This window comes from Chitinophaga sp. 30R24 (genome assembly GCF_049056765.1).
In the GTDB taxonomy this organism is placed as follows: domain Bacteria; phylum Bacteroidota; class Bacteroidia; order Chitinophagales; family Chitinophagaceae; genus Chitinophaga.
In genome coordinates this window covers 1-57,671 of sequence record NZ_JBJGXX010000016.1, presented here as the reverse complement: position 1 = coordinate 57,671, position 57,671 = coordinate 1, and the positions used below count along the sequence as shown (strand labels likewise).

At 43.1% G+C, this 57,671-nt stretch carries 44 protein-coding genes (1 of these 44 running past the window's edge); 10 read left to right on the top strand and 34 right to left on the bottom strand.

Translation table 11 applies throughout. From position 1 onward, the window contains the following. Window positions 1–1,034 carry the 5' portion of a TonB-dependent receptor gene (locus tag ACDQ55_RS20395; protein ID WP_420983492.1) on the bottom strand. It extends 1,024 nt beyond the left edge of the window, so 1,034 of the gene's 2,058 nt are visible here — the first part of the coding sequence; it begins with the start codon at window positions 1,032–1,034; its stop codon lies off the left edge, out of view. 212 nt (window positions 1,035–1,246) lie between these two features. Between ACDQ55_RS20395 and ACDQ55_RS20390 the strand changes: the two genes are divergently transcribed. Further along, entirely contained in the window at window positions 1,247–3,718 is a 2,472-nt protein-coding gene (locus ACDQ55_RS20390; RefSeq protein ID WP_420983491.1) for a YfhO family protein, read from the top strand. Window positions 3,719–3,790: 72 nt separating this feature from the next. Here the strand turns inward: ACDQ55_RS20390 and ACDQ55_RS20385 are convergent, their stop codons facing one another. Together ACDQ55_RS20385 and ACDQ55_RS20380 are read right to left on the bottom strand one after the other, a co-directional pair. After that, a complete protein-coding gene (locus ACDQ55_RS20385; RefSeq protein WP_420983490.1) occupies window positions 3,791–4,312 on the bottom strand; it encodes a hypothetical protein in 522 nt (173 codons plus the stop codon). Between the two features lie 169 nt (window positions 4,313–4,481). Next, entirely contained in the window at window positions 4,482–7,082 is a 2,601-nt protein-coding gene (locus ACDQ55_RS20380; protein ID WP_420983489.1) for an ATP-binding protein, read from the bottom strand. 405 nt (window positions 7,083–7,487) lie between these two features. Here ACDQ55_RS20380 and ACDQ55_RS20375 point away from each other — a divergent pair, with 405 nt between their 5' ends. Further along, window positions 7,488–7,745, top strand: a complete 258-nt coding sequence (locus ACDQ55_RS20375) for a hypothetical protein (protein ID WP_420983488.1) — start codon at window positions 7,488–7,490, stop codon at window positions 7,743–7,745. 74 nt (window positions 7,746–7,819) lie between these two features. Here the strand turns inward: ACDQ55_RS20375 and ACDQ55_RS20370 are convergent, their stop codons facing one another. Then, window positions 7,820–9,148 (bottom strand): sensor histidine kinase, encoded by a 1,329-nt coding sequence (locus ACDQ55_RS20370; protein WP_420983487.1) that lies wholly within the window; start codon window positions 9,146–9,148, stop codon window positions 7,820–7,822. A 397-nt stretch (window positions 9,149–9,545) separates the two neighbouring features. On the opposite strand from ACDQ55_RS20370, the gene ACDQ55_RS20365 reads away from it, so the two are divergent. Both ACDQ55_RS20365 and ACDQ55_RS20360 read left to right on the top strand, forming a co-directional pair. Continuing rightward, entirely contained in the window at window positions 9,546–11,021 is a 1,476-nt protein-coding gene (locus ACDQ55_RS20365) for a patatin-like phospholipase family protein (protein ID WP_420983486.1), read from the top strand. Next, a complete protein-coding gene (locus ACDQ55_RS20360) occupies window positions 11,018–11,683 on the top strand; it encodes a hypothetical protein (protein WP_420983485.1) in 666 nt (221 codons plus the stop codon). Before ACDQ55_RS20365 ends, ACDQ55_RS20360 begins: the two co-directional genes overlap by 4 nt. Here ACDQ55_RS20360 and ACDQ55_RS20355 read toward each other — a convergent pair. The 14 genes from ACDQ55_RS20355 to ACDQ55_RS20290 form a co-directional block, all read right to left on the bottom strand. Then, window positions 11,676–12,512, bottom strand: coding sequence for a universal stress protein (locus tag ACDQ55_RS20355; protein ID WP_420983484.1), 837 nt, complete (start codon window positions 12,510–12,512; stop codon window positions 11,676–11,678). The two genes, ACDQ55_RS20360 and ACDQ55_RS20355, sit on opposite strands and share 8 nt — an antisense overlap. 2 nt (window positions 12,513–12,514) lie before the next feature. Continuing rightward, entirely contained in the window at window positions 12,515–12,967 is a 453-nt protein-coding gene (locus ACDQ55_RS20350) for a MarR family winged helix-turn-helix transcriptional regulator (RefSeq protein WP_420983483.1), read from the bottom strand. 40 nt (window positions 12,968–13,007) lie between these two features. After that, complete coding sequence (locus ACDQ55_RS20345; RefSeq protein WP_420983482.1) at window positions 13,008–14,588, bottom strand: DHA2 family efflux MFS transporter permease subunit; 1,581 nt, start codon at window positions 14,586–14,588, stop codon at window positions 13,008–13,010. A 432-nt stretch (window positions 14,589–15,020) separates the two neighbouring features. Beyond that, on the bottom strand, window positions 15,021–15,989 hold the full coding sequence (locus tag ACDQ55_RS20340; protein WP_420983481.1) for an HAD family hydrolase: 969 nt from the start codon (window positions 15,987–15,989) through the stop codon (window positions 15,021–15,023). Window positions 15,990–16,031: 42 nt separating this feature from the next. Continuing rightward, complete coding sequence (locus ACDQ55_RS20335; RefSeq protein ID WP_420983480.1) at window positions 16,032–16,547, bottom strand: hypothetical protein; 516 nt, start codon at window positions 16,545–16,547, stop codon at window positions 16,032–16,034. Window positions 16,548–16,650: 103 nt separating this feature from the next. Next, on the bottom strand, window positions 16,651–16,848 hold the full coding sequence (locus tag ACDQ55_RS20330; RefSeq protein WP_420983479.1) for a hypothetical protein: 198 nt from the start codon (window positions 16,846–16,848) through the stop codon (window positions 16,651–16,653). 631 nt (window positions 16,849–17,479) lie between these two features. Then, entirely contained in the window at window positions 17,480–18,040 is a 561-nt protein-coding gene (locus tag ACDQ55_RS20325; RefSeq protein ID WP_420983478.1) for a DUF4136 domain-containing protein, read from the bottom strand. 41 nt (window positions 18,041–18,081) lie between these two features. Beyond that, window positions 18,082–18,396, bottom strand: coding sequence for a hypothetical protein (locus ACDQ55_RS20320; protein WP_420983477.1), 315 nt, complete (start codon window positions 18,394–18,396; stop codon window positions 18,082–18,084). A 352-nt stretch (window positions 18,397–18,748) separates the two neighbouring features. After that, window positions 18,749–19,114, bottom strand: a complete 366-nt coding sequence (locus ACDQ55_RS20315) for a hypothetical protein (RefSeq protein WP_420983476.1) — start codon at window positions 19,112–19,114, stop codon at window positions 18,749–18,751. Between the two features lie 172 nt (window positions 19,115–19,286). Then, entirely contained in the window at window positions 19,287–21,458 is a 2,172-nt protein-coding gene (locus ACDQ55_RS20310) for a hypothetical protein (RefSeq protein ID WP_420983475.1), read from the bottom strand. Between the two features lie 214 nt (window positions 21,459–21,672). Then, window positions 21,673–23,151, bottom strand: coding sequence for a SusD/RagB family nutrient-binding outer membrane lipoprotein (locus tag ACDQ55_RS20305; RefSeq protein WP_420983474.1), 1,479 nt, complete (start codon window positions 23,149–23,151; stop codon window positions 21,673–21,675). Window positions 23,152–23,170: 19 nt separating this feature from the next. Next, window positions 23,171–26,635, bottom strand: coding sequence for a SusC/RagA family TonB-linked outer membrane protein (locus ACDQ55_RS20300; RefSeq protein ID WP_420983473.1), 3,465 nt, complete (start codon window positions 26,633–26,635; stop codon window positions 23,171–23,173). Window positions 26,636–26,656: 21 nt separating this feature from the next. Beyond that, the gene (locus tag ACDQ55_RS20295) at window positions 26,657–27,643 is read right to left on the bottom strand and encodes a FecR family protein (RefSeq protein WP_420983472.1); all 987 of its coding nucleotides are present in this window, start codon (window positions 27,641–27,643) and stop codon (window positions 26,657–26,659) included. An 80-nt stretch (window positions 27,644–27,723) separates the two neighbouring features. After that, entirely contained in the window at window positions 27,724–28,320 is a 597-nt protein-coding gene (locus ACDQ55_RS20290; RefSeq protein WP_420983470.1) for an RNA polymerase sigma factor, read from the bottom strand. Between the two features lie 490 nt (window positions 28,321–28,810). Here ACDQ55_RS20290 and ACDQ55_RS20285 point away from each other — a divergent pair, with 490 nt between their 5' ends. The 4 genes from ACDQ55_RS20285 (at window position 28,811) to ACDQ55_RS20270 (ending at window position 36,358) form a co-directional block, all read left to right on the top strand. Then, on the top strand, window positions 28,811–32,068 hold the full coding sequence (locus ACDQ55_RS20285; RefSeq protein WP_420983468.1) for a SusC/RagA family TonB-linked outer membrane protein: 3,258 nt from the start codon (window positions 28,811–28,813) through the stop codon (window positions 32,066–32,068). A gap of 11 nt (window positions 32,069–32,079) precedes the next feature. Next, window positions 32,080–33,582: a SusD/RagB family nutrient-binding outer membrane lipoprotein gene (locus ACDQ55_RS20280; RefSeq protein WP_420983466.1), complete on the top strand. Its 1,503-nt coding sequence runs from the start codon at window positions 32,080–32,082 to the stop codon at window positions 33,580–33,582. Window positions 33,583–33,633: 51 nt separating this feature from the next. Continuing rightward, entirely contained in the window at window positions 33,634–35,154 is a 1,521-nt protein-coding gene (locus tag ACDQ55_RS20275; protein ID WP_420983464.1) for a DUF5689 domain-containing protein, read from the top strand. 286 nt (window positions 35,155–35,440) lie between these two features. Beyond that, window positions 35,441–36,358 (top strand): terpene synthase family protein, encoded by a 918-nt coding sequence (locus tag ACDQ55_RS20270; RefSeq protein WP_420983462.1) that lies wholly within the window; start codon window positions 35,441–35,443, stop codon window positions 36,356–36,358. A gap of 35 nt (window positions 36,359–36,393) precedes the next feature. On the opposite strand, the gene ACDQ55_RS20265 is transcribed toward ACDQ55_RS20270, so the two are convergent. From ACDQ55_RS20265 to ACDQ55_RS20205, 13 genes are all read right to left on the bottom strand, one after another. Further along, entirely contained in the window at window positions 36,394–37,644 is a 1,251-nt protein-coding gene (locus tag ACDQ55_RS20265) for a WcaI family glycosyltransferase (protein WP_420983460.1), read from the bottom strand. Beyond that, a complete protein-coding gene (locus tag ACDQ55_RS20260) occupies window positions 37,641–38,534 on the bottom strand; it encodes a glycosyltransferase family 2 protein (protein ID WP_420983458.1) in 894 nt (297 codons plus the stop codon). Before ACDQ55_RS20260 ends, ACDQ55_RS20265 begins: the two co-directional genes overlap by 4 nt. A 64-nt stretch (window positions 38,535–38,598) precedes the next feature. Further along, entirely contained in the window at window positions 38,599–39,153 is a 555-nt protein-coding gene (locus tag ACDQ55_RS20255; RefSeq protein ID WP_420983456.1) for a hypothetical protein, read from the bottom strand. Next, window positions 39,150–40,298 (bottom strand): glycosyltransferase, encoded by a 1,149-nt coding sequence (locus tag ACDQ55_RS20250; protein WP_420983454.1) that lies wholly within the window; start codon window positions 40,296–40,298, stop codon window positions 39,150–39,152. The genes ACDQ55_RS20255 and ACDQ55_RS20250 overlap by 4 nt, the downstream gene beginning before the upstream one ends. Window positions 40,299–40,377: 79 nt before the next feature. Beyond that, window positions 40,378–41,439 (bottom strand): glycosyltransferase, encoded by a 1,062-nt coding sequence (locus tag ACDQ55_RS20245; RefSeq protein WP_420983452.1) that lies wholly within the window; start codon window positions 41,437–41,439, stop codon window positions 40,378–40,380. A gap of 48 nt (window positions 41,440–41,487) precedes the next feature. Next, on the bottom strand, window positions 41,488–42,855 hold the full coding sequence (locus ACDQ55_RS20240) for a hypothetical protein (RefSeq protein ID WP_420983450.1): 1,368 nt from the start codon (window positions 42,853–42,855) through the stop codon (window positions 41,488–41,490). Then, window positions 42,833–44,011 carry a glycosyltransferase gene (locus ACDQ55_RS20235; RefSeq protein WP_420983448.1) on the bottom strand — a complete coding sequence of 393 codons (1,179 nt, stop codon included), beginning with the start codon at window positions 44,009–44,011 and terminating at the stop codon, window positions 42,833–42,835. Before ACDQ55_RS20235 ends, ACDQ55_RS20240 begins: the two co-directional genes overlap by 23 nt. A 1-nt stretch (window position 44,012) precedes the next feature. Further along, a complete protein-coding gene (locus ACDQ55_RS20230) occupies window positions 44,013–45,326 on the bottom strand; it encodes a hypothetical protein (RefSeq protein WP_420983446.1) in 1,314 nt (437 codons plus the stop codon). A gap of 25 nt (window positions 45,327–45,351) precedes the next feature. After that, window positions 45,352–46,875 (bottom strand): lipopolysaccharide biosynthesis protein, encoded by a 1,524-nt coding sequence (locus tag ACDQ55_RS20225; RefSeq protein WP_420983504.1) that lies wholly within the window; start codon window positions 46,873–46,875, stop codon window positions 45,352–45,354. Window positions 46,876–46,888: 13 nt separating this feature from the next. Beyond that, on the bottom strand, window positions 46,889–47,128 hold the full coding sequence (locus tag ACDQ55_RS20220) for a hypothetical protein (RefSeq protein ID WP_420983444.1): 240 nt from the start codon (window positions 47,126–47,128) through the stop codon (window positions 46,889–46,891). Between the two features lie 34 nt (window positions 47,129–47,162). Next, complete coding sequence (locus ACDQ55_RS20215; protein WP_420983442.1) at window positions 47,163–49,559, bottom strand: GumC family protein; 2,397 nt, start codon at window positions 49,557–49,559, stop codon at window positions 47,163–47,165. A 20-nt stretch (window positions 49,560–49,579) separates the two neighbouring features. Beyond that, a complete protein-coding gene (locus ACDQ55_RS20210) occupies window positions 49,580–50,404 on the bottom strand; it encodes a polysaccharide biosynthesis/export family protein (RefSeq protein ID WP_420983440.1) in 825 nt (274 codons plus the stop codon). 77 nt (window positions 50,405–50,481) lie between these two features. After that, entirely contained in the window at window positions 50,482–51,903 is a 1,422-nt protein-coding gene (locus ACDQ55_RS20205; protein ID WP_420983438.1) for an undecaprenyl-phosphate glucose phosphotransferase, read from the bottom strand. Window positions 51,904–53,156: 1,253 nt separating this feature from the next. Between ACDQ55_RS20205 and ACDQ55_RS20200 the strand changes: the two genes are divergently transcribed. Further along, entirely contained in the window at window positions 53,157–54,221 is a 1,065-nt protein-coding gene (locus tag ACDQ55_RS20200) for an SDR family oxidoreductase (protein WP_420983436.1), read from the top strand. Between the two features lie 324 nt (window positions 54,222–54,545). Next, window positions 54,546–54,704, top strand: coding sequence for a helix-turn-helix domain-containing protein (locus ACDQ55_RS20195; protein WP_420983434.1), 159 nt, complete (start codon window positions 54,546–54,548; stop codon window positions 54,702–54,704). Window positions 54,705–54,947: 243 nt separating this feature from the next. On the opposite strand, the gene ACDQ55_RS20190 is transcribed toward ACDQ55_RS20195, so the two are convergent. The 3 genes from ACDQ55_RS20190 to ACDQ55_RS20180 form a co-directional block, all read right to left on the bottom strand. Next, the gene (locus ACDQ55_RS20190) at window positions 54,948–55,445 is read right to left on the bottom strand and encodes a hypothetical protein (protein WP_420983432.1); all 498 of its coding nucleotides are present in this window, start codon (window positions 55,443–55,445) and stop codon (window positions 54,948–54,950) included. A 71-nt stretch (window positions 55,446–55,516) separates the two neighbouring features. Further along, window positions 55,517–56,428, bottom strand: a complete 912-nt coding sequence (locus ACDQ55_RS20185; protein ID WP_420983430.1) for an RHS repeat domain-containing protein — start codon at window positions 56,426–56,428, stop codon at window positions 55,517–55,519. A gap of 536 nt (window positions 56,429–56,964) precedes the next feature. After that, window positions 56,965–57,126 (bottom strand): hypothetical protein, encoded by a 162-nt coding sequence (locus ACDQ55_RS20180; protein ID WP_420983428.1) that lies wholly within the window; start codon window positions 57,124–57,126, stop codon window positions 56,965–56,967. Window positions 57,127–57,671: the final 545 nt, after the last annotated feature.

Sequence of the window (57,671 nt, the reverse complement as noted above, 5' to 3'; positions counted from 1 at the left end):
TGTATCAGAGAATAACGGACCGGATTGTTCACCCACTGCAAATAGGTACGGAAACCGAAGGTATTCTCATCCCGGGCCTCATAATTGGTGATAAAAGGGTTTTCAAAATGGGTATTGTAGCCAAATACCGCCAATACATGTTGCCACCGGGGGGTAAACTGCGCTTCATGTACCAGCCCTCCCAGGAAAGTACGGTTATAAATACCGGCTTTCTGCGCTATAGCACCGGGAGTTGCCGGCGTAGCCGGGCGGGCTGCACGGGGATTAGCTGTTGCCTGGGCCAGGGTTAATCCTCCGGGCGTGAGATACGACAAATCTGAATAAAATGCCAGCAACTTCCATACATATCCTGGCTTATATTCCCAACGCTGGGTAGTTTGGGTGTAAGATCGTTTAAGAGCGGTATTTTGACGGTAACCATCCGAACGCTGATAGCCCTGGAATACCTGGAGCTGATAATTCTTCCATCGCTGCTGCCAGGCAATATTACCATGAAAAAGGCCATAACTGCCTCCCTGCAGGTTCAGCTGCAGGTGCTGGGTATCTGCCGGCGGTATCGAGAGGCCCAGCCGTACCACACCTCCGGAATTGGCGCCAAACAAACTGCCATCCGGCCCTTTCAGTATTTCGGCACCGCTTACGGCATCCGGGTCTACCAGGTTCAGGTAGGTATTGCCCCCCGCATCTGTAAGCGGAATATCATCTACATAAATTTTAATATTCCGGATACCAAAGGGCGAGCGAAGTAAGCTACCCCTGATGGATAAACGATAACTGCCTGGCGAACGCTCTTCCATCCGTACTCCCGGCACCGTATTAAAAGCAGGTAGCAGTATAGTTCCTTGCTGCAGCCGCATATCTGCCGGCGACAATATGCTCACGGCAGTGGGCACACGCTGTAGCGACGCTTTGGAAAAATAAGACTGTACTTCTACCTCCGGCAATTGTTGCAAGGTATCCTGCTGTGCCTGCAGGTGGTTGGTCATGGATAGCAGGGCGCATAAAATAGCTGCCGCCAAAATTCTGGTTCGCATGTATATTGGTTCTTGTACCGCATTCAACAACGGCCTTTTATCTACAACAGGTTAAGATATAAATATTTCCATTAACCACCACGCTAATTATGAGGAACGCACTTTATCTCCTTATATTTACCCACCTTTTAAAAATGAGCCAACAACGCCATGGTTACCAGGCGCAATTTTACTTTAAATAGAAAATACAAATAAAAGAAAATCAACAATATATGAAACCTATTTGGTTTAGAGCTTTAATCCCACACCTCGGCGCTATTCTCCTTTTTATAGCAATAGCCTTTGTATTTTGTAGTCCGGTAATGCAAGGGAAACAATTATTCCAGTCGGATATGATGCACTTCAAAGGAATGGAAAAAGAAGCCCACGACTATTACAATAAAACGGGCGACATCCCCCTGTGGACCAATAGCATGTTCGGTGGAATGCCTACCTATGTAATATTTACCGGCCCCTCTTCCAATAAAATTACGGTCATTAACCAATTGCTCACACTATACCTTCCTAACCCTGTTAACCTATTTTTTGTATTGATGTTGGGCATGTACGTACTGCTTTGCGTACTCGACTTCCGCTATTGGATCCGGATCATAGGGGCAGTAGCCTATGGGCTGGCCACTTTTACAGTAGTAAGCATAGTAGCCGGACATATTACCAAGGTAATGAGCATGGCATATATGGCGCCCGTATTAGCCGGCATGATACTTACTTACCGCGGACGCTATGTGGCCGGAGCCTGCCTCACTGCATTAGCGGCGGCAGTACAAATCTATAACAACCATCCCCAAATCACCTACTACACTTTCCTCATTGCCTTGTGCACGGTGGTAGCAGCGTTTATACATGCCTGCCGCAGCAGACAGCTGCCACTTTTCTTTAAGGCATCTGCCCTGTTGGTAATGGCCGGCATCCTGGCGATACTACCGGCCATGGATAACCTGCTGATCATGAGGGAATACACGCCTTACACTATACGGGGTAGCCAGTCGGAATTAACGCTCAATAAAAAAGACCAACCCAAATCCAACGGCCTTGCTATTAATTACGCCTTCCAATGGAGTTATGGCAAGGGAGAAACATTTACTTTATTATTACCGCACCTGGTAGGTGGCTCTTCAGATGAAAAATTGTCTACCTCCTCCCATACCTACAAAACCCTGCTCAAGATTGGCATAAAGCCCGATGCTGCAAAACAGGTGATGAGCACATCAAGCTGGCCGTTGTATTGGGGCGGACAACCTTTTACAGGCGGACCGGTATATATAGGTGTGATCATTTGCTTCTTTTTTATACTGGCCCTGTTTATGGTAAACAGCTGGCATAAATGGTGGTTACTGGCAGCTACGCTTATGAGCATCGTGTTGAGCTGGGGTGGTAATTTTCCGGAGCTGAATAACTTTCTCTTCTATCATCTTCCTTTATATAATAAATTCCGTACGCCCACTATGGCCCTCGTGATTGCACAGGTAACCATGATAGTATTGGCTTGTTGGGGCCTGCAGGAGCTTCTGTATGGCAATACAGACAAAACATCACGTGAGCAACACCTCAAAGTGACATTGTTCGTTACCGGTGGCCTGGTCCTCCTGATGGCCATCGGCGGCAGTTTCCTTTATCCTTTCAATGGTCCGGGCGATAATGCCTTACTGGAACGCTATGCGCAAATGCTTGGAGGGGATATTCCTGCTGCACAGCTGCTCAGCGCGTTGAAACAAGACCGCAGCAGTCTCCTACAAACAGATGGCATCCGCGCCCTCCTGCTGATCACCGTTGTTTTTGCCGCAGGCTGGTATTTCCTGAAAAGTAAATTGAAGGCCCCATACGCAATAGCCATTATTGGAGTAACCGTACTTTTCGATCTTTTTCAGTTGGATAAAAGTTATTTGAATGAAGATAATTTCTCGGAAGCTGCCCAGTTGGAAAACTATATCGCTCCCTCTGCTGCCGACCAGCAAATCCTGCAGGACAAAGATCCGTATTACCGGGTACTCAATGTTACTACCAACCCATTTCTGGATGCCAATTGCTCCTATTTCCATCAATCTATCGGCGGCCAAAGCCCCGCGAAACTGTGGCTATACGAAGATTTGATAACATACCAGCTCACAAAAAACAATAAGGCCGTACTTAATATGCTCAATACCAAATATTTCATCGTTCCTGATCCAACATCAGGACAACCGGCAGCACAACGCAACCAAAGTGCATTGGGCAACGCCTGGTTTGTGAAATACATCCAATGGGCGCCGGATGCCAATAGCGAAATGCAGGCGCTCAACCATTTCAGTCCCAAAGACACCGTAATAATAGACCAGCGCTTCCAGCCACTGGTGGGCAATTTCCAACCCATAGCCGATAGCAATGCGCATATTACGTTAACAAAATATGGCCTCAATCAACTCGAATTCAAATCGGCTAACACAGCAACAGGATTGGCAGTGTTCTCCGATATTTACTATCCCGCCGGCTGGAAAGCCCTCATAGACGGTAAAGAAACGCCGATCCTACGGGTTAACTACGCATTGCGCGGATTAAAGGTGCCAGCTGGCAACCATGCTATTATATTTAAGTTTGCGCCCACCACTTTTTTCCTGGGCCGCAAAATATCTTCCATTTCTTCCTGGGTACTACTGATCCTGGTAGCCTGCGGATTCGTATGGACGGCCGTAAAACCGAGACTATAATACACTATACCATAAAAATAGCCCTGGCAATGATAGATTGCCAAGGCTATTTTTACGCTAATCTACGGCAGATCAGGAATGGGTAAGTAACTTTTCCGGCACCTCCAGCAGGGACTGAGTTTGGAGCAACACTTCTTTCACTTTCAGTTTAAAACGGGCAGTAGCAGACACTTCATCCAACACAACATGTTCATTTTCCGCAAGTTCATTTTGTAATAACGCACTGAGATGCTCTTTCAATGCGTGTAAACTATCCTGTTTGGCCAGGCCGGCGGCAAATCCCGACTCATGAATGGCCTGCATGTGTTCTGGCTCCCAAGAAGCGGCATACCAGATCAAGGGGACCAGCTTCAATCGTTTCATCTTTCTGATCTCCTTTAAAAAGGAGGAGGCTTCATCAGCTGGCTGTAAACTATCCAGAAAAATATAATCCGGCTTAAAGTCCGGATTTTTTTTCAGATAGTCTAACGCGTTACTGATGTTGTCTTGGGAAATACATGCCTTACTGATACTCAAAAGGTCCAGTGCTAAATAGAACTGATTACGCCGGTCGCGATCCGGGTCAATCAGTAGGCTGGTTAATTTTTCTCTCATCGCAGGATAATTTAATGGCCGGAAATAATAGTAACGGTGGCTTATCTACAATAAATAAACAAGCACATAAATATTTTGTTGTATCCCCCCTGCAATATTACACCACGAAATGTTTATCTGTGGTATCCTTCTTTCAAAATCGTATCATAATTAACAAAACTGCAACAAGCTACTGTGCTTGCCCGGTGGGCAATACCACTTTAAAAGTGGCGCCTTCCCCCAATACGCCATTTGCATATATAAACCCTTTGTGGTTCAATACAATTTTATTACAAAGCGCTAAACCTATACCTGTTCCCTCAAAAGAAGAACGGTCATTTAAACGTTGGAAGATCTGGAAGATTTTATCTGCATAAACCTGGTCGAAACCGATCCCATTATCTTTTATTTCAATCACGTAATAATCCTGGCAGGGGTCTAACTCTACAAGCGCCTGCACTTCTGCAAACATTAACGGGTATGCCCGGATATGGATAACAGGAGAACGGGTGGGCGACACAAACTTAAGCGCGTTGCTCAATAGATTATGAAAAAGCTGGTTCATTTGCAAAGGACTTACCTGCAAATGAGGTAGTACATCAATGTGAAACTGTACATCGTGTTGTTGGATCAGTACTTCAAAATCGGTGAGCACATTTTTCAATATCTCGTTCAAATCCGTTTCTTCGAAGGGATCTTTCATGTGTACCAACCGCGAGTAATCCAATAACTCGCTGATCAACTGCGACATACGCCTGGCGCTTAACATCACCTTCTCTATATACATGCGGGAAGTATCAGAGAGGATGTCTTTATTAACATTATACAACATGCCGGCAAACGTATGGATTTTCCGTAATGGCTCCTGTAGATCATGGCTGGTTACATAGGCAAACTGTTCCAGCTCCCGGTTGGATTTTTCGAGATAGAAATTAGCATCCAGGAGTTCTTGTGTACGCTGCTCTACCATGGCCTCCAGCTTAAAAGCCAGTTGCATGTATTGGGCTTCGCTTTCTTGCAACGCCAGGAACAATCGCTGTTGCTGGGTAACATCCCGCGCTATTTTGGAGGCGCCCACAATATTTCCCTGCAAGTCTTTTACCGGGGAAATAGTCAGGGAGATGTCCAGCAATTGTCCGTCTTTAGTCATCCGCTTGGTCTGAAAATGATCTACTTTGATCCCTGTCTTCAGTTGTTCTACAATATTATTTTCTTCTTCGAGTTTATCTTCCGGGATGATGCGGGTAATGGATTCCCCTATCATTTCTTCGACCGTATACCCAAATAGTTTTTCAGCACCAGGATTCCAGCTGGTAATCAGGCCGTCGAGCGTTTTACTGATAATCGCATCATCTGAGCATTCCACAATAGCAGCCATCTTGGACGCATATTCTTCAACTGTTTTTTGGTCGGTGATATCTACCAGCATATTAACAGCACCCTCCAGTGTTCCATCTTCTCCAAAAAGGGGCGCTGGGTAAGGCGCTATAATACGCCGGGAGCCATCGGGCCGTTCTATTATGATGATCTCCCCGTGAACCGGCATTTTTCCGCTGATTGCCTGTGCCATGGGGCAAGCGCCTGGCTGTATTGGAGTAATGCCATTCGATTGATAAATCTTCCAGGAGCCACACCACAGATCTACTCCCGCTTCAGGCTCACGGCCCCATAATTTAACAGCCGCCTGGTTATATAATAATATATGTCCAGATTCATCACAGGTATATACCGCAGCTGGCAATCTTTCCAGGATCTGGCGATAATAATAATCACCCTGGCTCTGCCGCATTTTTTCTCTGGAGATACTAACGGAAGCGGTTACCCTTTCCAGGTATTCACTGTAATCTTTCAGTACTGCCTGTGGCCTGGGAGGCAACACCTGATCTGCTGATAAATGTTCTACCCCTAAAGGCAAAGTAATGGTGAAAGTACTTCCCATCCCCACTTTACTGCTAACAGCCAAAGTGCCGCCGTGCGCTGTTACCAGGGCGTACACAAGGTTTAGTCCCCTGGTGCCGGGCCGGGCAAAACCTGCAGTAATTTCCTGCAATAAAGCCGCCGCCATACCTATGCCCGTGTCCGTTATAGAGAGTTGAACATTTTCTGCCTGTTGGCTAACCCTAACGGCTATACCGCCTTTCAGCGTATATTTAAGGGCGTTAGTGAGCAAAATCAGCAGGATTTGTTCCCAGCTGTCGTGATTGATATATACTTCACGATCAACTGTTTCAAAGTTAATGACTAGGGAAAGCCCGGCTTTGTTGATCACCGGTTCAAAGTGGGCCAGGAGTTCCCGGGTCTTTTTACCTATATCCGTACCCGTAAAAGAAGCAGGAAGCGGAGCGATTACCGGAGCCCCCAAAAACAATACTCCGCCAATATCTCCATCATCGCCAGGTATGGGGCTACCATGGAATTGATAATACAGGCCTTCCTGTTGGACCATCTGTAATAATGGTACTTCCAAACTAGTACCCGCAAGGGTAGATATATTGTTAGCGCTGGCTTCCAATGCTTTCCAGGCAGCGGCCCAGGCCGCTGCTATAGGTTGCCCAACAGACAAAGGGTGCCGGTTTCCCCACAAAGCTTTGCAGGCATCATTCTGAAAATAAAACTCGTTACTTCTCCACCATACAAATGCAGGCTGTGGAGTGGTCATGATAATATGGATACAGGTTTTTAATCCTAGGGGGAACTTTTCCAGATCAAAAGTGCGGATAGCCTCATCCGTTCTCACTTTACCAGAAATCCATCCATCTTCGGCTGCAACAGGTTCACTTAAAGTTGCCATTACTGAGGCATTTATCATGCTGAAATAATTATATGGTTTGTTATAAGTGTTGGTTACCATTAAATTCCACACTACCTATAAAAACCGGGTAAAAAATTACACAGGAAAATATGGTATTGTTTGTTCCCCTGCTACTACAAATACTTCCTCTATTTCATACTGGCCTGTACTACATATGCCCGTCGTCGTTATCCTCCCACAGCTATTATAGCGGTAATAGCCATCTCCGAACGGTGATATCCCTACGATGAGATTACCCATCATTATTACAAGAATCATGTCAAAATAAACCGGGGTTCCCAGGATAAAACCGAAGTCATAAGGGAACCTCAGCCCGGCGGGCAGTATAAAGAGAGCTCTGCTGAGAAGAAGCAAAAAAGGACCAACCCGTCTTTAGCCTTTCCGATGAAAGGCATAATGATTGTACTTATCAGGAAAACCAATGCTATGGCTACCTTTAACATACAATTGAACCAACAGGAAATCGCCGTGTCGCAGGCTTCTGAAAATATATTTATAGTCAGGCTTCCTGAAAAAACCATCCACCTGGAAAGGCGTCAAGACAATGAAGGCGCCAGTCACTGGTTCGAAGAAGGCAAAGACAATGAAACCACACAAACCAGCCAGATCGGCCTGGCAATAGAAACGAAACTAGACAGTTAATGAGCACTAGCTTATAGCTGGGGAAAACTTCGTTTATTCATTGGGGGAATGATGTGAGGCGTAAATTTAAACTATCAGTTAGCAATGGATAGATCTCCATCGCTATAATTTCCTTTGGAAAGTAGTACTGTGAATACTGTTCCGGCGCCGGGGCTACTTTCCACCTGAATAAATCCCTTATTTAGCTCCACAAATTCGCGGCATAATATTAACCCCAGCCCCGATCCTCTTTCTCCGCTGGTGCCATAGCCAGGATGCTGCTGGGAAGTGAACAGTTCCTCCATCTGCCTCTCTGTAATACCTTTCCCGTAATCAGTGATCCCGATCGCCACCTGGTCGGCCACCAGTTGAGTGTTGATCAAAATATTCCCTCCGGGATAGCTGAACTTCAGGGCATTGCTCACCAGGTTACGCAAAATCACAGATACCTGGTCCCTGTCGGCATGCAAGGCAATAGTAGTAGGTATTTCCAGCACTATTGCAATATTTTTCTGTTGGATCACCATTTCAAAGAACTGCAATACTTCTACCAGCAATGGCTGCAACAGGAAATGACGGGGGCGGGTCTGTATTCCCTTCATACTACGGGTGCTCCAACGCAGCACATTATCCAACGTACCGCCCAATTGCGATATTTTATTATGCAGGATCGCGATGGCTTCATCCATATCGTTGCGGGTATAATGCCCTTTCTGGAACATGTCTAACAACGTTTCCAACGTTGCCAACGGGCTACGGATATCATGAGCCACAATAGAAAATAGCTTTTCCTTGTCTTTATTCATGGTTAATAACGCCTGCCGTTGCTTTTCAATTGCCGATTGGTAGTCGGACTGTATCCGCTTGAAATAACTAAGTGCTATGATCAGGAAGGTAAGCGACACGCCTACGTTTGCCCATACACGCAAGGGAGGCACCGGAGGCGCCAGATACCACGATTGCGGCATAAAAAGGATGGTCAGGAATGACCCGGTGATCAATATGCTGAGGCCTCCTACCAACCATACGTTATCATATACTAATATGGTTATCACCAGTATGTTTAACAGGAAATATTCGGCGCCGTTATGAAAATAAATACCCGTAAAGGTATAGATCACTGTACTAAAGAAAATGAGCACAACTCGGGCGCTGAGATATTTCCGGTATTTGTGCAGCCACAGTACTGTTAAAGACACCAGGGTGGTGAGCAGGTTTAAAGCGGATAACAGGTACCTTCCCTGTATGGCATTCAAGAGGCAATAGAACAACATGAAAGGAATACAGGGAAGGGACAACAAGTTGAGCAGCCGGGTACGCCTAGCCTCCATGAAAGGCATGGCCGGGTGCACCCCCAGACACACGACATTATTCCAGCTCCGTTCGGCGTAATTGAGTAACAGTTGACTGACACCTTTCCCCATAGATGCAACAAAGATAGGTGTAGTCTCATTGTTTTTATTAAAAAATAACTGTATCGCTTATTCGGGACTCGGCGCAACAGTAAACCGATGAACGATAAACCCGGATAAACCAAATGCTGATGATCTTACCGGCATTCGCCGCCACTACGGAATATACCACCTGATGCAAACCTTATCAGATGAAACTGAGAGATCAAGATCCCTAACATTACATTACTCTCCTGGGGATTGGGGATCATTCAGCATGATCTAGGCAAGAAAAGGGCCGCCTATTCATTACCGGCATGATCTGCCCCCGGTAATACTCCAGTAAAATACATATATATAAACGTTATACCAGGAATACAACATCAAAAAAATTGATTAATTTAGACCTATATCCCTATATAGATAGTATATGCCCCCTAAACAAACGTTACACCCAGACGATTTTACAAAAGATCCCCGCGTACAGAAAGTACTGGAGCGATTAAAGCAACATTTTGATCCTGAAAAGAATCCCCTTGTAGTATCCGACGTACTGGATGAAACAGGGCAGCTGCAATTTGTGAACCTGGTACAAAAAGGTGGTGGTGTATTAGGGATTGCACTAGTGGGTTATACCTATATATTGGAAGAAATGGGCATCCGATTCCTGAAATTGGCCGGCACCAGCGCCGGGGCCATCAATACCGCATTGCTAACCGTTATCGGGAAGAAAGAAGATAAAAAAACAGACGATGTATTGAAAATACTCTGCCCGCTAGACTTCTTCTCTTTTGTTGATGGGCATCCGGCAGCACGCTGGCTCATCAAAAAGATCATCACTAAAAAAGATTTTGTAACCAAAGCCACGAACTGGCTGCTAGGCTTCCTGGGCATTTGCTTGCTGCTGGCCATCGCCGACATCCTGCTGCTGGGCCTTAGCACAAAGTTCCATGCCTATTCCGGCTGGGCAGGCGGTTGCTTTATCCTCAGCGGCTTTGTATCGCTGATAGGCGGGTTAAGCCTCGCCTATGTCATTAATCTGCTACGGCGGCTCAAAAATTCCGGCTTTGGGATCAACCCGGGCAATACTTTCTATGACTGGATCAAAACTGTTATGGACACTAACGGCGTGCAAACGGTTAGCCAGCTCAAAGCTCAAGCAGCGAAATGCCCTCCATTAAAACTACGGGTAGACAATGATTATAAACTAACCGACCTGAAAGGCGAAGTTGCCTTCATTGCCTCCGAACTAGTGACCCAAAACAAGATACAATTTCCAGAGATGACCGATCTCTTTACCCCCCATGTCGACAGCTTACACCCGGCAGGCTTTGTCAGGGCCTCTATGTCTATTCCTGTATTCTTTGAATCTTATCTGATCAATAATATTCCGGTAAAAGACCCTGCAATACTAACAGCCTGGGAAAACCACTTTGGCAACGACACGGATATTAAACCCGCCCCTTCAGCGCGGTTTGTAGACGGAGGTATACTCTCTAATTTCCCGATCAGCATCTTCTATAATCCCAATGTAACCATTACACGTATACCTACATTCGGCATTGATCTGGACGACAGCAAACCTGCCGACAAACAACAGCAAAACCCCTTCGCCTGGTCCCTTACCGGCTACCTGGGCCGCATGTTCAACACCATCCGGAATTATTATGATAAGGATTTCCTGATCAAAAATGAAATATACCGGAAAGGGATCGGTAAAGTAGACTTATCATCCGACCAGTTTAATTGGCTCAACTTCTTCCTGACAAATAACGATAAGATAGATATGTTTGCGCTCGGCGCCGAGGCTGCGGAACAATTCCTGATGCAATTCAAATGGGATAGCTATAAAAATGAAAGGACTAATTGGCAGAAATCCATCAAAAACATTCCCCCAGAATTATGATATATATCACCACTACCTGGTCCTGGTTTTGCCTGGCCATAGCTGTTTTGCTGCTCACTACGTTTATCATGGGACAGCTCAGCAAACAATTTTATACCATGCACATCGTGCTGCGCAGGTTCAGCATCATAGATCTGGAATTCCCGGCATTTAAAGGAGAGATAAAAGAAATGGTAAAAGATATTTACCGGTTAGACCCAGCAGAAAGCCAACGCACGCTATGGGCATTACGAAAACATTTATGGGTGGATTTCCTGTTTATGCCTGCAGCCTATGGCAGCAATTTCCTGGTTTGTATGAATGTAGCCGGAAAGCTAAACTGCAGCGGACAAACTTTTTATGTAGCGCTGGCCTGGGCGCAGGCTATTCCCTGGATACTAGACGTTATCGAAAATATTTACTTGCTCAATAGTTTACATCCATCGGTAAAAGCGTTTACCCCAATAGGCCTCAAAGCCTGGCAATGGCTCGAAAAATTTAAATGGGGACTTTCCCTCCTGGGGATGGTAAGTGGCGTATCAGCATTACTGTATTTCTGGCTTACCGGCAGATATCTCACCAGCTCCCTCCCTTATTTGGCAATACTGATTGGGGAAGTGCTCGTATTTATTATTATATCACTACTTTCAGCCAGTAAAAAACAGGCAACACCACTTACTTGAGAACCATTACCGGCACATGTGCAACACGGGTAATCGCCTCTGAGATACTTTTATGGGTTAGTAAATACAGAAAACTATGCTTACCAGGCAATGCAACGATCAATTGTACGTTATTTTCCCTGGTGAAACCGATAATCCCATTGATAACGTCTGTGTCGTTTTTGAAATAGATATCGTAATTAAACTGCTCCAGGTAGCTTTGCAGGTAATGCACATGCATATTGAACTGCTCATCCGGATGTTTATAATGTTCTTCCGCATCTATGTTCAACACCACTAAACGAATACCTTCCCAAACGGGAGACAACTCTATTTTATTCAGTTTATCTACTGCTTCCAGGGCCTTAAAATCAATGGGTACCAACGCTTCTTTTACTGGTTGGTAGGTATATCCTGCCGGCACCACCATTACCCTTACCGGACTGATTTTGGTAATGCCAATAATATGACGGGAAATAAGGCTGTCGCCAGTAGGATCACTGCCGAGTAGGATCATATCAGGCGATGCCTCCTCCACTAACTCCATCACCGCCCTTAACAAAGGAGATTCGCTCACTACAAAAGTAACCTGTAGCTGGCTGTCTACCGCATGGATCTGCTGCATCAGCATTTCCAGGTGTTGTTGGGCCTCTTCCCGCTGTTCCTTCATGAAGTCGGGATGTACTGCGCCATATTCGGCAGAAACGACAATATCACTGAATACATTGTTGTAAAATGTTTTCAGCAAAATGACCCTTTTATACGCGTATTGTTGGCACCAGGCGGCAGCGAATTTTACTGTTTCATCAGAAGTTGCAGTAAAATCGACAGGTATCAGTAGCGTTTTCATATTTATTTCCTGAGATTTTCATTCATTTTTTGCACTAATTGAAGTGCTTTTTTAATATCACTTGCTTTTACGCCTTCAGTTGCTTTTTCATATATTTCCGTTATCCAGGGACTGAGCATTTCCTCGAGGCCTTTTGCTTTTTCTGTGAGATAGATCAACTTACTTCTGCGATCGTTCGGATCTTCTATCCGCTCCACCATTTCCCGTTTTTCCAGACCATCTATCAGATAGGTCATGCTCGATTTATCCTTTATCAGTCTATCCGCAATTTCCTGTTGATTTGCACCATCTTTCCAATACAAATACCCCAGTATTTCCAGCAGCTCAAATGTAATGTCCACCTCATGTTCCTTGATCTTTACCTGCAAGTACTGGCGAAGATAGTTACGCGTTTCGTTCATGGCACGGGTTAAGTCACGCGCCAGGCTAACTGTGTTTTGTATTGTAGTCGTCATGTAAACAAAATTATCGTTTTCATCATGATGTTACAATTTATTAATGTGCCGCCTCAGCCATACTAACTTTTTGTTTGGATGTTTTTACCATGATCAATACAAAAGGCACACAAACCAGGAACATCAAGCCTACCCAAAGAAATACATCCATATAAGACAATACCGTAGCCTGTTTCATTACACTTCCCTCCATCATGGCATAAGCTTTCTGTTGAGCCGCCATAATATCAAATCCCTTGTTGCGCATACTTGCCGCCATTTGGGCAATCCGGTTTTGCACATCAGGATTATTCACATCCAGGTGATCTACCAATGTGCTGCGGTGTAAATCTGTTTGACGGGTTACAAAAGTAGAGATCAGCGCTACACCGAAAGCGCCGCCCAACTGCCGCATCATCCCCGAAAACGCGGCCCCTTGCCCGATCTCCTGCCCTTTAAGCGTAGACAACGACATTGTGCTTACTGGCACAGACAGCAACCCCAACCCAAATCCACGGATGATCAGCACCCAGAAGAAATCCTGTGCACCGGTATCTGGTGTAATCACTTTGTAGGAAAGGTAACTGTAGATAAAGAAGATCGACATACCAATGGCAATTAGGTATTTCTGAGGAACTCCCCGCTGGATCAGGATAGCCACCACCGGCATCATTACCGCCACAAACAAGGTGCTAGGCAGCTGCAACATACCCGATTGCTGGGCTGTCCACCCTAATAACGATTGTGTGTACAGCGGAATTACAAACGTAGAGCCAAAAAGGCCGAATCCCATGATAAAGGAAAGGATCACCCCTATACGTAAATTCCCGTTCCTCAATACCCGCAGTTCCACTACAGGGTATTTATATACCCACTGTCGCCAAACAAAGAAAAACAGTCCCAGTATGGCTGTTACCGTGAGCACAATGATCAGTGTACTGCTATACCAGTCTTCTTCCTGTCCTTTTTCCAATACAAACTGCATAGAGCCTACCCCTACTGCCAGCAGGAGGATACCCAACCAATCTACCTGGTTGACAGCCCGTTTCTTTTCATACTGCGGGCTACGCACATATTGCAGGGTAAGCAACGTGGCGATCACACCAATAGGTATATTGATGTAAAAAATATAAGGCCAGCTGTAATTGTCGATGATATAGCCCCCTAAGGGCGGTCCTAAGGTAGGTCCTACAATAACGCCCAATGTATAGATCGCCTGGGCCGTTGCCCGTTTTTCTGTAGGCCAGCTTTCTGTAATAATCGTTTGGGAGGTCACCAACAAAGCACCGCCCCCTAATCCCTGCAGGAACCGGAATATCACCAGCTCCCAAATACTGCTGGAATTACCGCATAAAAAAGAACAGCAAGTAAATAATATGACAGACACTGCAAAATAATTGCGCCGCCCAAACTGTTGCGATAACCAACTGGTTAGGGGCACAATAATCACGTTAGCCAGGGAGTAAGCAGTGATCACCCAGCTTACTTCATTCAATGTAGCGCCCAAGCTGCCCCGCATATCCGGCAATGCAACGTTCACAATAGTTGTATCAATAATTTCCAACAGCGCGCATACCACTGCGGTAATCGTTATAATAATCCTCCGGGATCCATATTCTACCAACGAAGCCTGTTGTTCCATGGTGTTTACCTAAAAGTTGAGAAAACAAATCTACGTAATTATTAGTTTGAATTCAAACTATTTTATTTCATATAAATCAGGTGTTATGAAACAATTTGTTAAGCAATGAACCAACATAAAGTTGGTTTTTACCCTGCTATCTCCTGGCAGGCACGCAAGGAAAAATAAACAATGTACATCTGAAACAACAGAGATAAAATAGTTAGGCATTTACAAAACTGCCGGAGATAAAAAACCAATCGGTTTTTATCTTCCGGCAGATGGAGCAACAATGGATAATAGGCCTTAATGATTAATCGGAATAGTCCTTATAATTAGTATTGGTGGATGAATGACAAATACCTTTCACAACAGCAAGCCTGCATAAGCCGCACCGGAATGGAAAGGAGCCCTATAACGGACAGTAAACAATTTAATGGCTTCATAAAACTATCATTTTACAAACACGGTCTTCCAATCATTTTTCATACTGATCACATTCCAATGGTAACGCCCCGCCCAATTAAGCGACTGGTTATTGGCTTCCTGATAATAAAATTCCCGTTGTGGGTCGTCGTGGTTCACGAGGAGTTGCAACGAAGGATATTTATTGCTGCCCTGCGAATAGCGTAACATGTATATATCGCCGGCGGCGCCCTCGTTGCCACAGGCCAATATAGGCCGTTTCCCAATATGGTACAGGATATTCACAGGCTTAGTTTGTTTATCGTTGAGGGTGCGCAATCCCGGCAAGCGCACAATATCATTCAACCCCGTACTATCCTCGTACTGGTACTGAAACTCTGTACCAATCACTTGTTCGGCCGGTATACCATAATATTGATCGGAAACCGCCCGAATCAGCTCTGCTGTACCTCCGGAGCAAATAAATGTTTTAAATCCATTGGCACGCAGATATGTCAACAATTCTAGCTGCGGTTGATATACCGTTTTCGATAAAGGCACTTTCAACACCGGGTGGGTTATGGTTTCAAAAAAATGAACGGCGGTGGCATGAAATGCTTCCTGCGTCATACCGGTGTGGGTAAGCAATACCAACTCCACCAAGCTTTTCTCACCTCCGTTCGTAAAGTAGCTTTCGTCTTGGTTTACTACAGCTTTATAAGGCTGCTGTTCTTTCAGTACAGGGTTTTCCCTAATCATCTCCGCTATGCGGTACATGGCAAATAGTTCCTGTACCACCGGCCTCTCCGCCCACAGTGTACCATCGTTATCGAAGGTAGCAATACGGTCTTCCGGTGGCACATAAGTAATGGCGCCCTTCTGTGTAACATGTTGTACAAAGCTCACAATCGTTTGCTTCAATGGCCCTTCCTGCCAGGAAGGTAAAGGATCTGGCTGCGCATGCAAGCACCAGGGAACGAACAACAGTACAATGCAATGGAAGATGATCCGGTTCATAAGATAATTTTTAGCATCATGACCATTTTTCCGAACGAATAACTATCGCATAGTAACCGTCTTATTTCGGATCTGCCCCCGTTTCTCTGATTCCAGTTCACTGATAAAGGGGAGCTTATACTGTATATATACCCGTGATGCCTGTTCAAAATAGTTGTCCAGTTGGAAAAACCGGGCAGCCCTGTTAGCGCCCAACAGCCTGTTCATTCGGCGGAAATAGCGCATCTGCAAACGGCTGAATTCAAGGTCGTTGCTGATGAGCTGTTTAGTGAGTGTATTCATTTTCTTTTCATCTACAGATGTATATTCTTGGTTGTACATGCTCAGTAAAGCCAGGCGCTCAGCCAGCAATGGCGCCTTTTCAGATTCATATTCTGACATTACGTCTAGGAAGGATTTTTCCTCCATCAGGGAGATCTGTAAGTAGCCATTCATCAGCGTTGTTTTGTCTTTACCAAACATGGCCCTTACGGGGTCATCATCTGCAGTAACATCCTGCTGCGCCAGGAGTTTGGTGGATATGCACAGCATTACCCATAAACTGAAAACTCTTCTCATTGATTGTGGTTTTAGATTTAATTGTTAGATAGTTGTGTGCTGATTTAGAGATCCGCCTTTGCTGCTACCTCTCTGCGGGTGCTGGGAAACCGCGGAAAAACGGCTATTCGTGGCCTGGTTCGCTGCTGACCATGGCTGGCGGATGGGTGATTTTATTATGGGGAACAACCTGAGGTTGGGACTGATATATCAGGGCGCTTCCTGCCAGTGGGGTAACTGGGTGTAGTCTCGTATGGCCGTTGGCTACTGCCAGCGATACCAATGCCTGAAAAGCGCAAGCGGTTTTCGTCATCATCATCATACAGTTATTAGTTTCCTTTTAGGGGAATAATGCTAAAGAGATACGCATAATAGGTATCGGATAGGACACTACGTAAACCGTAGCTATAAGCGATTTGATGATGATGATTTGTTGCTATGCCGAGGAGCGTGTTTTAAAAAACAGTAGGAACTGTAAAATAGTTTTACAGAACAAAAATAATTTGGTTAGAGAAAAATAATTTTCGATTAAACCTTTTGCAAAAAAAGCTGTTTGAATGTTTATATAAAAACTGATAAACGAAAACACCGTCGATTAGCATAACACAATCAATGGTACCATAGGCCCGGCCCTCACCCGGTCTGTTTCTTAAGCATAACAATAATTGTTGTCACGTTATTTTTGTCACTCACCACAACCTGTAATTAACTTATCTGCAGATAACTGATAGACACTATCCGGCAAAACGTTATTTTCTAAATAATAGGTCTTTTTCTACCAAATACTCGATGATATCTAAGAATTGATGATTGCTAATTTGTTTATGCTTAGGAACGGCTGCGTCTTGTCTAAGATGCAGCCTTTTATTTAAGGTCTTTCCACGCCACTTCGTTAAACTAAAACAGGTGCTATATCCGGAGATATAGCACCTGTTTTAGTTTAAGCGTTATCCTTACATTCTTCTGGGAAGACTGGCCATGATCTTATTCACCGCTTCCGGTATCTTGATATCCGGATCTTTTACAGGTCCATCAATCTGGCTATTACCTACTCCCTGCCACAATAATTGCCGTCTCACCCTATCTACCACGTCGATAATCAGGGAACCGTCAATATATTTATCTACCGTAAAAGTGGTATTACTGGAAGCCATTCCCATACCGCCGCCCCAGAAATAGGGCCGGTAAAATCCACCATAGCCATAATAGTTGGTGTAAGCTGTTACGTTCTGGCCTGGTTTAGCAATGGTAACAGGATTTACCAACAGATCGGCAGTAGTGGTATCCTGGCTCTGGGTATACCCCTTCGCAATCATGGCAGCAACAATAGCATTGTTAATCCGGTTCCGGTTCAGCTGACTGAGCGGGCTTTGTTCTCCAGCAGGGTTATACAATGCAAAAGTTTGATAAGCATTAAAATTAGCCTGTTTGTCTACATCCGAGCTGACCTTTAAAGTGGGACCACAAGCCGACATGATCAGTAAGGGGATTACGAGGATAAGCAGTTGTTTCATATGATATATTTTATGTGATAGTGACGTAAAAAATTTTCATACTACTTTATCTTTTTAGCCCATTGCAAATTCATGCCAAAAATACCTGATAAGCCGGCTGACCCTGTCTTATTTAAATTTAATAAGGGCAGGAAGAGAGCTTCCTGCCGGTTACATAGGATTGTTTTGCCAACTATTGTAAAAAGACGCTTCCACCGGAAGCAATACATTAAGTTCACTGCGTTTAAACAACTAATTGGAAGCAATAAAATAAAAACCTGATGAATGCGGTATTGTTCTGAAAACAGCCTGTTTGCATGTATAGGGGCAACACAGTGGCCATAAAACACAACAGGCTCAGGAATTTTCGTTTTCATACAGACCTATTTTTAAACAATGTGGCTACCCAACATAAGTAGACCAGGCTGATAGATTTGTGAAAAAAAATAATGCAGGGTGAGAACACCCCGCAATCTTCATCGCCTGTAGATTCCACGCTAGGAAACTCTTAACAGGAATCATACAGGAATGAAATCACGATGGTGGCTGTGTATATTCATCAATCTCTTACCATACCATGTGTATATGATTATTATCAGACTAATTGTTTTCCAAAATGGGGCAGAATATCGGCCCAGAGTCCTGTACGATTCCTACAGCCACATAATCATCAGTGATTTTCCGGACCGGTTCTGCCTGTTCTCTTTAGCATATCTTTGCAGGTACCGGTCAATGCACATTCACTGAAGTACTAACTGTACGGATTGTACGGGGCTTTTTCCATTCATCTATAAAGGGTATATTATCCAGTATAGCTGAGCAGATTGCATATAGTTGCAGTTGGAAAAAGCTTATTTTTCTCCCCCCTGTAATGTTTGCAAACCTTTTGAAATAATGTTGATGGAATGTATAAGGCCAGAAAACATTACCAGCCTTACCTATATTATTACTATCGAAGTTTGTACGTTGTTGCGTTACTACCTTCTGTATTAGTTTTCCAAATACTAATTGAAGTGTTGTCCCATCATCATAGACAACTTGTGCCAGAATTGCTCCGGAGGTACAAACAAACAATAGTAGAAATAGATGTTTCATAACCATTTTTACATTAAAACGGGTCTTATCTTACTAAATGCAGCACGGATATGATGCTTTTGAGAATGTCTCGGAAGGGATAAAAGTAAGAATATAACAACGCGAAAAGCAAAAAGGTTAACAGGCAAACGATTTTTTCCTAAAAGATGCTTAATCGGTAAAATAAAGACCGCTATTCCAATACTTTCAGGTAGCGGGCCATCCAATAAGGCAATAGGTATTCATCACCTGCCAGCTCCGAATCGCCATTACCGTCGCTATCTAGCGTATATGCATTAGCGTTATGACGATGTACCGGCAGCTCATCCAATGGCAACAAGGCCACGGTGGTTTGGTGGCGGAAATTGGATGGCAGCAGGGTAATATCCTTACGGTGGGAATTTTGGATCTTCCAATTCACCAGGTCCATAGGAAAAGTTTGCAACCACCAGTTAGTATCCGAAGCATCATAGCGCCCTGTTGCGGCCAACGTGACCAGGTTCCATAATGCATTTTTTTCCGGACGTTCTATTTCCCAGTGGTTAAGAATAGCATCCCTGTACTGCCGTTGCAGAGAATCGGTGAAAGCATACCGGTCCAATACCCAATAGGTCAGGAAAGCCATTTCATCATCAGAGTGATTCCAATCCCCATCCCCCATTTCTATACCTTCGTGCACATAGCCCGGAGTAGGCCTAATGGTGCGATAATCGATGCAGATATTTTCCAGGTAACCATATTGATACAGCAACTTACCGGCTTCGGTTTTATAGCGTTGTTTGCCAGTGAGGGCATAAGCGATTTCCAGGCCAGCAATAATGGTAGTACTGCCTAACCTGCGGTCGCCGATGGTAGGCGGGTACCAGTTGATGTACTCCGGGTTCCAGCGGGCCCAAAGTGTAGGTTTATTATCAATATCTACCAGTGTATAATGATGATCCAGGATATGGGTCATTATTTTATCGATAAAAGCAGCTACCCGTTGCTTTTCTTCGGGTGTTTCCGCCACCATTTCATGCAGTACAGCAGTAATCCAGATATAGGCAACAAATTCGTCGCTACTGGTATGGCCTTTCCATTCCCAACCAGTATCGGGGGAGTTACGCCATCTTTCCGGATCGGAGTTTTTATATCCTTTACGCTCAAAGGTGCGGGCCGGGAACCCTTTCAGCTGATTAACCGACAAAATCCTTTCGAAAGCTTCGAACGCTTCCCAGGCATAGCGTTTGGCCACTGCTTCGTGGGTAACGGCATAACGGAAAGCCTGACTACCGAGATAAAAACTACTCCAAAGCCCATCGTTATCGGTATCGGCCATTGCTGCAGAGCGCACATCCCCCGGCGGGTTCAGATGCAGGTTAGCGATAAAGCCATAACGGATATGCCGTTCGCGTATCTTACGCTCGAAATAGGCGGCTTTCTGCGCAAGGGTTTGTTGAGGGAAAGCGATCTTATTCAAACCGGTTGCCGTTAAGATATATATGTTACCGTAGCTGTCTGCCGCCATGCTTTTCACTACGTCTTGGTCTAGCCAGCGCTGGGAGGCAAAATAGCGGTAAGTGCCTGTGTCTGTTTGCATGAAGGCTCCTTGCAAAGTTCCTGCCCAGATATGATGATCTGCCACGATTATTTTTCGTATAACCTGTACCGGTAGTTTCGTTTGTAAAGGCATACTGGTATCGCCGGTGTGGCGGTTTACTGCATAGTATCCACTTACAGCGCCAAGTATAATGTCATTACCACGGAAAGCCATGTCGTGCACTTCTTTCACGGCATGCAGGCGAACCAGCCGCTGGCCGTTCAGGCGATATACCGCCTCGCTGCTCAGGATAAAAAATTCCCCGCCATAAGCAGCCATGGCTTGTATCCCTTCGGAGATGGGCGGAAGCTCCTCTACAACGCCATTGCCGGCTATCGCGAGCCCCCGGGGTCCTGCAAGCAGTATACGGCCTATAGTATCTACTGCCAACCGATTATATCTACCCTTTGGAAGGTGCACATAGGGAACGCCAGCATAACCGTTGGTCAGGCATTGATCTTCGTAGAGATAATACAAATGGCCACTCCCCTCTTGTGTAGTAACATCCACAGGTATTTTTTGCGCCAACGGCCGAAAGCGCAGGTCTTTTACCAGGTCGTTCCCAGAAAGGCGATAAAAGCCATCGGTGGCAAGTACCTGCACATTATCGTTATAATCAATAATGACCTTTTGCATTTTTAGTCCGGCAGGGACATTGAATTTTACGGCAACCGCCTGAGTGTATGGCAAATCGGGCACAGCGCCACGAAGACCAGACAAACAGGGTGAGGCAGTTACAGCGCCTGCCAATAACAGGCCTACCGACAGGTGGGTAAATTTTTTCATGCCAGCTATTTTATTGTTTGACCTTTAATTATTGGCGTGCTCATCAACGTACTTTCAAAATCAGCAATGGGGCTGCCATACCACGTGAGAATAAATGACCAGGCGCACATCCGGCGCTATTAATCCTGCTTTCCGGATGGCCCTTGATCATAGGGTAGGATAATTATTTAGCAGTAGCAGGCAGCTTTCTGCTGCCTGCTGACCAAAGCGTTTCCTATTCTTGCTTCAAATACCACATCAACGTAGTTTGCTTATCTTCCCCGAAAACCACTAAAGCCTTTTGGTACTGATCTTCATTGGTATCACGTTCTCCACTCGGATAAATATAGCGTTTAGGCAATGCCGGAGATGATGACAGCGGACCCAATACAAATTTTGGGAAGCCGGTACGACGGTTATCGAACCAGGCCTCTGCCCCTTTGAGGAAGCCGGCTATCCATTTCTGCCCGATCAACTGCTCCAGCGTTCCATTATATTTCACCATAGCCTGGTCGTAGTAATAAGCATCATTCGCCACTTTATCTACCCCATAATATTTCATACTGGCGTCTATCCCTTCGTAATACAGGCTTTCTGCTGTTTTGCCCGTTACTGTGACCTTACCTGCCTGTACTGACTCCGCCAGTATGAAGCAAACTTCCGGATAAGTGAGTAAGGAAGCTTTTACCAGAGGGTTGGTATTGCTTTTAAAGATGGCAGCAAGGCGGGAAATATGTGTAGCTCCCCCATTGTAGTCGTATGGTGCAGGGATGGCATTGGGTACGCCCACATACAAGTGCTGATCTATGGTACCACCGTTCACAGAATCTACAGGAGCAATCCATACCTGAAGGCGGGGATCATTACGTTGCAGCAGGGCATCCACAATTTCCTTACTAGGTTTACGCTTATCAAATTCCGAGAAGGAATTGGCCTGAGGGCCGCCAGGCCAACTGTTGCCGGCCAGGCTACCCTGGTATATTACCTCGGCGTTGTCTGCATTGCTTTGAAAAATGGGATACCCTTTCTGATCGTTCAGGATATTCTGCATTTCGGTAAACGCTGGCGCATAATTTTTAGCAATACGCAGCAACATGCGTAAGCGCAAGGAATTAGCGAGCTTGCGCCATTTCATGGCATCACCATGATACATAACATCTGCATCCGCATCTATTTTATTGGGCAATACTGCCAGCTGGTCGTTGGCATCTTTCAGCGACTGCAACAAAGCAGGATAAACATCCTGCTGCCGGTCGTACTTCGGATGGGTGACCGCCTGCCCTTTCAACAATAAAGCTTCACTGTAAGGGATATCTCCATACAGGTCTGAGAGATAAGCAAAGTTGAACGCTTCCAGAATTTTGCCAACTGCAACATATTGCGGCACATGCTGCTGTTGCGCCATATCCATCATTTCGTGGTTCACAGAAAGCTTAGCATAGATACCATCCCAGCTAACAGGGCCCCAATCAAACTTGTCGTTACCCTCATTACGGACTAGGGTAATGTAGCGTCCTGCGGATGCCGGTTTATCCCAATAAGCGTCGCGCTGGTAATCATAAGCTGTGCTGATCACAGCTGTAGACAGGAGGAATTCCGGATTGATGTTCTCTGATTCGTTCGGGTTTTTATTAATGTCTACCAGCCCTTTTTTACAGGAAGCCAGTGCCACGCCGAACAGTAATATGATATATCTGATAGGTATGCGTTGCATCACCGTAATAATTATTGGTTTAGAAATTGAATCCAATCTTACAGCCGTAGGAGCGGGTATAAGGCAGTCCCCAGCTGGCCACCCCAGGCGAAATACTACCATTGGCAATGGTCATAGCGGTTTCCGGATCATATCCCTGCTCTGCGGCGGTCCAGGTAAAGAGGTTACGGGCAATCAGGGATACCGATAAATTACCCAGTGGTAGTTTACCCAACGTTTTCTTAGGGAAAGTATAGGTTAAAGCGGCCTCCCTCAATTTCACATAGCTGGCATCAAAAGTAGAGCGGCCGTTAAAGCTCCAGTAATATTCCCCATAATAATTTTCCGGATCGGTAACGATATCATTCTTCTTATAATTACCTGGACTTACTTCGATATAGCCATCGAGGATCATACCGTCGTTACGTTTATTACCGGAGGCATCTACCCAAGGCAAACCGCCTGTTTTGGCATCACGACCCTGTATCGTGGTTTCGGTACGGCCATCGCTCAACAGGTTTTTTGCCACATAGGAGAAAAATTTTCCGCCCTGGCGCCAGTCGATGAGGAAATTCAGTGCAAAGTTTTTATACGTAATCGTATTGGAGAAGCCCACCATAAAGTCGGGGTTGTAGTTACCGATTTTAACGTAATCATTGAGCTTCTGATAGCTGCCATCACTGGCCAGCAATGGCGCGCCTTTATGTTCTCCATCTGGCACAGTAGCCCAGGTTTGCGCATACATATCGCCCATTTCTGAACCTTCGCTTACCTGGAAACGAATACCCTCAGCACTACCTACCAGGTAACTGTTGATACCATCGATCAATTTCAGCACCTTATTGCGATTGCGGGTAAAGTTCACCTGCGCGTCCCAACGAAGCGGACCGGCTACGGGTGTACCATTCAGGCTGATCTCCACACCTTTGTTCTGAATTTTACCGGCGTTAGTGATCATCATATTGTAACCCGAAGCCATAGTAGTAGGAATAGGGATAATCTGGTTGCGGTTTACCGTATTATAGTAAGTAACATCCAGTCCCAACCTTCCTTTCAGGAAGCGTAGATCTGCTCCGAGTTCGTGAGAAGTAGCAATCAGTGGTTTCAGGTGGTTATTTTTCAGCGTATTGCTGATAGTAGCCTGTTTCACTGTGCCCCAGTCGTCGCCGAAAGCAAAAGTATTATACAATTGGTAAGGGTCAGTATCTCCTCCTACCTGCGCCCAATTGGCGCGTATCTTTGCAAAGGAAAGTGGGCCGGAAGTAATACCCAGCATATCTGTGATGATAAAGCTGAGTGAGGCGGAAGGATAGAAATAAGAATTATTGGTTTCCGGTAAAGTACTGGACCAATCGTTACGTGCGGTGAGATCAAGGAAAGCATAATTACGATAGCTTACCTGCCCCATTCCATACACACTATTGATACGTTTGGCCTGACTGGTAGAATTATTCTTTACCGTACCTGCCTTAGCGTTATTGATGGTATACAAATTAGGCATTACCAGGCTTTCCGTACTTTGACCAGTATTCTGCAAAGTCTGGTTCATCCGGTTAGCACCACCAGACACGGAGATAAAGAAATCTTTATTCAGGTTCTTTTTGTAGCTCAACAGAAAGTCGGTATTCTGTTCCCGGAAAAACTCCGTTTCAATTGCATAAGCGCCGGTAGGATTACGCACTGCACTAAAGGGCCGTTTACTTTCCCGGTTCTCTGAGTAAAGGTCCATACCGGAGCGGCCCATAAGGGTAAGGTCTTTGGTAAGCTGAATATTCAGTTCCACGTTACCGGTCATCCTATCCCTGCTATAGCCGTTGATAAATTCGTAAGCCACCAGGTAAGGATTGTCTGAAGAACCTGGCACATGAGAAAACTGTTGCAGTCTTTCTTTACCGGGCAACCAATAGTTGCGTAGTTTCCGGATGTCTACATTCGGCGTAGTGGTATATACAATGCTGGTAACACTACCCCGGTTAAAAGTAGGCCGGTTGTTACTGAGGTTTTTAGCATATCCGATATTAGTACTGATTTTTACCTTAGGACTTAAATTATATCCGGCGCCCAGGTTAATAGTATTCCTTTTCAGGTCTGTATTCGGAATAATGCCTTCATTGCTAAGGTTAGTATATGAAAGGCGGAAATTTCCTTCGTTATTACTACCCGTAACAGCTATATTATTGGTAAGAGTACTGCCTGTTTTGAAGAAATCTTTGATACGGTTAGGATAAGATTGCCAATCAGTAGCTATAGGATTACCATTAGCATCGAGAGGACTGTCCCACTGCACATGTTTGGTACCATTATCGAGCCGGGGGCCCCAGGAAGCTTCGGAAATGGTTTCATCGGAGCCTTCGCGGTCACCGGCGCCGAATTCATTCTGAAACTTAGGGAACAACCAGGGTTGGTCGAACATAGCGCTGGAGTTGACAGTTACGCCGAGTCCTTTTTTAGCGCCTGAGCCAGACTTGGTGGTGATGAGGATCACGCCATTGATAGCGCGGGAGCCATACAAAGCAGAAGCACTGGCGCCTTTCAGCACCGTTATGCTGGCAACATCATCCGGGTTAATATCGGAAATGGTATTACCATAATCTACTACCGCCTGCCCTACCGGCTGGCGGGGATTGCGTATACCGGAAGCGATGGGCACACCGTCTACTACATACAGCGGTTGATTATAGCCGGTAAGCCCGCTTTGCCCACGGATGGTTACCAGCGTAGTGCCACCCGGATCTGAACTGGCGCTCCGTACATTTACGCCTGTTACCTTGCCGGACAAGGAGCTTACCACGCTCACCTCTTTCACTGTACTGATCTGTTCTGCTTTGAGGGTGGCGATGGAATAACCCAGGGCTTTCTCCTGACGTTTGATACCCAGGGCGGTTACCACCACGCCATCGAGGCTACGCACATCGGGCGTCAATTTCACCAGCAATTGACCGTTGCCGGCTTTCTGTTCCCCGGTTTGATAACCTACAGCACGAAACACCAATACCGATTGGCTGCTGGCTACTTTAATAGAGAAGTGGCCCTCCTTGTCGGTAGCAGTACCGTTGGATGTACCTTTTTCATTTACGCTGATGCCTGGTAAAGGCGTATTGTTATCATCAACAACGGTACCGCGTACTTGCAGTTCCACTATTTTTCCAGCAGCTACTTCCGCTGTGCGGATAGCGTAATCATGTTCACTCAACTTCACAGCCTGCAGGCCCAATGGGCTCAATAGCTTCGGCAAAGTGGTTTCCAACACTGCGTCATCTGTAAGACGGGCAAAACGGTCGGACGCCGATTTACCGGCAATCTGTGAAGGAGAGTAATTGAAACTAACGTTAAACCTGGTTTCCAGGTTGGTTAATATTTGCTGGAGCGAAGTAGTTCCAGCGTCCCGTGAAGCGTTTCCGCCCCGTACCATCATCTGCTGCGCCGAAGTATAAGTGGCCGGCAATAGCAATAGCAGTAGCACCGCTCTCCATAGAGCGGAAAGCTTCGTAAAGCTCACTTGCATAACTGTAAAATTTAAAAAACCTTATTCAAAAATGATGAGTGAATGCTTTTGTTTCATGGTTAGCTGGTGTACCGTTGCAATAGCGGACAACAGCAGCGCCGGATCATCGGCAGGACCCGCACCTGTAAACAGCAGGTTCTCCATGCGCTTCTTTCCAAACTGAATATGATAGCCGTAGGTATCCTCCAATTGCTGTGCAATACTGATAAGCGGCTCATCCCGGAAAACTAACCGGTGTTGCTTCCAGGCGGTGAGCTGTGATGGATCTGCCTGCAGGCGGCGATGTACACCGGGAGCAAAGAACATGATATCGCCGGGTAGCATGTGCAAACTATCGTTCACTACAATTTTCCCTTCTTCCAATAATACTTTTACCTGGTGGTGCCGACTATATACATTAAAGGCCGTGCCCTTTACTTCAATAGCGACTCCGGGCATCTGTACACGGAATTTGGGATGCAACCCGGCAGGCGCCTTAGACACGTTGAAGTAAGCCTCACCGGTAAGGGCCACAGTTCTTACCTTTTCTTTCGACCACACACGGGGATAGGTAACGGAAGAATTGGCGTTGAGTTGCACCAGCGAGCCGTCGGGCAACCGCAGACTTTTAGTTTCCCCAAAGCCAGTCTGCACTAATATCTTGCCGGGTGCAGAGGAGGCCAGGTAATACCATCCACCTATCAATAATAACACTGTGGCGGCGGCAGCTACAAGGGCATAGCGCAAGCGCCTGTGCGGGAGGCGATGCATTGTTGTTACTTCGGCTTCATTCAATAGCAAGTCTATCTGATACTTAACCGCTGCCATTTCCGATTCACTCACCTCATTGGTTTGGAAACGGAGCGCCAGCACCAGATTTTTTGCTTCCTGTACTACTTGTCCTTTATCAGGATGGGTTGTTAACCAGTTGGTCCAGAAAGCTGTTGCCTCCATATCCTTCCGTAGCACCCATGCCCTAAAAGAGGTATCCGCAGCCAGGTCCGCTGCATCGAATTCACCATAGTCCATAAAATAATCCCTTGTAATTAAGAAGAGTCAAAAAATGATAGAATGCCCTCAGGAAAGTGACAAAATTTTTAATTTTTTTTCTAGCGGAATAACAATGCCGCTTCATCCTGCGCCAGCAGCTCTTTTAAAGCATCGAGTGCCCGGTAAATAAGTGTACGGGCATACTTTACTTCTTTGAGCAACATGATGTCTGCAATTTCTTCATAGGAAAGGTTTTCATAAAACCGGAGATAAATGGCTTCCTTTTGCCGGAGGGTGAGTGCGTCTAACTTCTGTTGTAACAGTTGGCGGGTTTGTTCTTCGTGTTGGCGTTTAATTAATATACTTTCAGGAGACAATTCCAGGGCAAAGGCCACTGCCATTCCCTCATCCAGGCTAACCGGCAGCCTAGACGCCTTTTCTATATAGCGGAACAATTTCCTTCTGGCAGCTACCATCAGATAACTCTTTACACTAACAGGTTGTGAAAGTCCGGAGCGCTGAAGAAATAACTGAGAAAAGAAATCCTGTAACATATCTGTTACCAGCCCACGGTCTGCTGTAAACCGGATACAATATCTGAACAGCAGTGGAAAGTAGTACCGGTACAACTCACCAAAGGCTTCCCGGTCTCCTTCGCAAAGCCGCGCCCACAGATCCTGGTCACTCTCTTGCGAATAATTAGCGCTGGATATCATTTATGATGTAATTAGCCATGCATTTCTTTCTCTAAACTACATATTGGGCCGCTGCTGTTAAAGCTTCTATGGAAAGATAACAGCAATTTAATGTGTCGTTGAGCCATTACCGTGATACGTATCCACTTTACTACTACCTGCTACCGTTATATTCCCACTATCCTTTATGACTAACATCGCTTCTTATATATTATGTCTGAATATGCCAATTTTAGCCCGGCAACGATCACCCATACCATATTATTGTATGATATACCATACAAATAACGGTAGCCACTTTGATCGTTTAGCCATTCATGTTAGTAAACAATCACTTGTACGGCTACATGCTAAACACATTATATTAAACTTAACACGACCTTAACACCTTATTAACATTACATTAGTACTTTAGCGGCCGAAAAATACGACATACAGAATACGGAAACAGTAACCATGATCTGACTCTAGCTGTCACAACGAATAACTCTTTTAAACAAACATTCTGCTGATGAAACATTTTATCATGTTTATCGCCGGCTTGCATTTGTGTGCTTATAGCTATGCAAATGACAGGTCCGAGTTAAACCATGCCATTAATTACCGAAACACAGACCATGGTCTAAAAAGACTGGTCAATCCGGAGGAAGACATTGTAGTTCGAGGAAAAGTGACTGATGAAAAAGGTGAGCCATTACCAGGTGTCACCATCAAACCTAAAAGTGGTGCTACCAGAGGGGCCATTACTGATTTTAATGGTAATTATACCTTTACTGTTCCTGCAAAAGGCACTGTATTGGTATTTTCTTTTTTGGGCTATACCAACCAGGAGTTCAAAGTAGAAAAAACACAGGTACTGAACATACAAATGACGCCTGATGAAAAAGGGCTGAATGAAGTAGTAGTTACTGCACTCGGTATCAAACGTGAAGAAAAAGCGTTAGGTTATGCCACTACCGTTGTAAAAGGAGAGCAGCTCACAGATGCGATCTCCAGCAACTGGACAGACGCCTTGTCCGGTAAAGTGGCGGGCCTTAATCTGGTAAGATCAGGTGCTGGTCCTACCGGTTCCATTAAGGTTATTTTGCGTGGTGAGAATAACCTGAACGGAGCAGACAACGAATCGCTGATCGTAGTGGACGGAGTGGTAATTAACCAGGGTAGCGGACGCCGTACCGGTATCAGTGGAGAATCTGCCTATGGTACTGGCAGCGATAATATGCCTGCCGATTATGGTAGCAGCATGAATGATATTAATCCGGAAGATATAGAATCAGTAACTGTACTGAAAGGCCCTGGCGCTGCCGCATTATACGGCCAGCGGGGTGCTAACGGCGCTATCCTGATCACTACCAAATCTGGTTCCAGAAAGAAAAAAGGATGGGGCGTTACCTTCAACTCCAACGAATCTATGGAGTCGGTTAACCGTTGGCCATCCCTTCAATATGAATACGGACAAGGCTTAGGCGGTGCTGCTTATTACTCTTACGGCGCCTCTCCAGATGGGGCCAGCACCAGCGGTACCAGTTCTGCTTATGGTCCTAAGTTCAATGGACAAATGTTCTATCAATACGATCCGGTAACACAGGCGCAAGGAGCTACCAAAACACCGTGGCAAGCCTACCCTAACGCTACCCGCGATTTCTTCCAGAGTGGTCAAACTGCCACCAACACGATAAGCGTAGATGGTGGAACTGATAAAACGACTGCACGTTTCTCTATTACTAACGTACAGAATAAGTGGATTATTCCTAACACCGGGTATAAACGTAATACGGTATCTATGTCTGTTAATTCAAAAATTAACGACAAACTGCAGATCTCTTCAAAAGTAAATTATACCAACAAATGGAGCGATAACTTACCAGGTTCCGGATATGGCAACCAGTCTATCATGTACTGGTATATTTTCTGGCAGCCCAGTGCAGATGCAAATTGGTTAAGAAATTACTGGACCAAAGGACAGGAAGGCCGTCAGATTAAATTTCCATTCAGTTCTTATCCAGAAAACCCATATGCTGTTTCCTATGAATTCCTGAATAGCACCAACCGCAATGGCGTTACCGGCAACGTGCAGGCCACTTACAACATTACCAAGGAGTTAAGCCTGCAGGTAAGAACCAGCCTGGACTTCGCCTATGATCAACGTGCACAGAAACGCCCATATGATGCCGGCGCCAAGTTGCCTAAAGGAAGCTACCGTACCCAGAATATCTATACCATGGAAGCTAGTAGCGACTTCCTGCTGAAATACAGCAAGAAGATCAACAAGGATATTGAACTTTCCGTTACCGGCGGTGGAAGCATGCTGAAAAACAATTACAATAAAGATGAAAACCGTGCAGATTCCCTGATCTATCCAGGTATATATACACTGGTGAATTCTGCAGGTCCTTTATTAACGATACCTTATAAGAGCCAGTTTAATATCAACAGCTTTTATGGCATGATTACCGGTAGCTATAAGAATTACCTCTTTGCCGACCTGACCGCACGCCAGGACTGGAACAGCGTATTGGCTACACCGGAACGTACCAGTAATGCCGGATTCTTCTACCCTTCTGCCAACTTCAGCTTTATTCCATCAGAAGTAATGAAATTGCCTAAGGACATCAATTTCGCTAAACTGAGATTTTCTATTTCCGGTGTAGGTAGCGGAAGCACCAATCCTTATATGACCTCATATAGCTATCCTCTTCCTGGACCTGTATGGAACGGCTCTTTGGAAAATCCGAACACGCTCACCAACCCTAACCTGAGCTCATTATTGACTATCAGTTACGAGGCAGGCGCTAATATGAAAATGTTCAATAACCGTTTGGGATTTGACCTGGCCTTATATACCAGCAGAACAAAGAACCAGATCTTGCACCGTCAATTGGACCGTTCATCCGGGTATGCAGACGCTATTATTAACGCAGGCGTTATCAGCAACAAAGGAATAGAACTGGCAGTAAACGGTAGCCCTATATCCAGTAAAAAAGGATTTATATGGAATACCAACCTGACTTTCTCTACCAATAGAAACAGAATTGAGTCTTTAAGCGACTCTTCACTGGTATTACAAACCGGCCCTGTAGGCGGCGGACAGATTGTTGCCAAAGTTGGCGGCAGCATGGGCGACCTGTATGGAAGAGGTTATGTACGCTCTCCAGACGGACAAGTAGTATATGATGCACAAAGTGGTGTAGCCCTTATCACCGACAACGTTAAATACCTGGGCAATACTTCCCCTAAATTCAGAATGGGCCTGAACAACGACTTCCAGTTCAAACAATTCCACTTAGGCATGTTGTTCGACGGACAACATGGTGGTGTAGCCTATTCCCTGACCCACTATAAACTGGCAGAACAAGGTAAAACTACCAATACCCTGCCTGGAAGATATAATGGCATTATCGGTAATGGTGTAGTAATGGATGGAGAAGGAAAATACAGGAAGAACGACGTGATCGCCAAAGATATCGATGAATACTACCGCTCCCATTTCGGACAGGACAATGCAGAAGGAAGCACTTTCGGTACCGACTTCATCAAATTCAGAGAAGCTCGCCTGGACTACACCCTTTCTCCTAAATTAACCAAGAAACTGGGGCTGCAACGTGCCAGCTTGGGCGTATATGGCCGTAACCTTTATATCTGGAGCAAATGGCCAACATTTGATCCGGAATTTGGTACCCTCGACGGAGCAGACATTGCAAAAGGATTTGAGATCGGGCAGTTCCCGTCTACCAGAACAGTTGGATTTAACCTGGTTGTTGGACTTTAACTTATTTAAACATGAAGAAGATTACATATGCGGTGTTGGTGTTTAGTATGTGGCTCACCTCCTGCACAAAAGATTTCACCACAATAAATACTAACCCGAATACTACCACCAATGCACTTCCCCAACAGTTGCTGGCGCCTGCACTGGTAAGCGTTGTGGGTTACAACATGAACAGGAACCGCAGTTTCAATAATGAATTAATGCAGGTAACGGTAGATATGGGTGATGGCGACGGAAAAATTTTCCGTTATGATATCCGGGCCAGTACTGCCGATTATGCTTATAACGGCTGGTACCTTGAACTGACCAATTTTAAAGATCTCTATAAAATTGCCAGTAAAGATCCGAACTACAATAAATCCTATATGGGTATTTCATTGATCTGCCAATCATGGATTTACTCTATGCTAACGGACACCTATGGAGATATTCCTTACTTCAAATCGAACCTGGCCAAAGACAGTATGATCTATGAGCCACCTTTCGACAAACAGAAGGATATCTATGCGGATATTTTCCAACAACTGGAAACAGCCAACACCTTGCTGAGTTCCAACACCGCTATCACCGCCTCCAGCGACCCAGTGTTCGGCGGTAATATCAGCAAATGGCGCAAATTTGGTAACTCTCTTTACCTGAGGCTCCTGTTGAGATTATCCGGAAAAGCAGAAGTAGCTGACCTCTGCATTGCCAAGATCAAACAAATAGTAAATACCAATCCAGGTACCTACCCTATTATGACCAGCAACGATGAATCAGCCATTCTCCGTTGGACAGGCGCAGGACCTTATGTATCGCCATTTATGAGCGTAAGGGAACAGGATTTCAGATCACCAGCCATCGGTAGCTTCTTTATAGAGCACCTGGCCATCTGGAACGATCCCCGTGTAGACATTCCTACTTATGGCTCCAACAGCATCAACAGGTGGGGTATTGCTCCTTACTCCGGTTCATACCAGGGTGTGCCAAGCGGTTATATTCCCGGACAAAGCCCGGTGAAAAAATGCTACTTCTACTCTACTACTTCTGCTGTAACGCTGATGAATGAGCCAATGGCCGGTATGATCATGAACTATGCCGAGCTGAACTTCATTCTCGCCGAAGCCGCTGTGAAAGGATGGATCACCGGATCTGCACAAACCTACTATGAAAACGGTGCACAAGCCAGCATTACACAATGGCTGCCACAATGGTCTGTGCCCATTAAACAATTCCTTTCTGACGCAGATATTCAATGGGATGATACTGCTGCACAGGACGACAAAATGGAACTGATCCACCTGCAGAAATATTATGCATTGTTCCTGACCGATATGCAGCAATGGTTTGAATACCGCCGTACAGGTCACCCGATATTACCGAAAGGACCCGGTTTAAAGAACAATGGTATTATGCCTGCCAGGATGAACTATCCGGTGTATGTACAATCTACCAACCCTACCAATTACAAAGCGGCCGTAGCTGCCCAGGGTCCTGATGTCATTTCCACACAGGTATGGTGGCAAAAACCTTAAACATTTTGTCACTTTCTTTGAGAATAGATGCTAATCATGAAAAATAATCTGATGAAAAAATTAATTATAGCTTCCCTCTTCCTGCCGTTGCTGGCGTTTTTGTGGGGATGCGAAAAAGATAGCTATCCAGGTGGCGTAGTCAGTCCATATATCTCTATATACGACGTTAAAAATCTCTATAAGGGTAACGATGTTACGCTCAATAAAGACAATATGCTTGGTTCCCACAGCCTGGCAGCCGTAGTAGTATCTGATCATTCCGACGGTAACCTGCCAGCCGGATTGCTGGTAGTACAGGATGCCCGTCGTTTGTCTACACTCCGCGGTATCTCCATTCCATTAGGTGATGCAGCGGCACAATACGTACCAGGCGACTCCCTCCTTATCAATATAGAAGGCGGCGTATTAAAAAGAGTAAACGGTATCCTGGAAATCACTGGTGTGAAAAAAGAAGGGATTACCAAAGTAGCTGCTAACGTAACTATCCCGGTAAACCGCATCAATGCCGGCCAGATATTGGCTAATCCTGATGCATATGAAAGCACCTTGGGTGTTATTGTAAAAGGCGGATTTGATCCTTTGCCAGCTCCCGGAGAAAAATTGGGAGGCGACAAAACACTCAACGACGGATTTGGTAACATTGATCTGCATACTGAAGCAGTAGCTCCTTTTGCAGACAGCCTTTCTCCGGTAAGCGCGAACTATTATGGCATTACCTTCAATACCACTGCCGGCGACAAACTGGTACCACAGTTCCGTATGCGTACCAGCAAAGACTTTGTAGTGCTTAGCTCTGTTATTGAAATTGCGCCTGTATTGATCACCGGCTTTATGAGCGATGTAAAAGGCGGCGATGGTAACTATGAATACGTACAGATGATGGCCACCAAAGACATCGACTTCACCGTAACACCATATGCTGTAGTTATCTGCAATAACGCCAACGCATCTACGCCAACCGGCTATCCTGCCAAAGGATGGGCTACCGGTGATATGCGCACCTTTAAACTGAGCCTGATCCAGGGTAAGGTTACCAAAGGCCAGTTCTTCTATGCAGGGGGCGCTGGTAAAATGATCAATGGCGCCAGCTCTACCAGCATGACTTCCTCTGTTTGGGCACGGGCATTTGACTATACCAAAACCGGTGGCGATGGCTTCGGCGCTGCTACCAGTGGTTTGATGGCCAACAGCGGTAATGCCTTCGGGATGGCCGTATTCAGCGACTCCGCTGTAACAGAAGCCTCTAAGCCTGTAGACGTAATCTTTATTTCTACCGGTGGTAGCTTGTATACTGCAGGGCCACCAGAAAAAGGTTACCGCATCGCTAACAACGACTGGTACGACATTATCAATCCTATCACCCTGCAAAGCCAGCCTTTTTACAGATGTGGCTCCAACACAATCGCCATGATCTATAACACGGCCGACTTGGGTTACTTCAACATGCTGGGTGGAGAGTATAATCCGGCATTAGGCAAATGGTCTAAAGCCAGAACACAAACCAACGTATTATTAACAAAAACTTCCGCCCTCTCTGAGATTGAAGGAGAAGGCGCCACTCAGCTGAAATAATTAGCAGCTAATTAAACGCTAAAAAGCCCTTAGGAACTATTTATGGTTTCTAAGGGCTTTTTAGCGTTTAATAATAGGTTAGGTTAACGCAACACTATCGCAGAAAATATTGCTAATTTTACCTAGAATAACCCTTTACGTTTAATTTTGATGACGACCGCATATAAGGCCCGTTATCACTGCCACCCAGGTAGTTATTGTCTTTATACTTCCACCAGCCCCTAAAGCGTTAGCGCCACCAGACCGCAATGCTCCTGATTTAATGACCCTTTAATCATAGCCAATCATGACAAAGCCAACTATCCACTATGCATTCCCCCACCAGGTCAATAAAGATCTTACTGCTATCGTTGATAACGTAAACAGCTGTATTGACACGTATACTTTTATTCCATTACCGGTGAGGGCAGCTTTAAAAGCAGCCTCTTTTGGCAAACTGGTAGCTTTTATTTATCCGCATGCAGCCCCTGAGCTGCTGCTACCCTGTGGCAGGTTGGTGCTATGGATATTTATTTTTGACGACCTATATGGCCCCTTACCTGTGTCTGACCTTATACAAGTGCATGGAAAATTAACCGCGATATTAAATGGCGACCTTACTTATGCCAACGAACATATCATGCTCCAACATTTTGCTTTATCACACCAGGAACTATCTCCCTATATTACCCCTCTATGGTTGGAACGCTATATTGCCGACTGGCAGTATTTCTTTGAAGGCATGATACTGGACAAACAATATAGCTATCAATCAACAATTATCTATCCTTCCATCGAAGAATATATGATCTTAAGGGAAAAAGTAGGTGGCATTTATCCCTTTATCACCCTCTCAGAAATTATTGCTGGTTTTATCTTGCCACCTGAAATATTCAGGCACCCGGCTATACAACAGGCACGGCTAACCGTAAGCAAGCTGGTTACCTGGACAAATGATCTATTTTCAGTGAATAAAGAAAGGGAAAATAATGAAGCCATGAACCTGGTGGCGGTAATACAAAATGAACACGGCTGCTCCTGGGAGGAGGCTTATAATACGGCAATTAGTATGCACAATCAGGTATTAGCAGCATATATAACGCTGCGAGCCAGCTGGCCAAACTTCGGAGATTTTCATGCACGGGTGGAAACCTATATTTCCCTCCTGGAGTATATGATCAGTGGCAACCTGGCCTGGTATGCCGACAATCCGCGTTACCAATAAAACTAATTACAAAAGGGCTTAAAATGATTTATGCATCACCGTAAGGCAACAGATTCATCGTCACGCACTAAACGCAAAAGATCTGTTTCCAATCGGGCCATAATCTTTTCCTTGCTCAAATATTCCACTGCATATTGTCTGGCATTTTTACGATATTTTTCCAGGTCGGCGCCCAACGCTTCTTCAATGCCTTTTTTAAGTGCCGAAACAGATTCCGGCTCCACGATAATACCTACCTGATGCTCTTTTACCACTTCATACAAGGTGGTACCAGGAGAGGCAGTTACAATCGGGCAGCCCCCTGCAGAAAGTATGCCCGTTAACTTAGAAGGCATTACCAGATCGGAGGCTGATTTCTTTTGCAATACCAGGTGGATGTCTGCAGTGGCCAGCAGGGCTGGTAATTTTTCCTGAGGTTGTAATGGAAAAAAACGGATGTTATCCAATCCTGATTGTGCTACTAACTTCATCAACTTTCCTTTGCCACCACCGGCCCCACAAATAACAAATTGTACTTCCGGACGATGACTGAACTCCCTGGCCACCTCGACAATGCTTTCCAGTCCTTGTTTTTCTCCCAGGTTACCAGCATATAGTATCACTTTGTCTGTAACACTCAGATTAAACGCAGTACGCAAGGATGCTGCCTTGTCCAGCGGCTTAACCACCTTCTCATCTACCCAATTGGGTAACATCATCATACGCGCAGGAGGAATATCCTTTCTTATTATCTTCTGTTGCATACCCAAACTAATGGTGGATACAATAGTTCTTTGCAGGATAAACTTTTCCCCTCCTAACAATAGGTTCAGGAATGATTGATTACGTATCATACCCAGGTCTTTGGCTGCATCTATCTGCAAGTCCTGGATATGGCTGATCATAATAGATCTTTTAAGCCGGGCATACAGCAAAGGCAGAAATCCCAGATGAAAAGGTGGGGCAATACAAAATACAATATCAAATTTTTTTTGAAAAAATGTCTTACACCACAGCGGAAAAGCACTTGCCAGAAAAGAAAATTCATGTAGTATACGTTTTTTTGTATCAATAGCTGCAGGCACATATAAAGGGCAACGGTATACCCATACACCGTCAATATTCTCCTTATACCACTTTTTCCCTTTATAGGCGGGGTGTATCCTCCATTCGGGATAGTACGGCAATGCAGTAATAACTTGCACCTTATGCCCACGCGCAGCCAGCCAGGCACACATTTCAGCAGTATACTTTCCTATGCCGGTGAGCTCGGGAGCATAGTTGATACCATAAACTAAAATTCTCATCGATTAACTATTGATTGTTCTTCCTTTTTTCTATTGATCATCAAGGCGCTTTCTGATGTAGTTATTTCAGCGCTCTTCTTATATGAAAGGATCTCTCTGGTTTTTAATACGATAAAATATTCATAAGCGAATTGCAGGGCAGCATAGGTAAGGCCAGCCTTGCCATCTAAAAATGCTTTTCTTACAAATACCATATATATCCATTTAATCAAAGGCCTGCAGGGCATCTTATAAAACAAACCTTTCTGATGAAATCTTCTTTCCGTAAAATCTTTTGCAAACAATGCTTTTCGCCAGGAAAAATAAAAACAACCGCGTTGTTCTTCCACCCACCTCTCTGCCTCCATCGTAGAATATGTATTATGCTTTTCCAACCAATGCCTGTATCCCTTAGAAAATGGATAATGATCAAAATAGCCATCCAGTTCTTCAATCAGGCCATCTGCTTCAATCACTTCGTTAATTTCCCTATGGTAATATACCTTCCCCTTTTTTACTAAGCGGATGAAGAAAGGAGATAACTGCGCATATTTTAACCAGGAATGTCCCAAAAAATCCCGCCTTCTGATCCTGAAGCCGGCAACATTATCTCCAGCCCTTTTAATCCCCTCAATAATTATCCTATGCAATGCTATGGGGATGCGTTCATCCGCATCTAATATAAAAATCCAGTTATACTTAAAATCCAACGCCAGGCCGGCATTTCTTTGAGAGGCATACCCATCAAACATCCTTTGTGTGATAAAAACACCTTTCTCTTCAGCGATGCTGACGGTAGCATCCGAGCTATAGGAATCCAGCACATGGATATCATCACACCAACTTACCGACTCCAGACAACCCGGCAAATCCTGTTCTTCGTTTTTAGTGAGTATCAATACAGAAACCATATATTATTGGTTAAATAAAGTAACTTCTATCGAACATTAAACCTTGATTGCTTTTCAAAAATTTTTACCCCGGATAATCCATCACCACCCGTTTCTTTATATATTTCGCCGGATTTCCTCCTACAATAGTCCATGGTTCCACATCTTTAAACACTGCGGCTTTAGCACCTACTATAGCTCCCTCTCCAATCGTTACGTTACTCATAACAAATGCTTCTGCAGCAACCCAAACAAAATCCTTTATAACGATGGTACCTGCCACAAAAGGCACATTGATAGAATCCGTTTTATGGGTAGCGCTACACAAATAAGTTCTTTGGGAAACAGTTACTTTTTTACCAATAATGGTTTTACCAATATGCAGTTTAACCCCGGGGCCCAATGTAGATTGCTCTCCCATCCTAAGGTTCCAGGGCGCCGGAATGTAGGCGCTGGCATACACGGTGGTACATTTGTCTAACTGCGCACCAAAGAGCCTTAACAACAAAATGCGCCATCCATTAAAAACAGGTAATGAAAAAGGGATGAATAAAAACAGGGATACAATGTGCCAGACCAGTCTTCTCAACTTATCGGACATAGGAATATCATCTATATATGTAGGAATTTGTTGCATCATACTAACTTTTGGATCTCTGTTAAAAAATGGTTCACTGTATCCGTAATATGGAATGCCCGCATAAATGTTTCATAAGCGTTATCCGACATGACTGCATATGCAGTTTCAGTAATTGCATTCATCCTGACTAACGCGTCACCAATATTCACAGGCGCATTGTCTGTGATCACTATCCCTCCGCCACCCTGTTCAATTTCTCGCCAAATATTGACTTGTTTAGTAAGCATCACAGGCTTTTTACAGGCCATTGCTTCCACTACTGCCACCCCAAAGTTCTCATGGTAACTCGGTTGAATAAACGCTTTGCAACCATAAAGCGCACCCCATTTACTATGTCCGGATAACATACCCGGGAAATGCACTTTTTCATTATTACCCACGAGAGACATGATACTCTCCGCATATGCGGTATCAGTTGGCCCGGCAATTACCAAGTCAGGAAGATCCGGATATACGCCGCACAAATCTTTATAAGCCGTTACTAACTGGGCCATTCCCTTTACAGGATGAATACGACTCATAAATAGCCAGTATGGTCTATTATTCAAATGCCCGCAAAGCTGCTTAAAAGCTGTTTTCATGGCTGCAGTGTAAACAGGAGGATGAGCAATACCATTTCCAATATTGATTTCCCTTTCGGGTTTATATCCTTTAAATGTAGTACGGGCTTGTAACATTTCTTCTTCGCAGGTAAATAATAAAGCATCTACATTGTTAACAGACCTGTTTTCAATAAGCCGCCAAACAATTTCATTCCTCCATGCCTTCCATTTTCTTTCCTTTGCCTTTTGGAAATAAGGGGCTAACATGCCATGCGGCATTATAAAAAGCTTCGGAACACCTTTCTTCTTCCGGTATTTATTCCATACACGAAAGGAACCATAATTATTATAAAGCCACAAACCATGTACAATTACTACCTCAAAACGAAACATATTCTTCTCCAACCATGGCGCCAATCTTTTACAATAGGCGTATGGACTCATAGCTGGTCCAATAGCGTGAACAACGAATTCATCATCTCCCAGATAATCATCAGACGACAGATCAAAACATAATACCTCATGATGAACATACGCATGCTTATGAGATGCCTGAATAATATTACGTATAGTCTGGCAAACGCCGCCAGATTCCGGTTTCATGGATGATATAATATGAAGTACTCTCATTGTTTATTACCACATCATTCAAAGGTGAGCATTAATAACTTATTCCTTATTATCAACTGTTCATTAACGTTAAAGTATTATTAACCATATTATTCATCTGCAAATGCTGCTTTACATATAAATAAGCATTTCGCCCCATTCTGGTAATTTCTTCTGAAGTAAGTTGATTCAATTTATTGACTAAATCATTGGGATGATTAAAAATCAGTCCATTCTCTCCATCCCTCACATAACCATATTCAACACATTGTAAAACTGTAGATGATCTTTTGAAGGTAAAAACCGGTTTTCCATAGCTCATTGCTTCTACAACAGATAGGCCCAGCCATGCAGGTTGAAAATAAATATCTGCTGCATTGAACAACGCCGCCTTTGTTCCAGCGTCGTAAACCGCTCCAAAATCATACACATTATCAAATGTGGAGAAGTCTGGCTTAAAATCTCCGCTGCCTATTATAATAAAACCGAACTTTTCTTTATCCAGGCCCTTAACAACTTCTAAAAACAGGTCCATTCTTCTATCCAAAGTATTAAACCTCGCACATAGTATTAGTACGATTTCTTGCTTTACAGCTAACTGGTCTCTTAATTGCGCCTTACTATTATCAAGTAAAACCGGATCTTTGATCGCTACTGTATTATTAATAGCAACCATTTTTTTCTTTTCAAATTTCTTCTTCCAAATGTTCAATTCATTTGTAGTATAAAACATCGCTCCGGAAGAAAGTGCGATCATCCATTTTAATAATCTGTTCGGTTTCTCTGTTTCCTTCAAGTATCTTTTAATAGAAATTCCATGCCCCCATAGAATAATCCTTTTCCTGTGGAAAGGCCTTGTTAATAACAGCAGCCAGGTAGACAAATGTCCAACGTGTAACATCAATACCAGTACGCTGTATTTTTTATTTAAAAAAACAAATGGATTATAAATAACAACACCAGCACCTCTAACATTGCGGACAATACTGTAATTTATATCAGACTTCCCAAGTCCACTTTTACTATGTGCTGATTCAGGCAGATAACAATATATATCCATATCCAATTCATCACCCAGCCGCTCAAAGAAAGCGGTCCTGTAATGTGGTATTAATGGTTGTAGAATAGCTATCATTACTCCTACTTTTAAGGCCTATAATTGTAAATAAATAAGCTAAGGGGATTATGCGGTAACAAACTGAGAAACATCATAAGCGTATACCGATCGATAACCTTCATGTATAGAATCAAAGTTTACCATTTTTGAAGCAGGCATCCATCTGGGATGTAAGTCGCAATGCAACCCACTTCTTGTGAAAATAAGGTCTTCTATTGAAGATTTCTTCAATACTGATTTATCCAATAATTCAATTGTATTCATCACCTTGTTCATATCTGGCTTCATATGCAGCATTTCATAAGTACCAAGGTTTATTCTTGTTTGTGTGCTATGTTGAAATAAAAATAGTGTCCTTATCCCCTGCTTATCCGGGTAAGTATCACAGATCATCCAATCCCGGTTAACCGGGCAAAACATCGGATGGCCATCTTCCGTTATAATACCCTTGGCCAGGAAAGAATGACGGGGTTCATCTTCATCTGTAAAAACATGCCAGGCTAATGCGTCATGCATATTTGTTCGTGCCAGGCTATTATGCCGAATAAGGCGTTTAATCAATTTCTTGCTGACAGCAAGCGGTCCGGAAGGGAGCAATTTATACAATAACGAGTTCCTTAATCCTTCTACCTTTGTACCGAACCTGCCATAGATGGTTATTTCATGATCTGATTTCCAATCGAAATGGCTTAAAAAACCGGTTGCAATACAACGGAGCCCTTCCCCATCTACGCTTATTGTCATTAGCCTTGTGGTTTCTCCTCCATCTTTAAGTTTATATCTATGCAAAAAGGCAATTCTCCGTTCATTTGGGCTCAGTAGCAGGTGGGTGATATAATGGTTTGGGGAGATGCTCTCCTTTAAGCAAAAATTGGCCACTTCTTTGATGGATAACATCAGCTTGCCTGCTCCAGTGAAAACGTTATGTTTAAATATACCAGTATTATCAGGAGCAGGAAACCCGGCATACAGATCTTTTATACCACCATTATAGCCATATGCACCCAGTCTGAAAAGCCGGGCATAATCAATACCAAATGCCTCTCCTTCCTTTGTAATAACGTGTGTAGAAAACCGATGGGACGATTTCAGTTGTAACCGGTCTGTATCATAAATTTTTGACCCCCATTGTCCGTCTACAACATCGTTTACTATTAAGAGATTGCTATCGCCGATAAACTGCTGACGCGCTCCTTGCGGATAATTGTAGGCAAGCGTTTCACCAAGTTTAATAAACGTTCTATTCAAGTTTATAAACCCAACATCACAACTCATGTTACTGACTGGTGGAGTAGTAATATCTCTTATACGCAATGCGGCCATCTTATCTTCATTTCTGTTCCAGCAACTGATATCATGAAAACCGAAGAAATAGTTATAATCCTCAGTACGGTTTAACAAGTTTATTTCCTTATTCATAGTGTATTTCTTCATACCGAAATGTATTTTTCATATCTTTTGCTGAAAAACATTTTGTTACCCAGTAATTAAAATCCAGTGCTCTCTTTTCCCAACTATGTTGTTCCTTCACAGGATATACCTCTCTGGTAAGAGGGGTATTTTCCAGGTGTTGAATCAAATCGACTAATGTTTGAGGCTTTTCAGTTTCAAAGTAGTACCCATTTTCCTTAAAAATCTCTTGGGGTTCGCCAATAGCAGAGGTTAATATGGGCTTATCAAAAGGGAGATACATATATATTTTACTGGGGCATCTGGCCTTGTCCTGTACCGTATTATTTAACGGGGATATAAAATACTTAGCAACGCTGAAATAGGAGCTAAGTTCAATCTCCGGAATATATCCCAGGAATACAACATAGTTTTCCAAACGGTGGGCGGCAACATATTGTTTGGCTTCTTCCAGATGCCTTCCTCTCCCCATTAACAATAATAACAATTCAGGATTCGTTGCAGAAAGCGCCTTCATCGCCTCTAACATCGCAAACAAGCCATAGTTCTGGGTCATAGTGCCCATATAAAGCAACAATTTCCTTCCCTGATACCGTTCTATCAGTTGATCCTCTATCAGCTTGTATGAGGATATAATGTCATTATTAAACGCATAAGGAGAATAAAGTACAGGTATGCGCTTAAACATTTTTTTAGCCAGCTGCTTAAAATGTTTATCCAGGTATTTACTGGCGCAAAGTAAACCATCAGCATAAAGAATGCTATAGATTTCCAGTAAATAAAACCAAATCCTTCTTTTTAATGGCACCGATTTAATAGCAGATTGCAGTTCAGCATGTTCAATCAATAACTTAGGCTTTTTCATCAACTTCGACTTTAACAGCCTATTCCTGATACTAAAGGAGCAAAAATAAACGAAGTCGGGGTTGATCTTATTCACCAACGCTGTTTTTACAGCTGGTTCCTCCATAAAAGAACATGCCTTATAATATTCGATATGAATGGCGGGATCGCATTCCAATGCAATTCTGGTGCGATTTTCCTCACACTCCATCGCAATAATCGATACATCCCACCCCAGTTTATGCAATGGATTAGCCATACCCAAGGCCCGTTTCATCGTAGCAATCTGCGAAATATCGCCGATAGTCAGAAAAGTGATTTTTTTTCTATAAGACACCTCAAACAAGTTTAATTAATGATAATTTATGCTGTTCCTGATGTTGTAGTTGAATTGTTTTAGCCACTGCCTGGTGTCCTGCTACCACAAATGCGATAATAACCGCCAAATCAGTTTTTATTTCTGGCAACGGAGAAAAAAAGAAAACCCAAATACCATTTAATAAGCTGTAAACAAGAATGGGATAATAAGCGCTTTTTTGAAAATATGCATTCCTCAATAGCCTGATACTGCGATTAATAAACAAAACAAAGATGTACAAAACCGACAAGAGACCCATGACGCCAGCATTCATCCATGCACCGATCAGCACAGAATGAGAAGGTATAATAAACTGTCCGTTCATATTCTTTTCCAGAGCTAGAAACCGCTCATCCTCTCCATGTAGTTTAAGCATCATAAAAGTATAATAGCCAAGTGGATCCTTTGCCCAAGACCCTTGTCCAAAAATGGGTTTATCCAATGCTGCTTTCAGGCCCACAAAAAACTCGGATCTGCCTACCAGTATCAGATTCAGTGGATTGTACGAATTATCAGCCATTTTAATCTGCTTAACAGAATGTTCTCCTCCCATCTCTCCCTTTATAACACTTGAAACATATAAGGCGTATAATCCCTGGAAAACAAGCAAGGATAAGAACAGATAGGGTAACATTTTCCGGAGGGAAGTATTCCGCACATATGGCCGGCAATAAAGGATAAGCGCGCTCAGCATGAATGTAATGCCATTTGACCTGAAATCAAATGCCATGCAAAACAAGCCATACAATATAAATAAGATGATTACATTGAAGTATTGCTTTTGTGATTTTTGCAATAAATACCATGAAAAAATAAGTAACAAGGCATTGAGCATGGGAGCGATACGAAATTTAAAAATTCCCATATCCGACACCTCATATAAATCGGCAGCGGAATTAGATAAATTATTAGTGTCTCCCAACAGAACATACCGAAGTACGCTTCCTAATAAAAAAAGTATAAAATACTTTGGGTTCCGGTTAAAGAGGCCTATAAAAAAAACCGTCACTAATATGGCCATTAAAATATTTGCCCAACCACGTGCCATATCGACAAAGTCTGAGTGATTTATCCAGTCGCTCATCATCTGCGCCAATAAAAATACCAGATAGGCAATAGCTATCTTTTTTATATCAGCAATAGTAACAAACAATCTTGTTGTTTTCTTAAAATCAAGAAAGCTGAATAGCACAACAAAATCACCTACTGCAAATTGGCCTATCAGATTGATCCTAAAATAAGAAAGAATCGGATAGAGAAAAGCAATGATATAGTAAACCTGTTTCCTAGTCACATTGAGTTAATTTCTTTCTGGATGATTAATATGTCAATTTATATCTCTTTATAAAAAAACTTATTTTCTGAATAGCAACAGACGGCATTTTGTTCCAGAAGCGAATCATATTTATAAAAAGAAATAATTCAGCTATTGCCAGTACATATAATTTAGCATTATCGAAATATACAAACCCTACACAGGAAAACGCAGTAATCAGTAAAGAGACGATACAAATCTGATGAAGGTAATCCGGGAATGTTAGATGGTTAGCTATCATCCATTTTTTTGCATTTTTGAAATAACCGATAGCCGCCACCACTTCTGCCAGAAATAGGGCAATACCAACCCCTAATATGTTCAAAAAAGGCATTAGCAAAAGCAGGCTCCCCATCAATGTTGCAGTAGATAAAAATCCGACGACTATCTGTATTTTTAATAAATTATTGCCTTTTATCACCGTCATTCCTGGTTGGGCTATGGCATAAACTAATACTCCCATAGATAAAAAGGCAAATAATAAAGGATTAAAAGTGATCTGCCCTTTTGTCCATAAATGAAACAACCCAGGTGCAGCATACTGTAGTAAAACAATGCCAGGTGCAAGCAAGGCGGTTAATATAAACCAAACCAATCCCAATGAAGCATCTATTTTCTCCTGTTCTTTTTGTTTCATGAAACGCATTAATTCAGGCAACAATGGATTGGAAATAGTGGATAAACCCTGCAAGGCAATATTAGCTCCTGTACGCATAGTAGAGAATGCAGCCAAACCAGAGGTGCCTACAAATGGTGTTATCACCAATCTAACGCCCTGTTGCCGGAAGGTTTCCAAAAAAGTATTTAATGAGAAAAACAAAGACGTTATAAAATTCCGGAAGCCCAATTTCAGGTTCGCTGCCGTTAACGCCACTTTCACTTTTCTTAGCAGCAGGAAAATATTGGCCAGTTGAAAGAGGCTAAACAATGCGACTGCAACAGAAGAATAAATAACCGTTTGCAACAAATCACACCCCATCATTACAGCAACGATTGATACGAGAATATTTATACAGGTAGAGATAATATTTAACCAGATATAACGGGGAAAATATCCATAATTAAATAAAAACCTGTACAACAATGCTACATTACTGTTAAAAACCGACCATAGCAGCATCTGAATAACTAAAGACAATTTAGCCTGGCGGAGCAATTGCCAGGAAACATGTCTGTATTCTCCAAATAGTGCATCAACCAAGTTGCTCTTTACCAGCACGCCAATCACCAACAACTCCGTTATGCAAAGGATGGTATTCATTAATATGCCCGACCATAATAACTTAGATAAAAAACGTTTTTTACGGTTATCGGTTCTCAGGAATTCATACGTCAAATAATCAATATGTCCACGGTCTAACGTAGTCAGTATATTTATAACAGACGAAATTAAAATCCAGGCGCCATAAGTATTTACGGTCCAATATTTTAAAAATACCGGTACCAGGGCAATCTGGAATACCAAAGTAACCAGTATATTTATCCAGGAAGCAGCGCTACCTGATATAATACGTTTTGCAGAAGACATGTTGCTCGCAAGTTTATTTATAATTCAGGTAATACCCTTCTGCTTTCATTAAACTGGGCGCCAATTTTATATCAAACCGCTTTGGCGTATAATTAAGCGCCACTTTGCCTCCCATCTTCATCAAACGTACATGATGATCAATAAATACCGGTAGTCTCAGTGCTGTTTTAAAAGGGAAGTAATAAAAATTAAAATATATGGTCTTGGGTAAAGACCTTAGCAACCGGAAACCTCTTTGTAAAATATTTTCCATTATTTAAATATTGACAATGACCAATAGCAGGCTATTACGATTTGCTTCCAAAGAAATGCTTCATGCTTCTTTTCTTTATATGCTCATCCTCAACATAATCACCATAACCATATTCATTACCGTAACCATAGCCATAATATCCGCCGCTGTATTTCCCTTGCCGGATATCGTTAACTACCAGGTTCAGACGCGGCATTTTACCTGCTTTATATAAAGCATTTACCAGGCCTACCTGTTGCTTACGTGTATAATTCATCCGTACAATGTATAGCGTAGTATGCGCATAGGCACTCAACAACTGCGCATCTGTAACCAGATTAGGAGTAGTATCTATAATCACATAATCAAAATCTTCCTTCAGTTTATCTAGCAGTTGAGATGTGCTTTCCTGTAATAACAATTCTGCGGGGTTAGGAGGAATAGGACCCGACGAGATAAGATATAAGTTACGATGTATCCCTGATGGTTGTATAATTTCTTCTGCAGTAGCCAAACCCACAGCATACTGACTAAAGCCTTTATCTGGCTTGATTCCTAAAGATGTGAATATCTTTGGTTTACGTAGATCCAGCTCCATGAGCACCACCCGTTTGCCAGCTATTGCCAGTATGGTGGCCAGATTAGTGGAAATAAAAGACTTTCCCTCTCCGCTAATACTGGAAGTAACCATCACCACATTATCATTCTTTTTGGTCAATAAGAATTGTAAACTGGTACGTAGTGCCCTAAATTGTTCAGATATTGATGCCCTGGACCTTGCCGCAACCACAACAAATTCTGATCCGTCGCTATGGCCAATTTCTCCAATAATGGGTACACTAGTAATGGCCTCAATATCTTTTTTCTCGGATAAACGCGTATTGAGTTTATCCTTGGCATATACTATCAGAAAGGGAAGTATCATCCCTCCCAATACAGCCAGTGCCAGTATTAACCGTTTTTGCGGCTGAAATGGTAAGGGGTCTGACTGGGCCGCATCGATGATACGTATATTCGCCACAGTAGAAGACCTGGAGATCGCTGCTTCTTCCCGTTTCTGCAGCAAGAAGAGATATAGCTCCTGGCGGATAGCTTGCTGCCGGCTATAATCGAGATAGACCCTTTCTTTAGCAGGTACCCGCCGGATCTCTGCCTGGAGGTGTCCGGCATTCCCCCTGAGGGAGGCTAACGCTGTTTGGGCGCTACGTTTTACAGAAGCAATACCATGTAACATATTTCCACGGAGTACTTTCAATTGCTCGTCGATATTTATCACCACCGGGTTACTTTCCGTAGAACTCAATAATAACCGGGTCCTTTGCATCAGCAACAGGTTATATTGTGAAATAACCGCCGAAAGCGTAGCATCCTGCACTATCAGGGAAGCCGGCACTACTCTGGGATTATCGATATTATCCTGTAAATAATTTTCGAGTGATTCGATCACATTCAACTGCACTTCCTGGTCTGCCATTTGTTTAGTATAGTCTCCGGTGTTAATGATCAGTGCTTTTGCCTGTTCACCCAAATCAGCCAGTTCATTACGTTGTTTAAAATCCTGTATTTGCTTTTCTATATCCTGTAACTGGTCTCCCACCACCACCAGGCGCGTATCAATAAATGCCATTGTACTATCTGCAATGCGGTTATTATCATCTACATTAGCCTGCATATATTCTTTAATCAGCCTGTTAACAACCACTACTCCTTTTTCCGGAATGGAAGCAGGTAAACTCAGATTAATTGTACTTACCTGCTTATTAGGAATCGCTGCATCCAGCATATTCATATAATTCCTGGTAACAGCGGCAGGTGTAAAAACAGCAACCCCGTATAACTTTTCATATGCTCCTTTAAAATCATGGTTGAGCTCCAACAAAGCTTTCCCCACCGATAGCAGCACTGTATCCTGCCATTTTGCATCATAGACATGATTCTTTTCTTTTAAAGTGATCCCCGTTTTATGAATACTCACCTCACAGGAAAAAGTACCGCTATTCAATAATGAATCATTAAACGAAAGAAAATGCAGTTTGAATGGCACCTGTTTGCCATATATCTCTACCGCCTTCAACGGTTTTCTAACCTCATAAACTACGTTTAGTTGCAGGTCTTGCACTACCTTATTCATAAGGGTATAACTCTTAACAATTTCCAGTTCATTATCTACATTACTGGTACCTGATAGTAACCCTATGTTCTTTAACATAGACATATCCCCTGATCCATTCCCTGTTTTAGAATCATCATCTTTAATAAGAATTTTGGCGTTGATTTTATATACCGGTATAGCAAAATAAAAGTAGATAAATGCCAGTACTCCTGACATCAATACACAAAGGATAATCCAAGGCCAAAGGCTATAGGCCTTTCTAACAACTTTACTGATATCCATTTCACGCTCACTTCCATTCAAATCCCATTCGGTTAAAGGGGTTATATTCTGTTGCATATTTGTTCAATAAATTATGCTTACTTAATCCTGGTTACGATAATTACCAATAATGATAGTACAGATGTTATAATGGCATACGTTCGGGCCATACCAGCGTCGTTGGCTGCTGCTTTTCCTTTTCCTGGCTGCACATATATTACATCTCCCTGACGCAGATAGAAATAAGGAGAAGTGAACATTTCTGTATCATTCAGGTCGAAGCGCACCATTTTTTGTTGGCCATTTTCCTGCCGGACCAATACCACATTTTTTCGCATACCAAAAACAGTCATATCTCCCGCCAATCCTAATCCATCCAGCACAGTAACTTTTTCTCCACTGATATAGTAAGCGCCTGGCCTGGCCACTTCTCCAAGTACTGTAATCTTAAAGTTGACAATTCTCACATTTACCACTGGTTCTTTATAATATTTCAAAGCGTGTCGTCTGATTTCCTCCCTCGCCTCTGCAGTAGTGAGGCCTCCCACTTTGATTTTACCTGCCACTGGCAATTCCACCATGCCGTCATGATCTACCAGATAACCCGGTTCCTCTTCGTAGCGCCTATCTGGCGAAGTATTCATTGGCGAACCGGCAACAACGCTATTTTCATTTCCTGTATAAATCAAATTACCCATATCCGGGTCTATCGTCTGAATAGTAATTTTTAGTATATCGTCTGGCTGTATCCTGATTTCTTCATAGGGCACCAGCGGCACTGGCACACCTTTCTTATAGACATAACTACTATCAGTAAGGTTCTTGAAATAGGGAATGGACTTATAACTGGCACATGAACTGCATAATAACAACAGGCACAAAAAGGACAACAAAAATATAGACGGCATCTTAATTACATTCATCAATATGTGGCTTTTTAAACAATTATATTCATAATGAAGGGGCATTTCCCATATACATATATGTTAGCATCTGATACTTAGAACGCTTTATTATCTCCTCTTATAATATTCCATATCGTGAGAAAAACAATTTTCAAATCAAACAAAAGGGACCAATGTTCGAGATAATAAACATCTGCCTCCAGGCGGTTTTTCATGTCTTCCGTATTACGGGTTTCTCCGCGCAGGCCGTTTACCTGCGCCCACCCGGTAATACCCGGTTTCAGGAAATGGCGTACCATAAATTTTTCAATTAAAGCAGCATACTCTTCGGTATGCCTCAACATATGGGGGCGGGGTCCTATCACCGACATATTACCTACCAGCACATTAAAAAACTGGGGGAATTCATCCATGCTGTTTTTGCGCATAAAGGCGCCAATGCGGGTAATGCGGGCATCTCCCCGTACTGCCTGGCTAACATCCGCAAGTTCATTGATCGTCATACTCCGGAACTTCAAACAATAAAAGGGTCGATTGCTTCTTCCAGACCTAAGTTGTTTAAAGAACACCGGACCTTTAGACTCCAGCTTTATCAACAATGCGAGAATAGGCGTAAGCCAACTCAGCACCAATACAATCACTAATATGGAAAATATAATATCGAACAAGCGTTTAATAGCGGCATTCTGCATGTTTTCCAGAGGCTCTTTACGGCTGGTCATCACCGGTATATCATCTATCATTTCCACATTCATAGACCCCTGAAAATATTCATAATAGTCTGGCACTATTTTTACGCGGATCAGATTACGGTCTGCTTCATGCATCAGCATCGTTACATTTTCCTTACTCACCCCCGGCATGGCGCAATAAATTTCGTCTACCCGGTTACTACGGATAAAAGGTATGCAGTCGCTGGTGAGCCCTTTATACAACGTGTCTTCTTCCCTATGCAAGGCTGCCGAATGATAATCATGGAAAACCCCCGTAATTTGGTAATCGGCGGCAGCATTTGCAGGTAATAATCTGGACAGTGCCCTGGAATGGGGATTTTTGCCGATCACAATCACAATGTTCCGTTTATTATGACCAATACGCTGGCGGACTATTTTCCTGCCGCTAAGTAAAGCCAGACGGTTAACAAGTAATGCTGTTGCAAAAAGCAATGCAGCAATAGCATAAAAATAAAATAACCGGACACGTATCTCACTAAAGTAATCATTCTGCAATGAGATCATGAACACCACCCCTAAACAGCATGTATATACCAGGAAGGCCTTAAAAGTATGGCCAAAAATGGCGATAGAATTACGGTGTTGATAGCCATCATATATTTTAAAATATGACACAGCAAACAACCACCATAAATTTACGATGATCAGGTAAGGTAAAATTTGTTTAAACAATGCTGGATTATTGCCTAAAAGAACATAATAAGACAATAACAAGGACATATTCATTGTAAGTATGTCCAGGCTAATATTTACCCAACTAAGTAGGCGTAAGACTCTCCGCATAGTTATACAACTTTAGAGATTCGAAGCAGGCAACATTGACTACTTCAGTTACATTACATCTTGTCGATCATAAAAGTGAGCAGGGCGATCCCGGAAAGACGATGGCAATACTTTCCCTCCAGGCCTTTCAGCCTGTTTTAATCGTAAAAAATGTAACTAGTAATTAACGCAGTAAATTCGCTATACTCACCTAAGATTAAGGTCCATATTGAGATGCACCAAAATGGTTTCCTGTAAATTTACCCTGTACAAGATGTTGCACTCCTGTAAGCGGCTGTATAGACGAGGGATACAGCAATCGGGTAGATACAGATGCGATCACAAATCTTTGGTTGCTTATTCCTTTTGTTAGTCATAGTGAATACGGATAACCTTATTAAAATGCATACACTCCAGGGGAAGCATATACAATGTTTCAAATTTCAATATTCCAGTATCATAATCAATTGACATACTATTTATTCCATTCAACATTCATGCTGTATTTTTGAGGTTAATATACATACGCGCTGTATCTTCACATTACCACGTTGCCTACACAAAATGGGGACATCATTATTGCAATGATTGCATTCATTTCGTATACAGAGAAACAGTACGCCGGTAGTATCATGCTTACCATCTCTAATAACAGAAACGGTGCATTTTATTATTAATTTGTAAGATTTATTAATGCATAGTCGCGGGTTACGTTGGGTGTATCCAGTATAGCGGATACCTTGCCTCTAAGGTTTATAATAATGGCTATTATTTGAAATTCACACTACATCACTCTTCCATTGGCGTAAATTTCTTTTTAGCTCATTTATACCTAAATTGTGAACGTAAATTATTTATGCAAAAATGCACTCTAATGTGTTGGGGAGGCTATGAGGTTGTGTACTTCTTTTAATGTGTTATACAACAAGCTTATATCGACTTATTGGGTATAACTTATGAAGTTGCTAATTTACAAACAAACATCGTAAAATTATATTGTATTACAAAAAAAACTTTTGATCAGTTTATTTCGATTCCTTATCTTCTATAATGAATAAGTGAAGTTTCCCTGTATTACAATAGCCCATATTTTATTCCAGGGCTGCCGTTCCTACCTCTGACACAATATTGAACTTCCCAGCAAAGTAATTCCGTCTTTTAAACAAAGTATTTTTCTAATATACCAATGAACTTTGTGCACTCAAAAAGCTTTAAGTATTATCAGCCCTCATGCTGAAAAATACCTATTGAATTAAATTATCAATTTTAATTATATGGCAACTAATAATGCAAACAAACAATTAGTACTCGTTACAGGCGGTTCGGGATTTGTTGGCTCACATTGTATCCTTCAGCTACTTCATGCAGGCTATCGCGTGCGGACCAGCGTACGTTCGCTTAAACGCGAGGCTGCCGTGCGCGCTATGCTGCGGGCCGCGGGCACTGAAGCAGGGAATAATCTCTCATTTGTAGCTGCAGACCTCCTATCGGATACCGGCTGGGCAGCAGCCGTTGACCAATGCAATTTTGTATTACACGTTGCCTCGCCCTTTCCCACAGATGCCCCTAAGCATGAAGAGGAGCTAATTAATCCTGCCCGCGAGGGCACCTTACGCGTACTGCGGGCCGCCCGTCAGGCAGGCGCAAAGCGCGTAGTAATGACCTCCTCTTTTGCAGCTATCGGCTACGGCGCCATCCCCACCGGCCGGCCTTTCAACGAGCAGGATTGGACCGACCCTACTAGTAAAAACATCAGCGCCTACGTAAAATCCAAAACACTGGCGGAGCGCGCAGCCTGGGATTTTATTGCGCAAGAAGGCGATGGCCTGGAGCTATCAGTGGTAAACCCTGTAGGTATATTCGGTCCTATATTGGGAGCTGATTATTCTGCCTCTATTCAGCTTGTCAGAAACATGCTGACCGGCAGCATGCCAGCCTGCCCACAGTTATCTTTTGGCGTAGTAGATGTTCGGGATGTAGCTTCCCTACACCTTCTTGCCATGACCCACTCTGCCGCCAATGGCGAACGACTGTTGGCTATTACCGGAGATTGTATCACCATGCACGATCTGGCAATGATATTGAAAACAGGAATGGGAACTGCCGCCTCCCACGTTCCCACTAAAGTACTACCCAACTGGCTGGTGCGCGCCTCTTCCTTATTTAAGCCAGCACTCAAAGGCATAGTACCGGAATTAGGTAAAATAAAACATGCCAGCAACGAAAAAGCACAACACCTGCTCGGCTGGATACCGCGCTCAAAAGAAGATGCGATCATCTCTACCGCAGAAAGCCTGATGCAGTTTGGTTTGCTTAAAGGCGCCGGAAGTTCTTTGTGATGCAGGTATTATTTTGGCCAAACTTGGATACTTTTTGCTATTACCTTTGCTAGATGACCAGTGTATGGATTCATAGTTTAATCCCTTGCTCTATTGATCCTCGGGTATGAAAATAATCACTAGCAGTATGCTTATCATTTATTTCAGCACTTTGATCAAAAGTGACAAATCTCGACTCCCTAGTGGCCTAGTTTTAGGGGAAGCCGACAATACAACATCTGACTTTTTTAAACAAATTTATTTGACTTTTTACATTCAAATATGAACGGTGTTTTTGCAATAACAGTTAAATAACAGGCTTTTTGAGCCATAAATAACCCAAAAATGAACAGCTTTGGTAAAAAATTAAGAGAGTGTAGAGAAGCCAAAGAGCTTTCACAGAGCGATCTTGCCAAGCTTCTTAATACCAACCATTCTATTATCGGTAAATATGAGCGGGATGAAGTAAAGCCTACTATCGATGTGGTAGCGCTTAGCCGATGAGCTGGAGACTACTGTGGGATTTCTTTTAGGGGAGACTAAGCAGGTTAATATACTCAAAGATCCTGCTATGCTTAAAAGACTTAATGATATTGATGCGTTGCCCGATACAGACAAACAACACATCCTATATGCTTTAGATGGCTTGCTGCGTGATGCTAAAGCAAGAGTAGCTTATAAATAGTAAAACCAGCCATGTTGGCTGGTTTTACTATTTATGAAAGAGATTTACTGTATGCCCAAAAATCAAAGTAATCGCCTAAAAAAAAGTGTACAAACAATTGAGTTTTCATTATTATTAAACACTAAATTACATTCATCATAATCTTTCAAAAAATCTATCATAATTAAAACTTTCCTTTTGCTGAATTCAATTTTAGAATTCTCTATCTTTTTCTTTAATAATCTTATGTCATCCGGATTCAAACCAATAGTTTCACCCCAATAACCAATATTACCCAGAACAAACTTATAATTAAAGTCTCTATCTGTAGAAAAATAAAAATCAGATGGCATTTTAACAAACGAATAGGAACCATTTAGCTCCCCATCATGAACAACCTTATACTTAATATTTAAATACGTTTCGTCATTTAAAAGAATAGAATAAATTTTGCTCTTAATATTCCCACTCTTAAATTTTACATTTTTCAAACTCTTAATTTGCTTTTCATCTGATAAATCCTGAGATATACAATTATGTGCAATGAAAAACAGTAAACAAAAAAACAAAAAATTCTTCATGATTAATCTTTTAATAAAAACGTTTATCTTTTTTTTGTATAAATTCAACTTATAACTCTGAACCAATTTTATTATGTCACTTCGGGTTTGCTATCTTTAGCTGCTGGCTGCTTTGATTCAGGGATAGGACTATCAATCATTCTTTTAGGGAAAATCTGCAAGGGCCTAATATCATTATTAGGCAACATAAACGGAGTAACAGGAGTTGTCTCATTTGATGAATCGTCACCTGATGGCCCAGTTCCTTTACTCTTAATCTCTAGATGAAAAGCAGCCTCCCCGCTATTGTTCTGAGGATTCAAAAATTTTGAAACTACCCCCTCCTTCTCCAATTTTTCAATGTATGATTTTAGTTTTAAAACCTCTCCCGACGTTAAATTTGAATGCAAAGAATTTATCCCAAAATCTACTGCATTCATTTCTTTAGGGTCTCGTGTATGGGTAGAAACTTTGTCAGGACCAACTTCCATAACTTTATCATACATAGCTGTTTTTATTTGCTCATCAGATGCGCCTTTCTTTTTCATTTGTCTATAAACTGCAATAACAGCACGTCCTCCAGCACCATAAGAAGACGACTTACCGTTTTCAAGATTGTTAAACATTACCGTTGCCTGTTCCATTGGTGTTCTCCCTGTACTTGTAATTGTCATTTGTTTGACGTTCATATATTGCATAATATTATTAAGAACATCTACTGCATTTTGAGACAAAACCTGAGGTTTAGATGTGTTCCCAACAAATACAAATCGTCCATCTATGGGTCCCATACCTTCCAAATCCAAATTCAATATTGGATTATTTCCTGCAAATAAATAAGGAGAATAATAGGGATATGAAGCACTTAAAGGATCTATACTCAAGAACCTTCCTATCCTCGGATCATAAATCCTCATCCCATAATCCTGCTGATTCCCTTCCCCCTTCACCTCATTGTCATTCTCCTTCCCATTAAACCCATAACGATAATTACCCCCACGCATCCATCTCCGCGGCCTCACCTGCCATCCGCAACCTGGCGTCTACTCAAAGAACTCCCATAAATATATTACTTTTTATTTCATCTGTTTTTTTTCAATTGAAAAAAAATAAACGCGCGAGCATCGTTTTCCGTTGGGGTTGTTGCCGTTACGAGGCCACCAGCCTTTGACTGTAACTGAACACTGTTCTTTTCTATTTAAATGTATCCCGGGACATGCCCCGGATAACTATTGACCTTTCATAAATCCCGCAACTGTTCCAGTGCACGGGCGTATTCCATACGCGTGAACCAGCGATCTTCTACTCGTTTCTTTTCTTCCAGCTCTATGATAGCACAACTGTTGCAATGACATTCCAGACGAGGAGAATAATGGAACACACTTCCACACTCCTGACACGTAAATGTTCCGTAATCCATTACCAATGAGGGATCAGTAAACCATAATAATAATTCCATGATAAAAATATTAAAGGGGTAAAAAAAATGCCTGCCAAAGCAGCTTTTTAAAAAACCGGGGCTACCACCCCGGTAACAATTTTAATTAGATAGCGATCCATAGCGGATTAGCACCTCCTGTATGCTACTCCCACTACATAAAATATTTTCCTCATAATCCCGTAAAAACGCAGCGTCATCAGCTGTGCTTACACTCATAATCTTCATTGGTTCTTCTTCTGTTTTAATAATGTAGTAATTCATAACTCTTAAAATTTTGATGGTTAAAAAAACGCCTGCCGGGTAGCAGCTTTTAAAAGAAAAAAGAGAAAAAAAGAAAGCCATCTCCTCAGCCACCGGTGATTATCGAACCAAAAGGAAACGGAATAAATGCGTGGATTACCTCAGCTGATGGATTGATGTCGCTGGTGCAGGATACTCGGCTGATGGCTTATTCTGTCGCTTTATGCCGTAGTCTTTTGGTGAGATAATCTTCCGGGTGCTATCTTTGCTTTCTTCTTTTTCTTTTTTTCTTTTAAAGGGTGATCTCCTAACCCTATTGACTACACTAATCTCCTCCTTAATCTCCCCTCCGATCTACCAGGTGGGCATCAGGGGACTGAGGTCGGGTTGCTATAATCTCTGAACTTAATCGACGCCCTGCCGCCCCCACCGCCATTCCCCCCTTGTCTTGTCCTGAAATAGGTTTACACAAAAAATGTAAAAAATGAAGAAAATCGTCAAACTTAAGAACGGTTACTATCTGGAAAGTGACAAGCATCTTATTATTCAGGCCTATTTGAGTTCAA

Bases quoted from the DNA above. Each gene is read 5' to 3' on its own strand.
- ACDQ55_RS20355 (WP_420983484.1), bottom strand. From the start codon at position 12,512: ATGAAAACGCTACTGATACCTGTCGATTTTACTGCAACTTCTGATGAA.
- ACDQ55_RS20285 (WP_420983468.1), top strand. From the start codon at position 28,811: ATGAAACATTTTATCATGTTTATCGCCGGCTTGCATTTGTGTGCTTAT.
- ACDQ55_RS20190 (WP_420983432.1), bottom strand. From the start codon at position 55,445: ATGAAGAATTTTTTGTTTTTTTGTTTACTGTTTTTCATTGCACATAAT.
- ACDQ55_RS20225 (WP_420983504.1), bottom strand. From the start codon at position 46,875: ATGTCTTCTGCAAAACGTATTATATCAGGTAGCGCTGCTTCCTGGATA.
- ACDQ55_RS20220 (WP_420983444.1), bottom strand. From the start codon at position 47,128: ATGGAAAATATTTTACAAAGAGGTTTCCGGTTGCTAAGGTCTTTACCC.
- ACDQ55_RS20350 (WP_420983483.1), bottom strand. From the start codon at position 12,967: ATGACGACTACAATACAAAACACAGTTAGCCTGGCGCGTGACTTAACC.
- ACDQ55_RS20215 (WP_420983442.1), bottom strand. From the start codon at position 49,559: ATGCAACAGAATATAACCCCTTTAACCGAATGGGATTTGAATGGAAGT.
- ACDQ55_RS20275 (WP_420983464.1), top strand. From the start codon at position 33,634: ATGAAAAAATTAATTATAGCTTCCCTCTTCCTGCCGTTGCTGGCGTTT.
- ACDQ55_RS20315 (WP_420983476.1), bottom strand. From the start codon at position 19,114: ATGAAACATCTATTTCTACTATTGTTTGTTTGTACCTCCGGAGCAATT.
- ACDQ55_RS20250 (WP_420983454.1), bottom strand. From the start codon at position 40,298: ATGAAACCGGAATCTGGCGGCGTTTGCCAGACTATACGTAATATTATT.
- ACDQ55_RS20320 (WP_420983477.1), bottom strand. From the start codon at position 18,396: ATGAAAACGAAAATTCCTGAGCCTGTTGTGTTTTATGGCCACTGTGTT.
- ACDQ55_RS20380 (WP_420983489.1), bottom strand. From the start codon at position 7,082: ATGGCAACTTTAAGTGAACCTGTTGCAGCCGAAGATGGATGGATTTCT.
- ACDQ55_RS20195 (WP_420983434.1), top strand. From the start codon at position 54,546: ATGAACAGCTTTGGTAAAAAATTAAGAGAGTGTAGAGAAGCCAAAGAG.
- ACDQ55_RS20345 (WP_420983482.1), bottom strand. From the start codon at position 14,588: ATGGAACAACAGGCTTCGTTGGTAGAATATGGATCCCGGAGGATTATT.
- ACDQ55_RS20365 (WP_420983486.1), top strand. From the start codon at position 9,546: ATGCCCCCTAAACAAACGTTACACCCAGACGATTTTACAAAAGATCCC.
- ACDQ55_RS20300 (WP_420983473.1), bottom strand. From the start codon at position 26,635: ATGCAAGTGAGCTTTACGAAGCTTTCCGCTCTATGGAGAGCGGTGCTA.
- ACDQ55_RS20255 (WP_420983456.1), bottom strand. From the start codon at position 39,153: ATGATGCAACAAATTCCTACATATATAGATGATATTCCTATGTCCGAT.
- ACDQ55_RS20265 (WP_420983460.1), bottom strand. From the start codon at position 37,644: ATGAGAATTTTAGTTTATGGTATCAACTATGCTCCCGAGCTCACCGGC.
- ACDQ55_RS20360 (WP_420983485.1), top strand. From the start codon at position 11,018: ATGATATATATCACCACTACCTGGTCCTGGTTTTGCCTGGCCATAGCT.
- ACDQ55_RS20310 (WP_420983475.1), bottom strand. From the start codon at position 21,458: ATGAAAAAATTTACCCACCTGTCGGTAGGCCTGTTATTGGCAGGCGCT.
- ACDQ55_RS20185 (WP_420983430.1), bottom strand. From the start codon at position 56,428: ATGCGTGGGGGTAATTATCGTTATGGGTTTAATGGGAAGGAGAATGAC.
- ACDQ55_RS20290 (WP_420983470.1), bottom strand. From the start codon at position 28,320: ATGATATCCAGCGCTAATTATTCGCAAGAGAGTGACCAGGATCTGTGG.
- ACDQ55_RS20330 (WP_420983479.1), bottom strand. From the start codon at position 16,848: ATGATGATGATGACGAAAACCGCTTGCGCTTTTCAGGCATTGGTATCG.
- ACDQ55_RS20260 (WP_420983458.1), bottom strand. From the start codon at position 38,534: ATGGTTTCTGTATTGATACTCACTAAAAACGAAGAACAGGATTTGCCG.
- ACDQ55_RS20295 (WP_420983472.1), bottom strand. From the start codon at position 27,643: ATGGACTATGGTGAATTCGATGCAGCGGACCTGGCTGCGGATACCTCT.
- ACDQ55_RS20180 (WP_420983428.1), bottom strand. From the start codon at position 57,126: ATGAATTACTACATTATTAAAACAGAAGAAGAACCAATGAAGATTATG.
- ACDQ55_RS20370 (WP_420983487.1), bottom strand. From the start codon at position 9,148: ATGGGGAAAGGTGTCAGTCAACTGTTACTCAATTACGCCGAACGGAGC.
- ACDQ55_RS20205 (WP_420983438.1), bottom strand. From the start codon at position 51,903: ATGCGGAGAGTCTTACGCCTACTTAGTTGGGTAAATATTAGCCTGGAC.
- ACDQ55_RS20270 (WP_420983462.1), top strand. From the start codon at position 35,441: ATGACAAAGCCAACTATCCACTATGCATTCCCCCACCAGGTCAATAAA.
- ACDQ55_RS20375 (WP_420983488.1), top strand. From the start codon at position 7,488: ATGAAAGGCATAATGATTGTACTTATCAGGAAAACCAATGCTATGGCT.
- ACDQ55_RS20335 (WP_420983480.1), bottom strand. From the start codon at position 16,547: ATGAGAAGAGTTTTCAGTTTATGGGTAATGCTGTGCATATCCACCAAA.
- ACDQ55_RS20200 (WP_420983436.1), top strand. From the start codon at position 53,157: ATGGCAACTAATAATGCAAACAAACAATTAGTACTCGTTACAGGCGGT.
- ACDQ55_RS20390 (WP_420983491.1), top strand. From the start codon at position 1,247: ATGAAACCTATTTGGTTTAGAGCTTTAATCCCACACCTCGGCGCTATT.
- ACDQ55_RS20325 (WP_420983478.1), bottom strand. From the start codon at position 18,040: ATGAAACAACTGCTTATCCTCGTAATCCCCTTACTGATCATGTCGGCT.
- ACDQ55_RS20210 (WP_420983440.1), bottom strand. From the start codon at position 50,404: ATGAATGTAATTAAGATGCCGTCTATATTTTTGTTGTCCTTTTTGTGC.
- ACDQ55_RS20340 (WP_420983481.1), bottom strand. From the start codon at position 15,989: ATGAACCGGATCATCTTCCATTGCATTGTACTGTTGTTCGTTCCCTGG.
- ACDQ55_RS20305 (WP_420983474.1), bottom strand. From the start codon at position 23,151: ATGCAACGCATACCTATCAGATATATCATATTACTGTTCGGCGTGGCA.
- ACDQ55_RS20240 (WP_420983450.1), bottom strand. From the start codon at position 42,855: ATGAAGAAATACACTATGAATAAGGAAATAAACTTGTTAAACCGTACT.
- ACDQ55_RS20280 (WP_420983466.1), top strand. From the start codon at position 32,080: ATGAAGAAGATTACATATGCGGTGTTGGTGTTTAGTATGTGGCTCACC.
- ACDQ55_RS20385 (WP_420983490.1), bottom strand. From the start codon at position 4,312: ATGAGAGAAAAATTAACCAGCCTACTGATTGACCCGGATCGCGACCGG.
- ACDQ55_RS20245 (WP_420983452.1), bottom strand. From the start codon at position 41,439: ATGATAGCTATTCTACAACCATTAATACCACATTACAGGACCGCTTTC.